Genomic DNA, 56,038 nt, shown 5'->3' with positions numbered 1-56,038 from the left:
TGCGTTCGCCCGAACTTGCCGCGCGTCCGGCTGTTCCCAGCCGGGAGAGATAAAACTTTCTGCAGCTGGCTCCACGCGGATTTGGACAATTGCTGTGGGCCCACCTCACTGGCGGCGAACCAGGCCCGGCCAAGTCTTGGGGGCCTGACCAGCAGCGTGGGAGCTGCCGCCCTTCGAACCAGTCTAAGAATAACGGGTTCCCGCACGGTGGCATGAAAAGCGGAGCCAGGAGCGCCAAGCGTTCGGCTCCCGCGCCTACCGGTTCGGACGATCCTCCGCGATGACGTTGTAGAGCAGACAGCAAGCCAACAACGAGACAACGCCGCCTAAGAGATCACTCGCCATCAAACCAGAAAAGTAGACGAATTCAAACGCTGACACGGTCGTCGCTCCACCTTGGAAATCTACAAAGCAGAACCGTTAGAAAGCTCTGATGTTCCGTGTATTCGCCGGGTGGACCCGCCTTGCCATGCTTAACGTGGCATTCGGGATAGGGGGCCGGGAGGAACTCCGGCATGGCCCGGCTGCCGTGGTCCCCCAAAGACCCCCTGCGGCAGCCGGGCCGCCCCTCAAGCGGAAGATTGAAGAGCCGTCACTGATCCCAATAAAAGGCACTTCGGCAATTGACAACGATGCAACGCCGTTGTTGGGAAAATGGCCGGATCGGCGCCGGCCAGGAACACTGTCTGCACCACCGCGTCAACGACGCGGCTAACCATCTGGTTGTTTAGGCTCGGTCGCCCTTAAATTCTGAAGCGATCGATTGACGGCGCACTCTCCCTACCGGGCCTGCTGAAGCAGGTCGTTGCTGCGGAAGCTGACGGTGTCGGCTGCCTTTTTCCATCTTGAACCGCCCCCAGAAAAAGTTAACATTCTACCGCCTGGTTGCCGCCGCGAAGGCGCGCACCATCCTGTTCGCGATCCTCGAAAGGTCACGAAGCACCTGGATGCCTTTGGACAGGACCACTATGCCGCAGGTTTCCATAGTCATCCCCGTCCACAATCAACCCATGCTAATCCTCGAAGCGGTGGCCTCACTTAAGGCGCAATCCGTCGCCGACTGGGAAGCCATTCTCGTTGACGATGGGTCTACCGATGAAACACCCGCCGTGCTTCAGAATCTCGCGTCCCAAGACGCCAGAATTTCGGTCTGGTTGCAGACGCAGCAAGGTGCTGCTTCGGCCAGAAACACGGGAGCGGCAAAAGCAAAGGCAGATTGGCTGCTTTTTCTCGACAGCGACGACTGGCTTGCTCCTAATGCCCTTGGCTCGCTATTGCGCGCTGCCGGCCAGGATGTGCACCTTGTGCACGCCTTAGGCCTTCGCGTGTGCGGGGACCACAGCCAGGATCCGTCGCAGGTGCACCTTCCCGGGGGCGACTTATTCCATCGCCTTGCATCAACGGCCACGTTTATGGTCCACGCATGCATTTTGAAAAACTCGACCTTTCACGAGCTTGGCGGTTTTGATGAAACGTTGATGGGCTGCGCAGACTGGGATCTCTGGCAACGTGTCATCCGGTCTGGCGCCCGCTCCAGGGGCGTTGAAGACTTCGTGGCCTTTTACCGACAAACAGAATCCTCGCTCAGTACCTTCTACGAGCAGGAGTTTCGAGATGGTCTCATCGTCATCGCCCGTGGGCACGGCCCCGATCCCCGAGTTCCCAGACCCCATCCCATGTATGCCGACGGCGTATCGCCTGCAGAGTTCCCCGCTGCGGCATATCGCTTTGCCAGTTGGCTGGCGGGTCTTGCAGTCGCACGCAAGCACTCAACTCAGGGCATCCTGAGGGGGATGCAAGCTCTTCCTGCCGAGCCCTTGTCAGCTTCTGATATCGCAGCGGCTTTGTTCGACGCCATTCCCATCGGATTAGGCGACTTCAGACCCAATTGGGAAGGCTGCTGGCCTACACTGAAACCTCACCTTCAAGAGTTCATACAGAGAATTGGCACGATTGCCCGCTGTGGGCCTTCTTTCGTGACCGAAGTGCTGGACCATACAGAACGTCTCGCCGCTACCGCTAATGCGTCCGACAGCATCGGCGTTGTTGGAAGTGTGGCCTCGCGGATTGTCCGAATTCCCGGGGCCATTCCGCAGATCGATCTTGGTCCAGATATCAGGTCTTTCATTGCCGTCGTTCGTTCCGATCGAGGCGATGTCGGACAGTTGGAAGTCCTCGTCGACCAGAGTTTCTCCAATGGCCGTGTTAGGGAGATGATCATCGATCGGTACTTGCGAGAAGTATTGTTTAATTACTTAAAAATATTTCCTTTTTCTATCATTTTTAGAACGGCTACTCATTTAGTCGTTCGGAAGGAACTTATCTCAGCTTTGGCTAGGCTTATACGAGAGCGCTCGGTGGGCCCTTTGCTCAAGAAGCAGATCTGCCAAGCTTTGGTGGCGCAGGCTTTCGTGCTTCCGATCGTCGAGACAGGCATGATCTCGCCCCGACTTGAAGGCCGGCTCACGAGCTGAACAATAACGCTGCGACCGCGCTGCCGAACATGGGCTTGTGCATCAATTTGCCCCGAGATGTCCAACAATGCTCTCGTTTGTCATCATGATCCGCGGCAGCACCAGAGGGAGGTCTGTGTTCGCCACAGTTCTGGGGTAGGCCGACACGGCGCAGACCAGCCCCGACTCTATTGCGCATTCGATGGTCAGGTCGGAATAGTCGCCATAGGGGTAGGCGAATGTGGGACATGGGCGGCACGACAGGTCCTCGCACGTCCGGCGACTTTGTTGGATCTCCTTCAGCTGGATGTGCCGATCCCACAATGGGAGAGAGACGTGGGTTTGTGTGTGACCTGAAATGTCCAAGCGCGACCTTCGCGAGAGCAATCGGGCTTCATCAATCGTCATAGGTCGGTGGCTGGTTCGAGGCGCCAAGTCACTGCCGACCTGGCGAGCGAGTGATTCGATTGCTTGGTATTGCACATCAAGTGAGACCGGCTTCAGAACTTCCCAAAGCTTGAGATAAGCGTGCTCGCGCGCAGTTCGAGGCGGCTCCTGCATGGCTCGCCACCCTCGGCCCAATTGGTAATCATCGGCGTGTTCACCCAGATCAACATGAGCCTCGCGACCGGCGACGACCATGGAGGCTGGTCCTGCTGCCCTAGGATCGAAGATAACCCGTTCGAGAGCATCGTTCCAGAACTCGTCGGTTTTGCCGAGCATGGACGTTGCCAGAAAGAACGTAGCTGGAAGACCGAGCGTTTCCAGGATAGGCGCCGCGATTAAGGCATTGCACGCGTAGCCGTCGTCGAAAGTAATGGCTGCAGCGTCAGGTGGAAGGCTTCCTTCAATGTGCCTCGATGCGAACTCTAGCAACGGCAGCACACGTCTCGTCTTTCCGAGGTCCAGGACCTGCTTCTCGAAATTGGTTGGCGAAACGGCGAGTTCCCAGGGATCCAAGTCCGTTGCCGCGATGCGATGGTACATCAGGATCACCGGCTTTAAGGCATGGCGACGCAAAACGCCCTGCAGCTTTGTCTTGAGCGTCCAAGCCATCCTATTAGCCCTTTGTGGCGCATATCCCGATGGTGACAGGAAAGTGATGGTCCCGCTCGTGCAGCATTTCTGGCTTGAGCTCTTCCGCGGCAATACCTTCGAGAAAGCATACCGCAGAGCAGACGTTCCCGTAGACAGCAATATGCGTCGAGTTCGCCCCAAAGACATCCGAGAACAATCGGCGAGCTGAAGCTTCCGTCAGCGACCAATACCACGTTTCATATTCCTGATGATGATCAATGGGCGTCAGGCCTGGCACCGTCACAAGTACGGTTCCGCCGCTCTTGAGGAGCCGGAACAGCGCAGAAACGGCCCCCTGCAGATCAAAGATGAGATGCAGGGTTTGGGTCAGTACGATCGCATCGAACTTATCGTTCCACTCTGCGCTCAGGTTCGTGAGGTCGCCGACGATCGTCGCTCGAGTGTTTTCAGGACGCAAGTCGACGATATCGCGCTGTGTCGTTTTCGGTCCTCCGAAGCGAGCCGTGTAATCGTCATCGACGACTTCAAGCGTTCTACCGTGGATACTTGACGCGTGTTCCGCCAGAAATCTCTCGATGTAGATCCGATCAATTGGTGTTCCGCGATCATACCCGAAATCTCGGCTGATCGGATCAGTCCGCCCGAAGTCGCCGAAGCGCACCTTTCCGACGCCAGGCGGCCCATATCTCATTAGCCGCCTCAATCGTCTCTTGACAATTTCTGGCAAGATGCGATGGGCAAACGTCCTGCATTTTGCGTAGCGAACTCCCCGGGCGCTCTCAGGCATCACATACCGTCGGGTCCTGCCAAGAGGTTTCACGCCTTGGCTTCGCGCTACTGGACTGCGGCTCTAAGCGGTGAGCGGCGTACCTTGGTCATCGACCTAGCTCCAAGATGTGCGAACTCGGCCGATCACGTTTCGACGTGATTTGAAACCGATGTTAGGAGTGTCAGTCGCGGGGCGCAAGACCGTCGTAACCTGGCGAGTGACCGCGCCTTAGGAAAATGGTACGCCCATAGGAAGGCCATGGAAATTCCCACTGTCATTTTGGCTATGCCATAGAGGCCGCCCTGGTCAATTTGCGATGCCGGGGATCAGGATGCAGGCGAGAGCGCGCGAAGCCTCTGTAAATGATACAACACCGATCGACACTCCATAGGGCCTGGGTAAGCTTGTCAGCAGCCCGTCGACAAGTCGCTTGCGCGGCAATTCCAATAGAAGGAGTTCATCTTGAGCGGTAAATTCAAAGTTAGCGTCGTTATTTGTACGTACAATAATTCGTCTGTTCTCGATCGAACTCTGGATCGTTTGGCGCGGCAATACTGCCGTGATCGATCTTGGGAAGTGCTCGTTGTTGACAACAATTGCACAGATGACACCCAGCTTGTTGTTGAGCGCCACAAGAACGCCAAGCGGATAGGACAGCTGAGTGTCGTGAGAGAACGCCAGCAGGGATTGACGCCTGCGCGCCAGCGCGGCGTCAGGGAAACGGCCGGTGAGTGGCTGGCCTTGGTCGACGATGACTGCCTGCTCGATGAAAGCTGGCTGGCGAACGCAATAGCTTTCGCTGATGCACATCCGCGGTGCGGAGCCTTCGGCGGGGTTGTCAGGCCCTACTGGGAGAACGGCGCCGAGCCGCTTCCCAAAGCCGTGGGCTGGACTTTGGCCTGCCAGGACCATGGGCTCGAAGCATGCCGGATTTGGGGGCTGGTCGGAGCCGGGATCGTCCTGCGCCGCGCCGCCCTCGATCAAACAGGCTGGATCGAAACGCCTTTTCTCGCTGACCGCATTGGGCGAAGGCTTGTTTCGGGGGGCGACACGGAGATCAGCCTTCGGATTTCAGCGTGCGGGTGGGATCTATGGTACACGCCCGATTGCGTAATTGATCACATTATCCCCGCCTTCCGGACCACGCCAAGTTACCTAAAACGGCTGGCGTTCGGCCTTGGCATCTCGCAGGTACTTGTGGACGCCTTGGTCTGCGAGAGAGGTTTTGCATCCTGCGTTGGGCAATACGTCCGCTCCGCGTTACGTCAGACGCTTCATGCCGCACACGCCGTGATACTCGATCGGATCAGCGGTCGCGATCGGCGGCCTTCATTCATCAATCTGTATTTCGCCCTAGGAATTTGGGCCGGCATCGGGCGACTAGCCTGCAATCGATCGCTGGTTGGCGCAATAAGTCGTTCTTCCCGTCAAGTTTCGACCTCGAACTTGTAGACGCAGGGGATTAGGCCTTCCGCGGGAAGAACCCTTCCATCAGGTCCGCCCGGCCTAAGGACCTCGACCCGGCAGGCGTGGTGGACGTGATCCAGGATGTCACCTGCAAGGTAGTCACCTGATCTTTGTCCCATCCAGAGTTCGAGGCCGTACGTTCCCGGCAGCAAATGCAACTGATCGATCGTGACAGTCACGCGGTTCTGGCCAGCGCGCAGCCGGCAGGCATTCCCCAGTAATGCTGTATCTGCATTGACGAGTTTCAGGCCCGAAAGGCTATTGATAACCACGGCAAGACTGTCCACGTCGATGTCGTCTTCAGCTTCAATGTCAAGCGTGCAACGGGCCGGCCCATCGGTGCAGATCTGACCCGACGAAGAAGGATTCCCACTATCGATGGAGATGCCGAGGAAGCGGGCTTTGCCATTGCCGGTCCGAGGTGCCGCGGTAACATCAATTCGATTGCTCGATCCCGCGAAGTCACCCGCCGAGGCGAGATAAGACGTCACGACCTCTCGCGTTTCGCCGAGGGCCTTCACTGATCCGGATTCGAGCCAAAGGCAGCGGGAACACAGCCGATTGACCGTATCCATGTTATGGCTCACCAGAAGCACCGTTCTCCCCCCCTTCGTAACGAGGCTTTCGATCTTGGACAGGGACTTGCGTTGGAAGCGCGAGTCCCCAACCGACAAGACCTCGTCGAGAATGAGAATATCCGGATCGAGGTGGACGGCCACCGCGAAGGCCAAGCGAACGAACATACCACTCGAATAGCGTTTTACAGGTACATCGAGAAAGCGCTCTATCTCAGCGAAGGCGACGATCTCCTCAAAGCGCCTGTCCAGTTCCGCCTTCGACATGCCGAGAATGGCGCCGCTCAGGTAGATATTGTCCCGTCCGGTAAGGTCCCCGTGAAAGCCGGCACCAACCTCGAGCAGGGCGCCCACGCGGCCGCGGATGCGGACTTCTCCCGCCGACGGATCTGTAATGCGCGAGAGAATCTTGAGGAGAGTTGACTTGCCTGCCCCGTTGAGGCCTATGAGGCCGACGACTTCGCCCGCCTCGATCGACAGCGACACGCCGCGAAGTGCCCAGTATTGCGTGCCCTGCGCCTCGGACGCTTCGCCCCGGCCAAGCCACGCTCCGACACTCTCACGCAGCGATGTCGGTCGAGGATGCAAATCGTACCGCTTGGACAGGTTCTTGATCTCGATCGCTGGATTCATGGGATCTGTCTCGGTCAGGCCAAATCGACCGCAGTGCGGGATGCTCTCTCGAAGGCGAGAAGCCCCACCAGAAACAGGCCTAAGCTGATCGCTACCGACACGGCCGACTGAATTGCCGATACAGCTGGGGTATTGAGTGCGAGCGACCTCATGTTCTCGACGATCACGGCAAGGGGGTTGAACCAGGGGAGCCAGCGAAGGTGAGCCGGGAGGCTAGACAACGGCACGAATACCAAGGAGGCGAACATGGCGATCAGGAGCACGTATTGCATGGCGTGGACGAGATCACGATAGCGTGCCGCAAGCGAGGCCACACAAAGGCCTGCCCCCAGCGTGAAAACGACGAGTTCGACGAATAGGACAGGAATGAGGATGATCCGCCAGGAGTGCGATGTCCACACCCCGCTGACGTGGTAAGTGATTAGAACAATTAAGAAAAGGCTAGTCTGAATGGCCAGTGCGACCAGGTTCGACAGACCCACGGCCAACGGAACTGAGCTGCGAGGAAAATAGACCTTCTGGAACAGGTCGGCGTTGTTGACGAATGTGGCCCCGACCGAGCCGAAGGTCTGGGAGAAATAAAACCAAGGCGCGAGGCTGCAGAGATTGAAGAGAAACGGCGGGACGCCTTCCGTCGCGACACCGGCACCGCCGTTTATAGCGACCGACAGGACGATTGCCATCACAATCGGCTGGATGGCGAACCAAAGGGGCCCTAGCATCGTCTGAGCGTATTTGGTGACGAGGTCGCGGCGTACGAGCAGCATGACAAGGTCCCGTGATTGCCACAATTCGCGCCAGTCGATCCACTCCCATCCTGCACGGACTCGAATGCGCGTTTCTCTCACGCTTAGGCCGCCTTACAGCGTGGCATCCGGTCACGCTCGGCGCGACAAGCCTGGTACGCCGACAGAACAGACTGTCCGATCAGCTCGATCACGTCCGCTGTTGCAGCCTGCCATCCGCCTTTAGGAACATAGATGTTACCGCTGCCCATATTCGGGAGTGAGCGGAAATCCTTGAACTCGTTATTCCAAAACAGAATCCCAATTCTTCCCATCAATGTCGGACCCGATGCCCGCACCATCCGAGGTTGGCAGCCTCCACTGGTCGTGCGTCCTAGCTTAGCCGAAAGCGACAATGGCCTTCTCAACCTCGTTGATAACCGACCGCTGGTGCGCCCTGGGCGGCGTTTCATCTGCGCGGCCATTGATTCCGCTCCAGCAAGAATCCGGCCGACTCCTGATCGGGGGCAGCGGAGCACAGTGAATTCATATATTTGTATCATACTCGCGAACTCTTGGAAATCTACGGTTTCGGCGCCGGCGAACGGGTTGCCTATCGTGAGGGGCAGGCCGCCAACATGGCCCCTGCGCGAGATCCAATTAGCCTAGTTTTTCTATCTTGACCAATATGAAAACAGGCAGAGCCCCTTTCCGACCAGTTTGCTGTCCCCACTCGTCATGCGCGTTTTCGCTCCCGCCCTGAACGAACAGAAGCGGTCTCGGCACGGCTGAATTTCCGGTTCTGTCGCGAACTGAATGGCAACCTGTTTCCGGCATGAGGACTCTCGATTTTCCGGGAGTTCTCGACGTTCAAGGGCCGCGGCCTCAGCGCATCTCCGCCTCCGACGACTTTCTCGTGGTTGGCGCCTATCCGCCGTCCGGCACCTATGACGAATGCACGACCCCCGCCGATCACGCCAAGGCGGTGGTGACGATCCCCAGGGTAGGTCGTCCGGGCAAGGACCCCGTCTATGGAAGCAAGGGCCCGCTGCTGGCGGCGTGGAAGAAAGACTGAGTTCGCCGAAGCCCAGGAGAGCAAAGCTCATTGGCGCAAGCCCTGCCTCCGCACGAATGCGCGGTGACGCAATAGTCGTCATGTCGGTGGAACGCTCTCGGCCGCCTCCATGCCAGACAGAGAGCTTCGGCCATGGTCCGGAGTGACCGGTTGCTTGCTTGACTGGCGAAGCCAATTGCTTCGCCGTTGGGCCGCCATGACCTCGCATACGGTCGAATGCCTGCGGCAGGGTAGTGGCGCTGCCATTCTTTTGCGGTCAATCTGAAGCGGAGGATGAGCGGAACGCGGCGCTTCCAAGTTGGTTGCTGCATTGCAGCATAAATTGCTGCACGTCCCGCCTATCGCCTAGGGAAAACCGAAACGCCCCATAGGGCTTCTTACAAGGGGACAGCGACAGGAGGAGGCTCTTATGATTCGTGGAGGCTGCTTGGCTTTTGGCGGTCCTGTTTTCTATCGGGTTTGTCGTGTTGGTTGCAGGCTTGGTGCGGGCTAGATGGAACCCGGCACTCGACCGCTTATTCCTAGGACATCCATGATTGCTGGACGTCAAAGGCGCCAAAATCGGGCAATTGCAGCGTCACAAGAGCAAGGAGGCCGGCACTGCCGCGCCTTTCGCCATCCCGCTGATCGGGCATCGGCTTCGCTGCAAAACCAGCGTTCACCATTGCCTGTCGAGATTACGGTTCGATCGTAATATTGCTGCCCCGTAGCTGCGCCCGACGTCTGCCCAGTTGGGGCAGCGAGCCTTTTTGGCGGGTCATCCTATGGACCGGGGGCGAGATGCCGATAAAACGCCATCGCATAGCGCGGTCGTCGTTCGCGCCCGCCTCGTCAATGCTCAGAGGCCGCGGACCGGCTCGATTGGCAAAAGGAAACGGGCGACGCTCGCCCGTTGTTGTCACGTAAGCGACGTCGAGGTCCAAAACACGTCGTCGTTCACGTGCTTGCACCTTGTCAGATCGCTGGCTAGTTCAGCGCCCTGAGGCGTCTTTTACTCCCTCGCATGGGTTAAAATGCGGAATACCGGCCAATGGGCAATCGCTTCGCGCAATTTGCTGAAAAGCTTGCCTTCTTTGTTGATGGCAGATCGAACTTGAACGGCAGCCCATCCGGCTTTCATCGCGCCGCCGACATGGCAATGGCAGACAACAGCGTGCAACTGCCAATCCGTAAGCTCGAAGAAGCGCTTCGCTTCGCCATACGTATCGTTCTTCAGCCCTTCAGCCCGCAAAGTTGGATCGGCGAAAGCGATGCTGAGCGCGGAGCCGAGGGACTGGGTTTTGTCGCGCACGTCCAAGGTCATGTATTCCGTCCCGGGGAAGGCGGCGAGGTACTGCTCGGGATTTCGCTCGAGCAGCATGGCCCAATGTTCCAAACGCTGGCGCCGCGTCATAGCCGGAAAGGATGCTTCGACCTCCGCGACCCCATGCAGTTCTGCAAGTGTCTGATGTTTCATGGCCGTCTCCTGTTGGCGAGGCGCTCCGTCTGCAACACAGGCCGAAACAGCCTCAATCGTCCCTATGCAGGCGAACCAGCATTCCGTCGGGAAGTTCCATTGGCGAGAAAATTTGACAGTGTGCCTGCTTCAATTTCCCGATGTCTCCGTGCCTTGCACCATCCCACGCAACGAGCTACTGCGATGCTTGGACCAGCCGCCGGAGCAACGGGTAATCCTTCAGGTCCTTGTAAGGGGTGAGATCTAACTCCCTTGGCACGCAGCGAAGCTGTTCCTCATCAATTGCTTTCTCATGCCCTTTAATGACGCTTTGGTAGTGCCGCCAAGTCAGGCCAGCCCCTCTGACCGCGTCTCTCTCGATGCGCGAAGCGATTTGATGGGCGTGCAGATAATGAAGCCGCAATTCGTCCAAGAGAGCTTTTTCAACAATTTCGTGGCACACCAAAAACGGCTCCAGCCGCACGTCCTTGGCTTTCCATCTGATGGTGCGCGGCAGATGTCGGTCGATGTAAATCGTAGCTGCATCCCTGCTGTACCCAGCGATGTAGGGAATATCGAATTCGTGGCTAACCTTAACTCGTCGATGAAGCGCAGAAACGACATCAGACAGAACGAGATCGCTGATATCTTCAGAGCAATGACGGACTTCGTCGGCTAATTTCAAGCCCGCTCCTACCCATAGACGGCCGAAGCGCCCGCCACAGGCGAGCGCTCCAGGTGTTTTTACTTGTTGACGATGATGCGCTGCTTGTCCCGGTTTTGTGCGTAAGTAGCCTTGTCGTAGGCAGTCTGCGCCTCCAACTGGTCCTTGGTGAAGTTCGTATAGAGGTAACGGTTGCCGTTTTTGTCGGTCATGAACTTGAGGTTCTCCATGCCGACCGCAACCTTCTTTTCGCCAATGCCCAGAAAGCCGCCTACATCAACGATTATCGAGTCGACCTTCTTATCACCGGTCAGGATAACGTCGCCGATCTCGCCGACCTTCGCATCATCTGCGCCATAGACGTTGGTTCCGATCAGATTTGCCGCGCTGATTTTGTCTGACGGCATTTGGGTCAAGGTCGACTTGTCGACCGAGGCCGTCGCAGTCCTGTCGGTTTTGGCAGTTGTCGCTTGGGTGTCCGCCGTGCCGTTGGCCGGCTGGGTCGTCGACGTTGCCGCGGTATCGTAAGCCTTCGTATCGAAATTGGGCTGAGCTTTAAGCTCATCCTTCGTCGTCTTCGCGACTAACCAGCGATCGCCCTTCTTGTTGACCCATTCAAGCTTATTGAAGTCGTAGGCGACATTTTTTTCGCCCACGCCAAGGAAACCGCCGACGCCAATGACCACGAGTTTGGCGTTCCCGTCCTTGTCCAGGACGATGTCATTAACATCACCGATCTTCGTCGCGTCATCAGCGCTGCTGTCATAGACCGCGGTTCCCATGATCTTGGAGACGAGTTTGCCATCAGTGACCGGAGCAACAACCTCTGTCTGGGTAGCGGGCTTGCTCGTGTTTGCGGCGTGTGCACCGGCGGTGCAGAGCGCCGTCGTAATGAGAGCGGCCGTCGCCACCGTAGCGAGTATCTTGCGGACCATTGTGAGATTCCTCCTGTTGTTGATAGACCGTCGGTTTCCGTCAACGTCATTTCAATCAACGTAAACAAAGGCCCTACGTTCCGGGGTCCATGGTCCTGCCGGCGTCGCCTGAGGGCGCATGCCGAACCTGTGCTACCTTGGGGACAGGGTCCGCGCGACTGTTTCCGAGGAGGGAGCGATGCCTAGGCCCGGTCGGCGGCATGCTTTCTGGACGGCTTTCGAGCGGCGCCGCCGAAACATGGCTCTCAAATTTGGATCCGAGGGCGACCCTGAATTGGCCCTGATGGTTAGTTAGCCAGCACTGTCTCCTGGCGGATAATATGCGCCTTTTTTGGCGTCTAGCTCATATCCGGAACGTCAGGACTGGCCTGCTGCCGGTTTCGTGGACACCGAGATAAGGTGTTTAACGGAACTGGAGAGTGGGAATGCAGGGAAGGAAATTCAGCCGCGAGTTCAAGCTTGAGGCGGTGAGATTGATAAAGGATCGGGGCGTTGCGGTGGCCCAAGCTGCCCGCGATTTCGATCTCCACGAGAATGTGCTGCGCAAATGAGTGCGCGAGCTGTCGACCGATCCACATCATGTCATGGGCAGATGAAGCCGGAGCAGCAGGAGATCGACCGGCTTCGCAAGGAAGTGGCGAAGCTGAAGGCGGAGCGTGACATCCTAAAAGAGGCCGCAGCCTACTTCGCGAGGGAAGTGACATGAGGTTCGCTTTCATCGCTAGGCACCGGAACATCTGGCCGGTGGCATGGCTGTGCAGTGCGCTGGATGTATCCCGGTCGGGCTTCTATGCCTGGCTCAACCGCAGCCCCAGCACTCGCTCCCGGCATAACGAGATCCTCGTTTCCCGGATTGACCGAAGCTTCAAAAGCAGCGATCGGACCTATGGTGCCCGCCTCATCTGGCACGACGTGCTGGCCAAGGTCTTTCCTGCGGTCTGCATCGTATCGAACGTCTGATGCAGGAGAACGGGCTGCGGGCCCGGCCTCGGCGCCGCGGACTGCCAAAGGATACCGGCGAGCGCTCGGCAGTGTCGGACAACCTCCTAGACCGCGCCTTCGAGGCATCGGAGCCGAACCAGAAATGGATCGCCGACTTCACCTACATCTGGACTGCGGAAGGTTGGCTCTACGTCGCCGCAGTGGTCGACCTGTTCTCGCGATGAAGGCCGAAATGACAGCACAACTCGTCACCGATGCGCTCATCATGGCGATCTGAATGGGGATCTGGAGGAGAGGCAAGCCCGACAGCCTGCTGCCTCATTCCGACCAGGGATCGCAATATACGAGCGAGCAGTTCCAGCGGCTGATGGCCGACCACGGCATCACCTGTTCGATGACCGGCAGCGACATGCCGGTGATCAAGCCGGGCGAGGTGCCACCGAAGACGTCGAAGTAAGCGGCCGGCGGGGACCGCCCCGGCCGGAACTCATCGCGCCCTGCCGGTTGGGTTTTGGGGGGCGGGTCACCACACCTCTGACCCGCGCGGCCTTTGGGCTCCCACGGCCCGATGCTTGCCGATCTCTACACACCGGGCGGGCCTTTTTCTCCACCGGAACCAACCGTCGCGCGCCGAATTGTCATTCGCGGGCCGCCCAGCCCGCTGCGTATTGGGCTTGGGTAGAAAATGGCAGAGCAGACGCGATCCGACAAAGCCGACATTGAACCGCGCAAAGGGATGCCCAGCCCGCGCCTCGGCGAGGCGGAATTCAAGCAGCGCTACAGGAAACTGTTCTACGATCCAGCCTTCGAGGGGGAGGCCGAATCCCTCGGTAGGTTGGCTGAGATCGCCTGGCAGGCCTATAGCGAGGAACGCAAGAGCCCCGTTACCCGTAAGGCCGGAGAGGGCTTCCATGATCCCGATTACGATCTGTCGGTCGAATGGATCGCCGCCCATGAGGCGGTCGAGGCAGCACAGCGGCGCCACGAAGACAAAGCCGCGCCCTCGCGCATCCTGATCATCAACGGCTCGTCGCGCAGCGAGCACACCTGCCCGGGCGAGATGTCGAAAAGCTTTCGGCTGGTCGAGCTGGCGCGCGATGCCATCGCGCAAAAGCCCCGCTTCTCGGTCGAGGTGCTTGACCTCTCGCGGCTGGCCTCCGAATACGGTCGCAAGATCTATCCCTGCAAGGCGTGCTTCTCGACGGCGGCGGCACTCTGCCACTGGCCGTGCTCCTGCTACCCGAACCATTCGCTCGGCCAGGTGCAGGACTGGATGAACGACATCTATCCGCTCTGGGTCGAGGCGCATGGCGTGATGATCGTGACGCCTGTCAACTGGTATCAAACCTCATCGCCGATCAAGCTGATGATGGACCGCCTCGTCTGCGCCGATGGCGGCAATCCCGACCCGACCCTGACGCAGGGCAAAGATGCTGCCCTTGCCAAGAAAGCTGAGCTTGCCGGTTGGGACTATCCGCGCCATCTCGCCGGCCGGCTTTTCTCGGTCGTCGTGCATGGCGACACGGAAGGCGCGGCAAACGTGCGGTACGCGCTTGCCGACTGGCTGCGTTCTATGAAGCTCGATCCGATCGGAGAGCTTGGCGAGCTCGACCGCTATATCGGTTACTGGAAGCCCTATGCGACCAGCCATGAAGAGCTCGACGCCGACAAGGCCGTCCAGGCCGAAGTGACGAACGCCGCTCTGGCGCTCGCCGAAGCGGTCGAGAAGCGCCGGGCAAGGGAGTTCCCTGCGATCGGCGCCGGTCTCGAGGATCCACGTCCGAAATAAGTGAGGAAAGATGCCGCGCTGGGTCGATGAAGTTGGACGATCCTGAAGGAAAGCGTCACCGGCTATATCAACGACAATGCGCTGAGCCATGGCGCGGCGATGGCCTTTTACGCCACCACCTCGCTGGCCCCGATCCTTCTGATCGTCGTGGCGATCGCCGGTATCGTCATCGGCAACGATGCCGCCCAGCTGGCGCTGTCGGCCGAGATATCCGGCGTCATGGGCCCGCAGAGCGCCGACCTTCTCAAGGCCACGATCGAAACCGCGTCGCACCGCTGGTCGGGCACTTTGGCCACCCTCATCGGGCTGGTGACGCTCTTCGTCACCGCGTCCGGCGTCTTCGGCGAGATGCAGCAGTCGCTCAATAAGATTTGGAAGGTGAAGCCCGACGGCGTGTCGCTGTCGCGGCTGGTGCGGGCGAGGGCGGCGAGTCTCGGTCTCGTGGCCGCGCTCGGGTTCCTGCTCCTGGTGTCGCTCGCGGCGAGCACGGCGATCGCCGCGCTCGGCGAGTTGATCAACCGCAGCCTGCCGTTCGGAGAATTCATCGTCAGCGCCATCAACACGGTCGTCTCCTTCGTGCTGATAGCGCTGCTCTTCGCCGCGATCTACAAAGTCCTGCCCGACCGCAGGCTCAAGTGGCGTGATGTCGCGATCGGAGCGGTGGTCACGGCGCTGCTGTTCACCATCGGCAAGTCGCTGATCCGCTGGTACATCGGCACCAGCGCCATCGCCACCTCCTATGGCGCGGCCGGCGCGCTGATGGTGGTGCTGGTCTGGGTCTATTATTCGGCGCAAATCTTCCTCTTCGGCGCCGAGATCACGCGCGCCTATTCGGTGCGCCGCGGCAGCCGGCGCGATCTTGCGCCGGTTGTGGCGGACGCAAACGAGCGGGCTGCGTCGCGCCACGCCAGGGCAGCGGCCAAACCCGAGGCGACAATTCCGGCTAACGCTGGCGGCACGGCGGCGCCTCGGCCAACGGCATTCGCCGGCGAGATCGGCGTATGGATTGTCATCTCCAGCCTGATCACGCTGCTGGTCACGCGGATATTGCGCCCAAAAAGCTGAAGTATCCATCGAGGTAGATCCCGCAAGAAATCAGCAGGCTTTCCCTCGATCTTCATCACTAAACCGTTGGAACGAAAGCCAGTTCTGCGAATTGGTATTTCGTCTCGAGAGCAACAGGAGATCACAACGTGAACAGCGCTAACGTATAGACGCGGACAAAACGGAGAGCACGTCAATCCCCCTCGCAACTGCGCCACAGCTCACCCGGGCTATTGTGACCTGAGACCCTTGTTCCCTCCATTTCAATGGAGGTCCGGCGCTTCGTTTCTGGCCTCATGCGGCCTGTTTTTCCAGCGCCATTTTTGTGGCGAATTCGATGGGCGTGATGTTGCCCAGGGCTGAGTGTGGTCTCTTGCGGTTGTAGTCCTCCTTCCATAGATCGATTGCTGCCCGCGCTTGCGTGAGGGTGGAGAACAGCGTTTCGTTCAAGCATTCGTCGCGAAATCGGCCGTTGAAACTCTCCACGAATCCGTTATCCGGCATGTTGTTCTCGGTGCCCATCGTTTGTTCGGTCGTCAGGTTTCGTTAAGCTTGGCGCATCCGGGCCACGGGGCACCGGGAGCACGCAAGTGCGGGCAGGCCGTCGTATGCAGATGAACTGCGAGTTCGAGCACGTTATCTGGCCGCCCCTACGACTCGCCCGGATGCGCTGCGAGCGCGGATCCGTATTTGTCGTGTTGCCCGCTGGCTCCCTGTTCGTGACCAACGATGGAGGGAACCGTGCGTATTATCGGCATGGACATACACCGCGTAGCCGCCGAGGTCGTGTCGTTGCTTGACGGCAAGATCGTCAAGCTCGGCCGCGTTCAAATGCTGCGCGATAAGCTCGAAGTGTTCGCCAAGAAGGAACTCACCCATGACGACCACGTGGTGATCGAGGCGACCGGCAATGCCGCGGCCGTTGCCGAGGTGCTATCGCCCTACGTGGATCGGGTCGTGATCGCCAATCCCAAGCAGGTGCACATGATCGCGCACGCAAAGGTGAAGACTGACACGATCGACGCCACAGTCCTTGCGAAGCTCTACGCCTCGGGCTTTCTGCCGGAGGTCTGGGTTCCGGATCCGGGGACCCTTGCCCTCCGAAGACAGGTCACCAGGCGGACACAGCTGGTTCGCCAGCGTTCGCGGCTGAAGAACCTGATCCAGTCAATCCTCCACGCCCACCTGATCCCACCGTGTCCGCATGGGAACCTGGTCGGAATCAGCGGGCGCAAATGGCTGACGAGGCAAATATTGCCTGCGGATGAGCGCGCCGCCATCGAGCGCCACCTCGGCTTGATTAACCAGATCAACGAGGCTTTGACGGTGGTTGAGGCGGATATCGCGGTGCATGCGCTCCAGGATCCGACAATCCGCCGCTTGATGACGTTGCCCGGCCTCGACGTCACGGTGGCTGCAAGCGTTGCCGCGGCAATCGGAGACATACGGCGCTTCAGCGATCCACAGAAGCTCGTCGCCTATCTTGGCCTCAATCCGAGCGTGCGGCAGTCTGGTGAGGGGCCAGCCTATCACGGGCGCATCACAAAGCAGGGCCGCGGCCATGCGCGGGGGATGCTGGTCGAGGCGGCATGGGCGGCTGTGCGATCGCCAGGACCTCTACGCGCCTTCTACAAGCGCATCGCCTCGCGCCGCGGAAAGCACATCGCGGCCGTCGCCACTGCGCGCAAGCTTGCAATGATCATCTGGCACATGCTGAGCAAGAATACCGACTACATCTGGGCCCGGCCGGCCTTGCTCGCCCGCAAGTTTAGATCGGTCGAGCTGCGTGCCGGCCTTCCGACCAGCCATGCCAGACGCGGCACCGCCTTCGACTACAACATCCCGGCCAAGCGCGCCGAAGAACGATCCCGAGTCGAGAAGGCGGAAGCTGCCTATGCAGCAGCAACTTCCCGATGGCGGACGCGACCGAACAGGCAAAACGCTGTGGAAAAAGCCGCCGAATGAGAAGAAGGGGCTATTCTACAACATCCGTCTGCATCGGCTTTCCGGGTGCGATGTAGTGCCATTCGACGCCGCTCTCCTGGCACCATTTGAGGATCGCCATCGACGTCCGCTCGGTGCCGTTGTCCGAGACGATCGTGCAGGACCTGCCGCGGTGGCGATGATGGCGTCCAGTTCCCGAGCGACGCGGGCGCCCGACAGCGACTTATCCGCGACCAGCGCCAGGCATTCCCGCGTGAAGTCGTCGACGACGGCCAGAACCCGGAACCGTCGTCCGTCCGTGAAGGCATCGCTAACGAAATCCAGGCTCCAGCGCTCGTTCATCCGGCCCGGCGCGATCATCGGCCTTCTCGTTCCCAAGGCCCGCTTGCGGCCGCCACGCTTGCGGACCTGGAGCTTCTCCTCCCGATAAAGCCGCCGCAGCTTGTTCTGGTTCATCACGATCCCTTGCCGTTCAAGCATGATGTGGATGCGCCGGTAGCCAAAGCGGCGGCGCTCGGCAGCCACCGTCTTCGTCGCGGCTCGAACGATGGCATCGTCCGGCCGGATGCTTGTGTAGCGAACGCTCGAGCGATCGACGAAAAGAGCCTTGCGCGCCCGACGCTGGCTCACCCCATGCCGCTCGCAGGCGTGGACCACAGCGCATCGCTTGGCATCGGGCGTCACCATTTTCTTGCGGCGACATCCTTCAGGATGGCATTGTCCAGCATCTGCTCGGCCAGCAGCTTCTTCAGCTTGGCGTTCTCCTCCTCCAAAGCCTTCAGCTTGCGGGCGTCGGAAACGTCCATGCCACCGAACTTGGCCTTGTATTTGTAGAAGGTTGCTTCCGAGATCCCGTGCTTGCGGCAGACATCGGCGGTCTTCATTCCCGCCTCCTGCTCCTTCAAAATCGCGATGACTTGTTCTTCCGTAAACCGTGAACGCTTCATTCGTCCGTCTCCTTGAGCGGGACGAACTCTACCAAAAACTGGAGGAGCTTCAGAGTCTCAGGTCAGCCGGTCAAAGTTAATAGCTTTTTATATTGCAAAGTATGCTTACCGCTCTCTGCAAGTTGCCCGCTCTTAGGAAAAGACGCTTGGGGCAATCGCTCGCTCCCGCAGCTGTGAGCAAAGTTCAGTCCACGACGGATCAGAAACGAAACTGCTCAGACCTCCACAGGCATCAGCGAAAGGCATATCGCCGAAGCGGTCTATGACCTCGCCGGTTTCGCCTATGCTGCCCTTTCGGATTGACTCGAATGGATCCTCATCGCATTCAATGACGCGATGCCCCCAAGCTCCTGGTACTTCATCGCTTGCGAGAGCGCGTCGAAGGTCCGGATCCATGTCCGCGGTCTCTAGAGCCCGACAAATGACGTAGCGCATCAGGGGATAGTAGACCGGCTGGTGACTGCCTCCGAGCGCGCGCACGCCGGGCAGGATCGACAGGACCAGAAACATAAGGAGCAGGTTCGGAATAAGGCTGCGGTTCGTCAGTCGCTCAATGATATCGGGAGCCGCGAAGCGAGCGACCTTCGTTCTGGTCGCCAGATTGATGAGTTCTCCACCCACCATGCGCAGCGGCAGGCGCTTTCCGTTTTCATAGTACCAAAAGAAATCGGTACCGCGGGCTAGCCAGCCACCCCAGGGGCCAGCCGTCAGCCTGTCGATCTCGTCAAGGATATTCAAAGCCAGCTTTGGGCTTTCCAGCAACCTCGTACGCAGCCAGGAACCCTCGTCTGACAGGTGGTCCGCCACCAGGTCGGCAACGTCCTCATCGTCGATTTGCAGGAAGGCAAAGCTCTCTCCGAAAAGTTTTGGCCAGAGGATGCGATTGGCTGCCTTGATGGCATGCGCAGGCCGCTCGAACTGCGTCTTCGGCAGAAGACTGCGAAGCAGGGCGAGGGCATCTCCCTCGGCATTTGGCTCCGCTGGCACCAGCTCGAACCGGTATGATCCAGGCCCGGTCAGAAGGCCGTATCCGATCATCCGGCTTCGGCTGAGACCGAAGACGTTGACCGGCTTCCCGTCAAGCGTGATCCAGCCTGGCCCCTTGCGGGGCTTTTCAACGAGACTCACCGTTGAAACGGCATAGGAAACGTAGCTCGAGCAGCCATGCGCCGAGAGGCCAAGCAGGCTGAAGATGTGGGTGTAGTAGGCCTCTGGCTCCATGAGGAGAAACAAATGCGGGCCGGTCTGCAACACGCGGCGTTGCTCTAGATCTTTGCATATTTGGGAGACGGCGTTGATCGGCAATCCGTTTCGCGTTCCCGCATTCCTGATCGTGTCGAGCAGCTTGGCAAGCGCGCGGCTGCGAATTTCGGGTTCCGGTTTCTGGGTAGGCGCTTCGAACAAGCGGGACGCATAATCGCGAAGCCGGCGGCAATGATAGGAGCGCGTCCAAGGATAGAGCGTCGCCAGAGAGTCCAGCACCGCCTGCTTGGCGTCTGTGTCGGTCGCTAGCTCATCCACCTCACGGTTCATCCTTTCGCTGCGCGATGCCGATGCTCAATGCAGGAATGCTGATCAGGAGCACCACCCCGAATCCGAAGAAGATCGTCGAAGGAAATACACTCTCGCCCATAGCGCCAGCGATGCTGAATATGACCAGTCCCAGCGCGACAGCGAGACTGTGCATGACGCCCTTGGCCCTGCCCAATACATTGTCAGGCATACGCGACTGCAGTGTGACCTCGATGCTCACCCGGCCCAGATTGTAGAGAAACCCAAGCGTGGCGAAGACGATCAATGTCCAGGGCGCGCGCACAGTGATCAATGACATCAACGCGAGCGCCGTTGAGGCCAAAAGCATGAGGTGCAGTATAGGACCACTTGTCGCTCGTGTCAGCCTGACGAGAACAGCCGCCCCAATAACCGAACCAGCCGACCACGCGGCCTCAAGGTAGCCGAAATCGGCGGCGGTGCCTTGCTGCTCTTCGAAGACGAAGCTTGATCCCATCACCGTGACCAGCACCGCGCCTCCATAGAGAAGGGCATAGGCGGCAAACAGATCGAGGAGATGCGTGTCGATGTTCGGTGCCAGGCCTTTGGCCCTTCTGACACCTTGCGGGAGGCGGCCTGGCCGCATCCAGGACAGTGAGACGGCTGAAACGAGGAACAACAGGGCGAGCACCATGAACGTCAGGGCAGGGGAGCGCCCACCCAGTAGTGATCCGGCTAGCAACGCTGCGCCGAGGCTGCCTAACTGCGTGATGAAGAAGATGATGGAATTCGTTGCCGCAAGTTCGGCGCCTCCCGTCACGAGCGGGATCATCGCTTGCGAAGCGGTCAGAGCGACACGATCGCAAATCGAAAAGAGCGCCGCTGACAGGCAGAGCGTTAAAAAGGCGTCCCGGTAGAGAAGCGTGCAAGCCGTGGCGAGCAAGATGGCAAAGCGACCGAGGTCGGCCGCGATGTTCAATCGCTGTCGGTCAAACCGGTCCGCTGCCAGGCCGGCTAGAGGGCTTGCAACGAATTCGACGACACTGACGGTCGCTAGCAGTATCGCCACGCCGCCGCTTCCGCAGCCTGCTGCGACAACAGTCCAGGCGGATGCGATGTAATATCCGTTTCGTCCGACTGCCGCCAATAGCGTGCTGGCCATGAATCCAAGCCATAGACGGGACTGGATGCTTGATCTCAGGTCAGCGTGAATTTGAATTGCATTTGACAAGGGCTGCGCATCCAATCGGCGCTTGTCATACCCACTGCCCAGATTGCCGCTTAACAATCACGCTTGTTTTTTCAGTTCGTTGCTGAAATCAGCGGAAGTTTTGAATCAAATCCTAGATCGGCGGCGGTATTCCCTCGGACTAACACCGAATGCCCGCTTAAAGGCGATCGTGAAATGGCTTGAGCTGCCGAACCCGCATTCCAGCGCGATCTCCGTCGCCGACAAGTTGGTCGATCGCAGCATGTCGGCGGACTGGTCCAGTCGACGCCGCGCGATATACGCGTGTGGCGTCATCCCGGTAGATTGCTTGAAAGCCCTGCTGAAATGGAAACGGCTGACACCGACCTCCTTTGCCAGATCGGCGAGGGTGGGTGTCTCGTCCGACGAGGCTTCGATCATTGCGATCGCCCGTTTGAGATCGAAGGCTGACAGCCCGCCTTTCGCCGGCTCGTAATAGTGGCCGTTGCGCCTGACCATCTGAACGAGCAAGTGCATCGCCTGGCTCTCGACCATCGTCACGCTGATCGGATCGGGCTGCCTGAGCTCGATGGCGATCCGCTGCAAAGCCATCTCCACCGTGCTGTCCCGAAATCCGATCGAAGCCGGCAGGTCGCCCGAGCGACGGCGCACCATCCCGCCGAACGCTTCGTCGGCGAACCCTTTTTCAATTGAGACGAGCAGGTAGGCGGCCGTCGGTTCTCCCTCGTCCCACCCCGTCCAATCACTGCCGGCAGGCATATGGATTACCGAGCCAGCCCGCCGTGGCGAAAACGAGATCCGACGCCCGTCGACGAAATCCTCTCCGCGGCTTGCCGCCCCTTTCAGGTTCATCAGGAATATGTGGCCCGGGAACGAAATTGCTGTTTCCTGGCGCTCCAGACCAGTTCTCCTGATCAAGTCTGCTCGTATGTTGCCCCAACTCTCATGTTGGTGTGTAAGCGTCTGGTGCTGTGAACGGCGGATCTTGTTCGGATCGAGGCAAGGGGTGTCCACGGATGGCAGCAGCCTTCATACTAAAAGTAGCCCGCCCTCCCGTGTTGTGCCTAACCAGAGGTTGCTGGACAAATCACAACTAACTCAGGATTGGTAGAAGATGTGACTTTAGTAAAAAAATGGCAATCTCAGGAAAGCCGATCGTATTCAGCAGGCCTACCAGTGCCCCGGCCAAGACTCGAATCAATCTGAAACATTAGATCCCTCTTAATTGAGTGGAGTTTTCCCATCGAGCTCTTGGCATCTCACCAAAGCAACGGTGCGGGAGGCATAGTGCGATGCGAGGGCTCAACGATTTTCTGGCCGAGTGCGACCAAGGACCAAGGATCAACCAACTAGCAGGGTTTTTTGCGGCAACCGCAGCGGGCAAAAGCGGGATGCCACTTCGCAAGCCTCAGGCCGACCCCCGCCTTCTGCCCAGCGATGAACTCCTGCGCGATCTCGTTCGCCTGCACGCCGCGAGGCAAGGTTTCTTCGACCGGCACTATCACGGCAGCATTCCCTACAGATTGGAAGAAGAGTGCAGGATGGCCTACGCAGTGCTGAACTATGCTCGGCGCCGTGGATCCGCGCTGTCGCTGTACAGCCTTGGAACAGCCGAAGGCACGATGGCCAGAACCCTGTCAGAATTTTCGGATGGGCAGATTCTTTCGCTGTCCTGCAGCCCGAACCCCGAGAACTACAAATCCTTCATGGCGTATGGCGAACCGGCCCACGCCGAATTCTTCATCGGCCCGTTCCACTGGTTGACCAAGGATGCGCTCGGATCTGATCGGCGGCTGAAGAAATTCACGCGAGGCTTTGACGTCATCCTGGAGGACACAACCTTCCAGATGTACTCGCCCAACAGACCCAAGCAGATCGAGTTCGTGACCCAGCACCTCAAGGAGGGTGGCATCTTCGTCTTCGTCGAAAAATTCAGGGCGGCCGATGAAAGCGACTACCAGCGTCGAGAATCCCAGAAGGATTATGGCTTCAAGGCGAGGTACTTTCCCCCGGACGAAATCGCAAGAAAGAAGGCGGACGTCCTCGGGACCATGTTCAACAATGAGGTGACGCTGGCAGAAATGGCGCGCTCCGTAGGTGCGCATTTCAAGTACTGCACGATGACGTGGAACAGCGGCAATTTCTGCAGCCTTGCGGCGAGCAACAGCAAGGAGAATCTCGACCTCTACGCTTCACAGATGTCAGCGCCCGCCATTCCGCATGAATATGTCTACGAGACCAGCGTATCTGACGCAGCGACGATCGCCATGGCGGACAATCCGATGTGACGCAGCCATGGGGTGGCAGTTGCGCGAGGCTCCAGGCGGGCAGGCGAGACTGTTGATCCGCCTGAGTGCCGCCTGTCCGCAATACGGAACCGATCGCATGGCGGTGAGACAGGCGCCTCCTGTAGCGATGGTCACGAAGCTCGAGGGACATGACGCGGAACGGGAACGCCATCCAGTTGCTAACCTACGCTTTTGCGGCCGTGGATCACGGCAGCATGCGTCAGGCCGCAAGAGCGCTGAGGGTTCAGGAATCCTCGGTCAGCCGCAACGTCGTCAAACTCGAACAGCAGCTCGATATCCAGCTGTTCGAGCGCGATGTGCGCGGCGTTCGCTTGACGAAGACAGGCCGCGCCTGGATCGAAATCGTGCGGGCTCACTACGACGGCCTCCTCGATGCTTTTGCCGAGCGTGTGCGCGATAACAAGGATGCCAAGACACTCAGGATTGGGCTGTGCTGGGCGACAGGAGGAGAATTCCTCAAACGCCTCATCGAGCATTTCGGCAAGCTGTACCCGGACGTAAGTCTGACCATTGAGGATGTCCCATCGGGCCAGTGCCTTTCTGCAATACGCCGCAGACGCTTCGACCTTGTGTTCACACATCACATTGGCACCGCCAAATTCTGCAGCAGCGAAGTGTTCTGGCAAGAGCGCCTCTTCGTGCTCCTGCCGTCCTGTCATTCTCTTGTCGAGAGGCCGGTGCTCAGATGGTCCGACCTCGCGGACATGCCTCTGCTCGTCCCGGTTGGGCTGGAAGGGCCGCCGTCGGACCTGCTCGAACGCATTGCGGCCGGTGGCGGGCCGGCCGTTCATACGTGTCGCGCGAACCGAGCGACCGTCATTTTCCAGGTGCAGCTCGGGCAAGGCATCACTTTGGCAGGGGCGAGCTATGCCAGGAAAATTGCCATCGATTCCGCCCGGTGGAAGCCTCTGGGTGGGAAGAACAGCGTTAGTTCAATCAGCGGCATCTGGCTTGAATCGAATCCAAAGCGCGCGGTCCTGCGTTTTGTCGGGCTTGCCAAGAACATGGGGGTCGCCAGTCAAAGGCCGAGAGCACCAACAAACGGTACGCCAGGAGCTATGCCCGACGGAATGAGCCGCACGGAGCGCCGCCCCTCAAGACCCATCCTGCGAGACTAAGTCAGTTTCGCATTCGGACGCCGGATCGCCGCTCTCCTGAATGGACAGTTGAAGATGTCATCAGGAAAGGCGACGGGGACGGATCGGCGGCTGATGCCGTCCCTCGAAGACGGTCTTTTGCACCAACGCTCTCTTGAGATTATCGTGCTCGAAGGCGCTCGCCATGCGCTTGACCTCTGCCGATAGGCAGCGTCGCAAGCGTCCTACATTCGAAGAGGGAGTATCCATGCCACGCACGCGATTTGCTCTTCGCCCGTCCGACCAGGCGCGTCTGACCGCCAAAATCCAAATCGACCTCGAAGCCAGGAGCAATTGCCTAGCGGCGCCTGCCTCTTAACGGCTGCGCTACTTCTCCTTCCTCTGCTTGCCACGGCCGCGCCGCTGAGTCCCTTTGTCATCGACGGCAACACCATCGAAATTCCCGGGCAGCGAATTCGGTTGAACGGCATTGACGCGCCCGAACGCGCGCAGCTCTGCATTGACGCCGTCGGCAAGAAATATCCTTGCGGGCAAACGGTATCTCCCGCGCTGGCGGATTTTCTCGAGGCGCATTGCCCGACATCCTGCATCGAGGTCGCTCGCGATCAGTTCAGGCGCATGGTGGCAGTCTGCGCCGCCGGCGGGAATGGATGGGCGTCAGGGTCATGCGCTCGACTAACGCCGGTACAGCACTGGCTTCTATGCTCAAGCCCAGCGTGAGCTATGGCAGCGCGGTGCGGCATCTGGACTGTTTCGTTCACCGCGCCGTGGGAATGGCGGAAAAAGATCGAACGTTACGACGCCCTTTTTGCGAACGCCCAAACCATCAGCGGGTATTCCTCGTCGTTGCTCAAATCCCGCCACATTCCGTAGGCTCGCACCGGGCCGCCAATATGGGCCTTGGCGCAAGTCTTGTTGCCCCACCCAAATGCCTGCACGTCGTCCTCGGCGAAGCCGCCTTCGATCATCAGCTGTTTCAGCCCTGCGGGTGTCCAGCGGTTGTAGTCGTGCGGCCGCGCATGCACGCGAAACAAGAAAGGTGTTGCCACCATCGCCCAGCCGCCGGGCTTGGTCATTGCGTGGATATTGGCGGCCGCCGCTTGCGGGCGCTGCACATGCTCCAGCACCTGGTCAGCGATGACGATGGAATATTGCTCGTCGGTGCGGTCCTTGCAGATGTCGAACTCGGGAAAATCTACCGACCGGTAATCCGGGCACAGCGCCCGCCAGTAGCGGTTCCAGCCCGGCGAAATCTCGATCACGTCGCGCGACTTGCGGTTGGCGGCTTCGAGGAAAACCGTGAAGGCTTCGATCTGGCGGATGCGCAGCCAGTTGCGGCTGTCGTAGCGAAGCAGCCGCTTCACTGCATGCTTGCCGCGGTTTTTCAGGGCACCGGCAAGGCTTGTCATTCTCGACCTCCTCCGCCCGCCGCAAAACCGTCATATCCCGCAAAGCGTACAAAAGAATGACGGTGTGAGGGAGCCGGCGTTAACGCGCCGGCTCACACCGTCAGAAGCTCGTCAATAATTGCCGTTGTAGTAACGGTCGTCACAAGGCGCCGTGTAGATCCGGCCGTAGCGGTCCTGATAGCGGCAGAGCTGGTCCTCGCGGCGCTGCGGAGTTGTAGCCGAGCCGACGACGGCACCCAGCAGCGCGCCGCTGGCCGCGCCGATGACCGTGCTCTTGGTGTTACCGCCGATAGCCTGGCCGACGAGCGCGCCGCCGGCGCCGCCCAATAGCGCACCGGTGGTGGCGCGCTGCTGGCCTTCAGTCTGCGACTGGCAACCCGCAAGTGCTGCGGTGATCAGCACCGCCAGAATAGCCTTCTTGATGATCATCACTGGAACTCCTCTGAAGCCCCGCGGACTGACGGACAGGGGCGAACGAAGCCGATGCGGTTGCATTGCGGCGGAACGGCGGCGCGGCTTCTCACGAAGTGAGTCAGGGTTTCCCATGAGTTGAAAGCCATGGTTTCCAAAGTGCAAAAGTAGTCGGGCGGACGCTTCGATTTAATCTTGACTGGAATTGCCATGCGCTGCCCGCTAGAATTGACATTCGTCCCGATGGTGCAAGGCGATGGACAAGGTTGCTGCGGCCCGCGAACCTCCTACGGAGAGGCGAAGGGTTCGCGCGGCTCAATATGTACGAATGTCCACCGAGCACCAGACTTATTCCCTCGAGAATCAGAAGGATGCAATCCGCAGCTATGCAGAGGTCATGGGGTACGACATCGTCGCCACCTATGAAGACCCCGGCCGTAGCGGGTTGCACATAGAAGGCCGGCCCGGGCTCAAAAAGCTGCTGTTCGACATTGAACACGGCCTCGCCGATTACGAGACTGTCGTCGTCTATGACGTGAGCAGATGGGGCCGGTTCCAAAGCGTCGATGAAAGCGCTTCCTACGAATATCGATGTCAGATGGCGGGTGTTCGGATTGAGTTTTGCGCCGAGCAATTCGCGAACGATGGCACCGTCGGATCCGATGTACTCAAGGCCATAAAGCGCAGCATGGCTGCAGAGTACAGCCGGATGTTGTCACAGAGGGTCTTCTTGGGCCAGGTGAGGATGGCCCGCATGGGCTTCCACGTAGGCGGCATCCAGGGGCTTGGACTAAGGCGTCTGATGGTTGACCAGTTCGGACGGCCCAAACTCATCCTCGCCCGCTATGAATACAAGAACTTCCAGACAGACCGGGTGATCATCGTGCCGGGGCCACCGGAAGAGATAGCTACTGTTCGATTGATCTTTCGCCTGTTTGTCCGGTCACGCAAAAACGAACCTCAAATCGCAAAATATCTGAATGACCGGGGGATCCTGAACGACTTCGGTCGGCCTTGGAAAGCCGATGGCGTGCGCCGTGTCCTGACCAATGAGAAATATATCGGCAACAACGTCTGGAATAGACGCTGCACCAAACTAAAAACCAAGGTTGTATACAATCCCCCGGACCAATGGGTCAGAGCGGACAACGCCTTTGAGCCTATCATCAGTCGCCAATTATTCGACAAAGCACAGCAAATATTGAAATCGCTTTATCTTCACATGAGCGATGACGAGATGCTGGCAGTCCTACGAAGACTCTACAAACGTCATGGGAAACTGTCGTCCGACATCATCAACGCAGCGCCCGAATGCCCTTCGGCCTATCGCTATAGCGCGCATTTCGGAGGTCTGCTCGGCGCATACAAGCTGATCGGTTGCCTGCCGCCCAGAAAGTCTCATTTCATCGAAATTGACAGGCGCCTCAAGGCTATCCGCGATCATGCATTAGAAGACCTGCTGGTCGCGATTGAACAGGCAGCCGGCCACGCTGCCCAGGACCCTGAAACGGAGATCATCCGCATCAATGGCGAGTTGACCGTAGCGCTCGCGATCGCCAGGTGTCGCGTTTCGCATTCTGCCTATCCCCGCTGGTCTTCGCGGGCCGTGCGAGAGGCCAGGGCGGGTATTTTCGTCTTGATCCGCATGCAGCCGGGCAATCTGATCATTCGCGACTACCTGATCGCTCCGACGCATGAAATTTCCGGGTTCAAAGGAGATTTCCATGTCAACAATGGAATGAAGCTGGATGCGTTTCTTTTCCGATCGCTAGATCCGCTCGTTGCGCTGGCTGAGCGAACATTCGTCGGGAGTCCCGCATGAGGGAGCGCCGCACAGTTTTAGGCTTGGAAGCCGCCGACCTTCTTTTGCAGAATAACCGCACAAGACATGCGGCGCTTTTGGAAAAGATGCAAGAGCCCAACAGATGGTTCACCGGTCCCTGGCTGTGCAGAACCTATCAGGCGGAATGCCAAAGAACGCGGGACATGATCGCCGAAGCTATTATCTCTCGGCATCTGCTGCAGACGATCGCCGAGGTGTTTCGATATCCGATCAAGCAGGAATCGTTCCGTCGCCTGCTATCGGCCGAAAGCCTGGCCTTCGTGCCGAAGGCCCTGGCTGAAGGACCTACTTTGAACCTGCTTGCGGAGAGTTCAGCGCCAAGCCCGTTGGTCAATGGAGTTTCTCCCGAGGCTCTCAAGCTTTTGCAGGATTGGAATGTGCCGCCACAGGTCTTCGCTTCCTTGCGCAAGATGGTTCCGGAAAGGCAGCTCAAAGCGGCAAGGCTCATGATCGCCCTGAAGAGAGTGAGCTTCCACTATGCGCAACTCCTCTCAACGCTTACTCCGGCGTCGCAGTTGGTGGATCCCTCCAGGCCGAGAAAGAAGTTTGTCGGGGTGACAGCCGACCAGCTGGCCGCCATGGAAGCTGAGTTTGATTTGCTGAACGAAGAATTTCTGTACTGCGCCAGCCTTCGTGGCACCTGGGCGCTGGAGTTGATGGTGGCAAGGCTCTATCTCGACCGGCTGATGGAAAACGCGCGGGTGGTTAGACACCTTGCGCGGGATTTTCCGGAGCAGCTCGCAAGGTTCCAAATGATACTGGACATTCCAGCGGGTCAGGAAGCTTTGACGAGCCAACCGGTAAAAACCGGGCTAAAGCGCACGCATTTTGTCTTCTGAGTTGGCGCCTTCGGGCAAGACGCTGCCCGCTCGCACCAAATGACGCGCTGCTCCCAGCAGCTACACTACCTGGCTGATCCAGGCGCCCACGACAGCGTCGCTGCGATGCAAGCCGGGCCGTAAGGGATCGGTCATCACCCTCAGTTTCGTGGCATGCTGTGGACCTCGAGCCGGACCGGCCCGCCCCGATCGCAGTTCGTGCAGAAAAGCGCCCGTTCGACCGAGCTGAACAGGGCTTCCCTGGCGTAACGCCGGATCAGCCCTTCCGGCTTTACCATGGCGTGATGCGAGCATTTCGTGCACCAGGTGACCTGCCATGAACATTCATCCAGCGGCGATTAGAACCTTGGCCGTTTCTGTTACGCCGTTTGGCGCGGGTTGAGCAACCGGCGGAGGCGCGGAGCCTTCGATCAGCACAGCGTCGGAGCCGGTTGCGGCGACGACCTCGGCGTATCCCGCCGGGGTCTGGTAGCCGAGCGAGGAATGAGGCCTCGCGGTGTTGAAGTCCTCCCGCCATTCGGCGATGGCGCTGCGAGCGTGGTCGAGGCCGAAGAACAGGCTCTCGTTCAACAGCTCGTCGCGCAGGCGGCCGTTGAAGGATTCGACGAATCCGTTATCCGGCATGTTGTTCTCGGTGCCCATCGTTTGTTCGGTCGTCAGGTTTCGTTAAGCTTGGCGCATCCGGGCCACGGGGCACCGGGAGCACGCAAGTGCGGGCAGGCCGTCGTATGCAGATGAACTGCGAGTTCGAGCACGTTATCTGGCCGCCCCTACGACTCGCCCGGATGCGCTGCGAGCGCGGATCCGTATTTGTCGTGTTGCCCGCTGGCTCCCTGTTCGTGACCAACGATGGAGGGAACCGTGCGTATTATCGGCATGGACATACACCGCGTAGCCGCCGAGGTCGTGTCGTTGCTTGACGGCAAGATCGTCAAGCTCGGCCGCGTTCAAATGCTGCGCGATAAGCTCGAAGTGTTCGCCAAGAAGGAACTCACCCATGACGACCACGTGGTGATCGAGGCGACCGGCAATGCCGCGGCCGTTGCCGAGGTGCTATCGCCCTACGTGGATCGGGTCGTGATCGCCAATCCCAAGCAGGTGCACATGATCGCGCACGCAAAGGTGAAGACTGACACGATCGACGCCACAGTCCTTGCGAAGCTCTACGCCTCGGGCTTTCTGCCGGAGGTCTGGGTTCCGGATCCGGGGACCCTTGCCCTCCGAAGACAGGTCACCAGGCGGACACAGCTGGTTCGCCAGCGTTCGCGGCTGAAGAACCTGATCCAGTCAATCCTCCACGCCCACCTGATCCCGCCGTGTCCGCATGGGAACCTGGTCGGAATCAGCGGGCGCAAATGGCTGACGAGGCAAATATTGCCTGCGGATGAGCGCGCCGCCATCGAGCGCCACCTCGGCTTGATTAACCAGATCAACGAGGCTTTGACGGTGGTTGAGGCGGATATCGCGGTGCATGCGCTCCAGGATCCGACAATCCGCCGCTTGATGACGTTGCCCGGCCTCGACGTCACGGTGGCTGCAAGCGTTGCCGCGGCAATCGGAGACATACGGCGCTTCAGCGATCCACAGAAGCTCGTCGCCTATCTTGGCCTCAATCCGAGCGTGCGGCAGTCTGGTGAGGGGCCAGCCTATCACGGGCGCATCACAAAGCAGGGCCGCGGCCATGCGCGGGGGATGCTGGTCGAGGCGGCATGGGCGGCTGTGCGATCGCCAGGACCTCTACGCGCCTTCTACAAGCGCATCGCCTCGCGCCGCGGAAAGCACATCGCGGCCGTCGCCACTGCGCGCAAGCTTGCAATGATCATCTGGCACATGCTGAGCAAGAATACCGACTACATCTGGGCCCGGCCGGCCTTGCTCGCCCGCAAGTTTAGATCGGTCGAGCTGCGTGCCGGCCTTCCGACCAGCCATGCCAGACGCGGCACCGCCTTCGACTACAACATCCCGGCCAAGCGCGCCGAAGAACGATCCCGAGTCGAGAAGGCGGAAGCTGCCTATGCAGCAGCAACTTCCCGATGGCGGACGCGACCGAACAGGCAAAACGCTGTGGAAAAAGCCGCCGAATGAGAAGAAGGGGCTATTCTACAACATCCGTCTGCATCGGCTTGCCCGGCGCGATGTAGTGCCATTCGATCCCGTAATCCTTCGACCAGGCGAGGATGGCGTTCGAGGTGAACTCGGTGCCGTGGTCGGAGACGATCTTGCCCGGCTTGCCGCGCTGGGCGATCAGTTCCGTCAGTTCACGGGCAACCCGACGGCCGGAGATTGAGGTGTACGGGATCGCGGCCAGACATTCGCGTGTCACGTCGTCGACGATGTTCAGCACACGGAACCTCCGGCCGCAGGCGAATTGGTCATGCACGAAATCCAGCGACCAGCGCGCGTTCGGCTTTGCATTGACCGGCGGCGGGCGGCCGATGTGCCGCCCTTTAGATATGTTCCCGACCGAGGAAACTACACAGATTGCACATTTCCGCTCACGAATAATGTGAGTCGGGGATCAGGGTTGGGGAAATGGCTGTAACTGAGATCATTACCAGACAATTAGACGCAGACGATGACACATCATGGATCGCTAGTATAGCGTGCGGCAATCAGCGGTGTAGTCCAGAGTTTCGCGGTACAGAGGCGCAAGCCATTACATACGCCGCGCTGTGTCTTGCGATCAGCGGCGGGGCAAGCAACCTGCCGCCACGGGAAATGGTGGCAGGTTCAGAATGGTTGCCGCTTGGAACCCTGATCACGACGGCCCATTGGCGTTAGGGTAGACGGCCGCTGCATCTGGCGCGCCGGCCACCTATTCCACTTCCCTGAAGTCTTGCAATGAGGCGTGCCGCAAATCCTCCTCGCCGCGCAAGTGTTTCACGCGGCCGATGATCCCAGCCGCTGCATGTCCTTGGGCCCGGTCGCAGGGTGCTTGGCCCGATGGAGCCGACGGGGCAGAGACTTGCGATTTCACGCAACCAAGTCAGTTTGCCGGCATTAATATGTGGAACGCGCCGGAGGAGGCCTATGCTACACTATAGCGTGCCCCGGGAACTTGAGATCGGTGACGAGGTCGCGCTGACGGGTACGGTCACCGCGATGCTGCCTAGCGGACGGGCCAAAGTAAGCATTCCGTCCTATGACTCGCCCTATTCGGTTGACCCACCGCCTAAAACCCGCGCTGGAGATAAAGTCGTTCTTGTTGGGGACGTCATCCGCATTGATCGCCAAGCCGACAAGTTGACGGTGCGGATTGACTGCGGCGGCGTGGTCACCGTCGGACGCTCGGCGATTACCAGGCTGAGAAAGCACCGGCGGTCTTCATCGCGCTGACGCAGAGTGCGCCACGATGTCTGCCGCGCAACTCGCGGTGGTTAGCAGTCGAGAGCGCTAGCTTTGCTATGTGGGTTCACCAGAGCGAAGCCGAGGCGCCTTCCTATGAGCGGCGGCCACGCCGGATCTCGGCGGAACCGGTGAACGCGATCGGCAATGCCGTGAAGGGGATATCGGCAACAGAGACGGGAGGAAGTTGACAGCATTTTCGCGGCATGGGCGAAGCCGTCGCCAACCTCGCCCGAGTCTCGTGACACTTCGACGGAACGGGTGACGACTTCGCGTGTTCTTTACTCGCGGCAGCAAAGGAGCAAGGTCATGGTGGCACCCCGTGCGGTTTGGAAAGGGTTCCTGAAGGTCGGGTCGGTTTCGTGCGGCGTGAAGATTGTGGGTGCGACCAGCGAGGCCTCCAAGATCCATTTCAAGATTTTGAACCGTGAAGACGGCCTGCCTGTCAAAAGCGCATATGTGGATGAAGAGACCGGGGATGTCGTCGAGAGCGAGCACCAGGTGAAGGGTTACGAGGTGGACAAGGACCATTTCATCAAGATCGAGCCGGACGAGATCAAGAAACTCAAGTTGACATCGGCGCACACGCTCGAGGTCGATTCATTCGTCGCAATCGAAGATGTCGACACCCGATATCTGGAAAAGCCTTACTACCTCATCCCGGCGGACGAAGCTTCCCTCGAAGCCTTTTCCATCCTACGCGACGCGATGGCGAACAAGCGGGTGGCTGCACGTTCTTGCGTGGTGCTCTACCAGCGCGGGCGCGAGGTGCTGATCCAACCCTTCCAAAACGGGATGCTGCTGACCGAACTGCGCACTCACAACGAGATGACGTCGGAAAAGACCGTGTTCAGTGGCTTGGAAAGCCCCAAATACGACGAAGACCTTCTTGAGATCGCCGGGCTGTTGATCGACAAGAAAGTCACCAAGTTCGATCCGTCGAAGTTCGAAGACACATACGAGGATGCGTTGATCGCGATGATCGACGCCAAGCGCAAAGGCAAAGCACCGCCCAAGCCGGCGCCGGCGCCAAAAGAGAACGTCATCGACCTCGCCTCGGTGCTTCGCAAGAGCCTGGCCAAGGAAGGCATCAAGGGCGGCACCAAATCCAAGGGCCGAAAGTCGGCGTAGTGATGCGGGCGCTGTCAAGCGTCGAGATATTCGTTCTGCTCCTGCAGAACGCGGAAGGGGGCTCCCATGTGCAATGACTACGAGCAGCACGTCCTCTGGGCCGAATATTGCCGGATGATGGCCTCGCTGGCGTTGAAGATCCCGGAGCATCAGACGGAACTCGATATGCCGCAGGCAGACGACATTCGCATCAACGACCCGGCTCCAATCATGCGTGCCGCCGGCGAGGGCATAGAACTGGCGTCGATGACGTTCGGGTTCCCACCATCCGGACCGAAAGCCGGACCCGTGTTCAACTTCCGTTCCGAAGGCAGGCAATTCGCACACAGCAACCGATGCCTAGTTCCGGCCTCTGCCTTCTTCGAATCGGCACGAAGTATCCGAAAGCCAGACATCGGTTCACCTCAACGGCGCTCCGCTCATGGCGATTGCCGGCCTATGGCGTGGGGGCGCCGGCAACAAACCGCCGACCTTCACGATGCTGACGACCGATCCCGGGCCGGATGTTGCGCCATAACGAAGCCCGAGGCCGAGCTCTTGCGGCCGGGGCGCTCTCAGTGGAGACTATGCGACCCGAAAGCTCGTGACACGGCGGCGCCTATTCCATGTCTGGGACATCGCCACTGACGAACAGCGTTGTGGGCGGACCGTAATCGCCTAATGCAGGGTCGGCATCTCGGCTCCACGCGATCACGCCGCCATGCGTCGAAGCGAGCGCCTTGGCTGTCCTGATCGCGCGCTCCTCGCTTTGCTGATCAGTCGGGCCATAGGCCGTGAACAGTTCGCCATCTTCGCCGCGGTCGAAGGCCACGACAACGATGAGTTTCGGCTTTTTCTGGGAAGGCAGGCCGTGGTCGGACATCAATCCACCAACTCAAGGAATTGATAGTTCTCCGGCGCCGCATCACTTGGCCAGTCAGCGCAGCACGCCATGATTGCCGCCTTGTTGGCGCCCATCCAGATCGCCGCCGCCACATCCTCGTCCTCCGTGGGTGCTTCATCGTCGTCAAAGCTGGAATTGTCCCAGTTTTCGAGCGCGAACATCCCATCCGTTGCCTCTTCCGCGGATATTCCCGCTGCGGCAAGGACAGCTTTGGCCGCTTCGATGCCGCGGTGCTTCTCTTCCGGCGAAGCGCCTTTGATTTCCAGCTGAAGCCTCATAACTCGCCTCCCGCGGCCAATCTGGTCAACAGTGAACGAAATGAGAACAAAAAGTCAAGAGCGGCCTTGACGAGGCAGGAATATGTTCCTTATTCCTGAAAGACATATGAGCAGGAAAGGCTATGGGAAAGCGCCAGAACGCCCGGGCGGCGAAGCTATGTCGGAGTTGGAAACCGCGGCGCAGCCGGCCATCGCCGCAGCCGGCGGCGACTCCGTACTCGCACTGCTGCACGTTCTATCCAGGAACACTGAACTCGAGCGTGAGCTCGCGCTGTCGCGCGCGGCAGTTTCCAACGGCTTCTCTCGCGGCTGGCACAAGGGACGGACCTGATGGCGAATCCGGCCGAGGACAATTTCCGCATCGAAGTCTGGGACAGGGAGGAAAAGACCCATCTCGAAACGATTTCAACGTCCCCGGATGCGACAGTCAGCCAAGCCGCCTGGCAGGCTGCAATTCGCCGTCGACCCGGCACGCTGCTGATCCACTACAACAGCCGGCATGTCATGGAAAAAATATTGACGCCTGGGGAGGTGAAGATCCCGCCACGGGCAATTGTCGACGGAAGCATTCATGCCGGTCTGGACGTCTCCCTCGGGGACTTACGCGAATGGCACAAGCTGCGGGCGTGGTGCAAGACTTGCTCCCATCACGCCGAGGTGAAGGCGGCTGCGCTGATCGGGCGATACGGGAAGGACGCGCTATTCAGTACCGTTGAGCGGGCGCTTCTCTGCACGAGCTGCGATCGAGGTGGCCCGGTGAGACTGGAAATACACAGACTTCCCCGGAACTGAGAGGATGTTCAAAATTGCACGATCTGATCACTTTCTTCCAGACCAATGCGGCTCTGGTGATCGCTAACCCTATAGCCTTCATGACTTTCGCAGTTCTTTTTGGAGGCGGAGGGTTCATCGTTGGCCGCTACTTTTTGACAGAGCGCATCGCAAACTTGGAAAGCCGCATCGCGAGGCGTGATGACGAAATCGAAGCCCTGAAAATTGGACGTAAGCGGAAGATTGAAGAGCCGTCACTGATCCCAATAAAAGGCACTTCGGCAATTGACAACGATGCAACGCCGTTGTTGGGAAAATGGCCGGATCGGCGCCGGTCAGGAACACTGTCTGCACCACCACGTCAACGACGCGGCTAACCATCTGGTTGTTTAGGCTCGGTCGCCCTTAAATTCTGAAAGGGCCTGCGGGGAATTTCTGCGCGAGATATCGAACGACGCTCGCGTTTCGCGCCCATTGAGTCACGAGATTATTCTTGGCGAGGACGATCGCCATCTCGACTTCCGTTTGTCCGTTTGCTTCGAAGAATCCGGTTCGTTCCGCCGACTCGTCGCCACGACGGTCGTGACCTTCAATCATTTGGGAGGGCTGTATCGCGGGAATTGCGCTTTTCCATCGCCTGACCGTAAAGTCGTCTTTGCGTCGAGCAGGCCACTCGACGACCGCCTCTGTCGTCGTGGCGCTCCCAACCTGCCATGAAGAACCTGGGCCAAGGTGCCTCCTTTGGCTTTGAGGATCGCCTCGTCGCCGTTGTGGTAGGCGAATGTGATCTCGATCGAGCCGTCGTCAAGCAATTCAGCAGAGCCATCGCCACCGACCTCGTCCATCTCGTCGAAGCCGGCCCATGTGAAGAATACCATATTGGGGCAATAGCTGAGATCGAGGCCAGCTTGCAGAGCGCCAAAGGCGATCTCGCCGTGGTTGCCCGCTTCAATGGTGATAGCGGCGCGATCGACAAGGTCGAGATGATCGCGATCCAAAGATCGGCCTCGACGATCCGCCAGCGGCCGACCAATTTACAGCCTGCTAAGGCTTGGTTTGATTGCTGCGGCGTCTTTGGGTGCAGCGCGATCAATATCGCGGTCTTATGTAGCAAACGCACCAAACACCGACGACAGGAGGGAACGGTCAGTTAGGAGCGGCGCGGTGCGCGCTGGCGGCGTTGGCCGCAAAAAATCACAAGGACTCCACAAGAGAATCCTGCTTCTCTGTAGGCGGGGCTGCGACCGCTTGCAGGATTGCCTCTGCCTGCTCCTGACTCGCCGCGAATCCCCGTATCAACCGAATGCCGAATATCGATGCCTGGCCACGGCAAGAGCGAATTGCCGTGATCTTCGGGGCGGGAATGTTTTGGCCCGGATAGCCGGGTGCACTTACTTCCTTATGATCCAATCCACCAAGGCAGTTTCAATCGGCTCGCACCCGGTGAACTCGTAAACCAGGGTCCTAGCCACGTTGCGCCATTCACACTTGGACAAATTCGTTTCCAAAACCAAATCCTGAAAGGCATTGCGCAGAGATCAGCGTCGAACGCCGATATGCGGTGCCACTCGGCCTCCTTAACGGTTTCGTCTATCGTGCGCTGACGTAGCCGCTTTAGAAGGTCACGTGATGCGGCGATTGCGCGGCGGGACTGATCCATATTGCGGCGAAAGGCGGCTGTTCCACCGTAGGAGCCTTGCCGTACTAGGAAGCTGGATTCAATAGCCGCCCGCGCCATGTCTATATGGCTTTCAACCATCGCTATCTCCCAATAGAGGTTGTGTTTTACGTCAGGAGGCGAGGGGACATGGACGACCGCTTTCAATATCTCCCTCCTTCGCGGACATAGATTCGGCGCCTGTCAGGTCAATCTTCCGCAACCATGGCCCTCGTTGACCTACAGGTTGAACCCAGCACACTTCAGAACTTGCCCGCTCCCGAAAGGTGGTCGCCTTCTTTGCCGGCTACTGGAACATGTGTGGGAGACCAAGGTTCGGGAGTCGGCCCGCTCTTTCCCGTTGCGGTGCCTTCCCTCGTGTGACTGCCCGCTGGCTCCGGCCGGCGGGCTTTTTGTGCATTATGTGGGAACCTGATATTTGTCGGGGTTCGAAAGGGGCAGCTACAAGCGCTGCTGGTCAGGGTGTCCCAACACCGCCTGGCCGGGCCCGCTTCCCCTGCCAGTGAGGCGGGCCCACGGGAACCTGGCACTTCCGGCTGAAGTTTGTGTGGAATGGGCGGGCTTTAGCTGCCCCGGCTCACGGCCCCGGGTTCCGGGGAGGCGGCGAGTAGTTGACGGAAAGGACGCTGCTCTTCCTCGCCATAAGCGCCGTTCGACACAGCGACCAATCCGGCGCGATCACGGATCTCAAGCGGGCCACGCTTCGCGCTGATGAGCGCCTCGATATTCCAGCATTTGCATTCCAGGGGTCACGCGAGGACGCCCGGTTTCAAGGATGATAGCCAAAAGGTTGTGTGTCAGTTCGATCGATCCTGTTGGAATCGATTCGGTCATGAACCATCAAGAGCTACGCGCCAATCGAAGCGGTGACTGATGGCTGGGGGGGTCTTCGGCGACGTCACCGTGACCCGCCGCGCAACCCACGGTCAACAGGATCTTGCTAAGTGCCCTTGGCGGTGTCCTCGATCAATTTCGCGAGCCAGTTGCGGAACCTTTCGCCAGATCTTTCCCCTATGTTTCCCACCACCTCCGCCACCATGCCGGGTGCGGAAACTGACACCTCCCCACTAATCGCAACGCTGATCGTGAACGTTGTCCTGCCAGCCTTCCCCAATCCTCCCGTCGTGTAGATTTGAAACCGAACAGAGGGCGCTAACGCTTTGACTTCCCGGCGCGGTTTGGAGTCGATGTCGATGGTCACATCTCTCGCCACCTCAGCCTTGGCCGCCTCTAACGATGCAAGCACGACGTTGTTTAGCCAAGCCCTGGCTTCCGCGCCGAAATCGGCCGTTGGCGCGACCACATCCGCACGCCCCGCTTGCCGATGGTGAGCTGCCTTGCCGCGTTCAAGGGCATCTTTGAATTTGGACATGCTAGTCACCCTCCAAGGCTGGTAGTGAGATCGGCCATCGTTCTCCAGTCAGAAGAACGCGCGCAATCGGCGGACGTTGCGTAGGTGACGCCGACCATTGGGGTGCTCTGCGCGGCGCGATGTCGAACTTCGGGTTGCCCAGTGGTAGTGCAGGTATTTCTAGCGAGGGTCGCTTATATGGATCCGACTTCGGGACGCGCGGTTCCAATCGACATCCCGACAGTTCTGCCGTCCGACGCTTTCATGTCGCGCGATGGCAGCGCGGTCGTAGCCGCGTCGCTGCCGAGTCAGCCCAAGGTGATCTCGCCGCGCATGCCCCCCAAGCCGAGATACCCGCTACACGTACGTTGCCGACGTGGTGCGTTGGAACCGCGTTGGGAGATGCACGTTCCTCGTTATGGTCAGGTTTAACGACCTGAACGGAGGATTAAAATGAACATCAAGATGCTCACAATGGGCGCGCTGGCGCTTGCAATGACAACTGGCTCAGCACTCGCGGCTAGCAACACATCCGCCCTCGACGACCCGGCCAAGATGTCGCCGTTCTTCGCCGATGCAGGCATGAAAACGTTGCGGTCGGAAGCGGACTTCAAGACTGCTTGGATGTCCATGAAACCCGATGAAAAGAAGGCGGTGCTGAAAGACTGCGGTGATACCACGCTTAACAAGGCGCATGCGGACTTCTGCGCAATGGCGAAGAAGATGGGGGAATGAGCCCAGCCTGTGCGGCCAATGACCAATGAAGGCGGGCTCTTTGTCCGCCTCGCGGCTTAGCCCCTCAACCTGGGCCTCCGCCCCGGGCACCTTTAGGGACGCCCGCCGCTGCCGTGAATGGGGCGGCCGGCAATGACGGGACCGGGCAGCATCTTGGAAGTTGCCTCTCCAAGGGTGGGGCCATCATGGAAAACCAACCGAAACAGCCGCAGTTGAGCCCCCGCGAGGTGGAAGCACTGGCGCGCGAAACTGGCTGCACCGAAAGCCAAATCCGCGAGATTGTTTCGTTTGTCGGGCTAAATCGTGCGTCGATCATCAGAGAGGCCCGGTCTCTGCGACAGGCGAAAGATCTTGACCATTAAGCTTCTCCCGTCTTTTCGAAAGGTGCTGCCGGAAGCTGGCGGGCTTTTTGCCGGGCGGCTGGAACATGTGTCAGAGACCAAGGTTCGGGAGCGGGCCGCCTTGTCCGGGCGGTCCTCCATCCTTTCAGCTGCCCGCTGGCTCCGGCGGCGGGCTTTTTTGTTTCCGTCTGGAACACTTTCTGTTGGCCCTAGTTCATCCCCTGGCGCCCCTAACACCTTCCCTCAGTTAGAGGCGCAAGAGAGCTGTTGATCAGCTTTCAACCAAAACCCGCGACCGTCCCCTCAGTGGCGGGTTTTTTATTGCTAGCTGGAACACGTGGCACAGACAAATGTTCGGGAGCGGGCCGCCTTCTCTGGCGTCTCTCCACTTCTGTCAGCTGCCCACTGGCTCCGGCCGGCGGGCTTGTTAGTGTTCGGGTCGGGAACAGCTCGACTAGTCGCAAGTTCGGGCGAAGGCGGCGGCGCGTCCGGGTCTTTTCGCGATGCTGGCCGGCCCGCGCGCCTTTGTTGGGTGAGCGGGCCTCATGCTGGTGTGCTGGCTCCGGCCGGCGGGCTTTTTTGCGCAACGTGGGAACTTGTATTTCTCGGCAGGTTCGAATGACGGCAGCCTCCGTGCTGCTGGTCCGGCTCCCTCCTGGCCGGGCCCGCTTCCCCGCCACCCCGAGGCGGGCCACGGAGCGGGGAACATTCCGGGCTAACAAAGTTCGTCCTGCCATGACCAGGCTGATCCCTCACGACCGATACCGGACATGAGCGGACCTGGCGGGCTTTTTGTGCGCTTATGTGGGAACTTGGCATTTCTCGGCAGGTTCGAAAGGCGGCAGCTCCCCTGCTGCCGGTCAGGTCCCCCAAGACCTGGCCGGGCCCGCTTCGCCGCCAGTGAGGCGGGCCCACGGGCGTCGCGGGTGGTCGGCGCCTTACTTCCTGATGATCCAATCCACCAAGGCAGCATCAGGGCGCTCGCACCCCGTGAGCTCGAAGATGAGGCTCCTAGCCAGGTTGCGCCATTGACACCTAGGTACGTCAGTTTCCGAGACCAAATTTCGAAATACAGACCGGACAATGTCTGCATGGAACGCGGACACGCGGTGCCGCTCATCTCTGAGCGCCTCGTCCATCTTGCGCCGGCGAAACCGCTTCAGAAGCTCCTGCGACGCTGCGATTGCACGCCGGGTTCGGGCTATGTCACCCTGAATTGAGGTAATGTAGGCCCTGGAGTGGTGCTGCAATAGCAAACTGGCGTCAAGCACCGCCCGCGCGATGTCTGTACGGCTTTCCATCATAGCTACCTCCCAATAGCTACAATTTAACAAGCCGAATCTAATGCAGTGCTCAGAAGGATTCAAATGTCGGTTTTCGCCCGAGCAGACCCGCCGGCCGCGGACTGGGACAGGATACCGCGCCTATCGCGGGAGCTGATCGAAAAAGGTCGGCCGGCGCTCAGTGGGCGGGGGGGACTTCAGGGTCTAGAATGAGCGCCGGCCGCTGGCGTCCGATAGGTCCGCCGCGTGGCAATGTAGCGCCCGACGAATGGGCGTCAAACGGGCGTGATGATGAACTGCGGATGCTGCTCTTGACGGAAGCAAATTCGTCCCGCGCCACTCATGTCGGCTTGTCCACCAGCGGCTTCTTCCGTGTCGCCTTGCGGGTTTATGGGTGCTGCACAGGGGAGCTATTTCCGCAGCCCTGGGAATAAAAGGATCGTTGCGCCATCTTGCGGATCCAGCCGCTCATGGCTCGGCTGCTCGTGCCACATCACCTGACGCAGATCGCGCATGTCGACCGGCTGTCCGCAGATCTCGCACTTATAGAAATGTTCGCCCTCGTAGGCGGGCTCGCCGTCGTGCGGCTTGCCGGGGATCGGCGGGCCAAGGTCTGAAAGCTTTGTCATGGGCCAGCAACATGCTGAGATGGTAAAAGTTCCCGGAGCTATTTTAGCTAAAGCTGATCGAATCGCGGTATAGCAATAGCTGGGTGGCGCAACATGCCACAATATCGGGTTGAGATCATGGCCGGGGAATCGGTCGTGTCTTGGCGCATGCTCATGGCGCAGCTTCCATCAAGGCGGCCCAGGCATACATCGGCAAGTCTGTCACATTATGGCGCCAGGAGGAACACTGCTGCGTGTCGCGGAGACCAAGGGCGAAAAGCGAACCTTCGCTTACGTTTCTCGGACGGCATGAGCCGGCGGCGAGCTTAGGCACCAGCCTTGACCTTCATCAGCTGCTCTCTGGCTTCAGCGACCCGTCTTTGCGCGTTTCGTATGGTGTCACAGAGGGCAATGTCGATGCTCACGCCATACCGCTTGTCCAGCATCCGTTCGAGACGAGTGAGTTCGGATTCAGCTTGGTGTACACTCAGCCTGGCCTTGGCAAGCTCCAGCTCCAAAATTTCAGCCATTGTTTTCGTCCGTTGCGTTCCCTTCCATTAGGAAATCGACATATTGCGCTTTGGTTCCGGCTCGCTCGTCCGGCGCTTCAGTATGAGCGGAACCTAATATCCCCAAGCGACTTGTGTCGAAATGAGCACGCGTGGCATGAACTTCCTCGACCGATGGATCGCGAACAACGTCCCTGAGACCACAAACGCGGATGTCATCTCGGTCGACGAGTTGACGCACAAGCTCATCGCCGATGCCAAGTCGGTATCAAGCGGGAGGAGATCGACGAAGAGGTCGACAGCCTCTACCGCACCATCTTCGACGCCCTAGTGCGCACACAGCAGGCGTGCAGCGGCCGCGGCCCGGCGAACTTCGGCTTCGCTCGGGGCCGGGTTTTTATTGCGAGCTGGAACATGTATCACCGACAAAGGTTCGGGAGCCAGCCGCCTACTCCGGGCGGCCCTCCACTTCTGTCAGCTGCCCGCTGGCTCCGGCCGGCGGGCTTTTTGTTGCCGGCTTCGTTTCCGTTTCCTGAGCTTCTCTTTGTGCCTTCAAACGGGCAGTCTTAGCCTCGCGCTAGGCCCGCTCCTCCGCTTGAATCTCCCTTGAGGCCCGGTCCGACTCGGCGTGGACCTTCATCATGTTGCGCACTGCTCGTCGAGCCATTTGCTTTACCTCAGATCCCCGTAAAAGCCGTGGGTCGGCCTGTGGTTCCGATGGGCGGCCTGACTCGTAATTCGGTGTCCGAAAGCGTACAGACCTCTGTCGCGATAAGCGGCGTCAGCTAGAAATCTGCTGGATAGCCCTGCCGGGAAACATGTCGACCGGCTGTCCGCAGATCTTGCACTTATAGAAGTGATCGCCCTCGTCGGAGGGCTCGTGCGGCTTGCCCTTGATGGGCGGTCCAAGGTCTGAAAGCTTCGTCATGGGGCCAGCAACATCCCGCCTTGGTAAAAGTTCCCGGAACCAATCGCGATCCGGCCTGAACTCCTATATGCTTCGCGGGAAGCATGGGACCTTCAATGGCATTCACCGTCATCTGGTATGGACGAAAAGGCATCATCGACGAGCTGATCTTTGACGCTGAGAAGGTGGCTAAGGATCATGCAATCGCAATGTTCCAAACTCGAAGAGGGGACGACGGGGTCATATGCGTTGAGGTGCGCAGGGACAACGGGTCTGTCGTCTTCAGCCATTCGGAGAACTAGCGAGGCCCCAAGGATTGCCGCCCCTCATGTCGGCTTGTCCACCAGCGGCTTCTTTCTCGTCGGCAGCCTGTATGCGCTCACCAGCCTGACGACAGCGGCATCGACAGTGACGGGAACGCCCAGGTTCACCGTCACGCGGTTTTTGTCGAGTAGGTGGGTAACGTTGCCGATCAGCTCTATGTGCTGGCCTTTCCGCACGTTCGTTGACTGATCGATAATGGAATGGGGCTGACCATAGGAGGGGATGGAAACGCTCACGCGATCCTCTGTCACCCGCCGCCGAACGGTCGCGGTGATTGCGACCTCATCGCCGATGTTGATGCCCTTCGCCATGGCTTGAGTCTGGAGCGGCTCGCTGCGGAGTCAAGATAAGCGGAACCTAATATGGGCCGGCTGCTTATGGAAAAATGAGCACACGCGGCGCCAATTTCCTCGACCGGTGGATCGCAGAGCATCTGCCTGATGCGGTGACCGACGACCCGGCCGCGATAAATGACTAGTCCGTGATGGAAGCTGCGGACCGAGAGGGCATCGCGGTAAGCGAGATCTATGAGGAAGTCGGCAGCGTCTTCGGAGTGATCGCGGAGGCGATGCGGCACGGCGATAGCAGTTTACCCGAGGCCTTCCCATAAGTCCCGGCTTATGCAAAATCCGCAGCATGCGCGATCACGAACTTATCGAACGGCCGGGCCGCTGGCAGCCGTTGCCGTCTACCGGATCGAGCGGCGGCGTGAGAAGGTGAATCCCCGGTTTCCTCTCAAAGTTTAAGTGTCTCGGGAATGCACTTGAAAGCACGTGCGGTAACCGTTAGTTCAACCATTGCTGGTACAAAGTAGGTAGGTAGCGGCTCCGACAGTTTGGCGGGGGCTGGGTTGCCGGAGCCGCCTGCGCAGTCCCGGTTGGGATCTGACCGCGCTGTCCTATTCTGAGACAGCGCGGTCAACGATCCGTTAAAATTCTCTGGAATTTATTAAGGGCACGCTAATTGAACCGGCGGCCTGCTGCCTCGTCGCGCGTCAGCCAGCAGTCGTGCGGTGCTGCTTTCGCGGGCAGCACGTTGCGAGTGTGCTCCATCTCCGGGCGCGCCGGCCGGGCTCGGTGTCCTGATGATTCTGCGGCTGCCAAACCAGGCCAAGTTCATTCCGATTGACCAACGAGTCACGTGGCGAAGGCGACGACGGCCAGCCGGATCTTCATATTCGACGAAGAACGATCGAGGCGGCGTTCGAGGGGCGCGTTTCAAAACGCGAGCCTTTCGCCGGGAATGTCGAGGTCTGTTGGAGCGTTTTGTCACCGCACCCATTGGTTCCTCGCCGCCGGAAAAGTTCGCTCTAACAACGCTTGCCGTTCCCTCTGGCTACGCCGCCCTTCGGGCAGCCGCTCGGAACGGGTGGTCGATGGTGAAGCTATCGGGCCGAATTCCCCGCTCAACCTGGCTCCAGGTTACAGGATGAGCGATTGGCAATCCCGGTCGGGCTCGTGGGGAGAAGGCGCCCACCGCTGTGTTGCCGCGCCCGTTGCGAAGGTAGTCAAGAAAGATGCGGCCTCTTCGGGCGTCTGGGACGGCCGAGAGCAGATAACGATCGGGATGTGCATCGAGGAGGCACTGGGCGAGCGACTTGGCAAATTGCCGGGCACTGTCATGGGTCATCTTTGTTTCAAGCGGGGCCATCAGGTGGATGCCCTTGCCCCCCGTTACCTTCGGCCAGCTCTCCAGACCTGCCGATGCGATGATTTCCCGGAGGGCCTGCGCGGTCTCGATTACTTCCGCCCATTCGATGCCCTCGCCGGGATCGAGGTCCAGGACCACGCGATCAGCATGTTCGATATCGTCTACGGTAGCGTTCCAAGGATGGACCTCGACGACATCCATCTCGACCAGTCCGAGCAAGCCTGCCAGGTCGTCCACCCACACACGAACGCCTTCGCCGCCCTCGCGCTTCCGGAGGCACAACTGATGCACGGCCGCAGGGATCCTCGGTAGCGTTCCCTTGTGGTAAAAGGTGGCGCCTCGCGTATGGCGGACCAGCTTCAGCGGTCGCTCGCCGAGATAGGTCAGTGCTTGATCAGCAACCCGCTCCCAGTAGCGCACAAGCTGTTCCTTCGAGGGGCAAACCGCATCGGGGAGCAGCTGCAGGATGTTCTCGCGAGGAACCCCATGGTCCCGGTCCGCCTCTCGTCTCTTTGATGGAGCGGGCGGCCTTGCCGGGATCGACACGAGGTCTTCGCGCAGGCCCTTGAACACTGCCTCGCGCAGGATCCCACGATCGGTGGCGCCGCTGAACTGCACCTCGGCCAGAATGTCCGGCTTCACCCAGGTCGCTTTCGGCTTGTCGACGGCTATCGATAACGGCGACCTTTCGATGATCAGCGGGTCAAGCCGCTCACGGACACGCCGCGCCGCCTCCAGCGTATATCCACTCTGGGCCTTGCCGGCATAAAGCAACCGGTCGCCCTCGTGCCGGCCGATGTACAACGATGCGATACGGCGGGGCTGGGCGCCGAGTTTCTCGACGAAAGCCACAATCGGAAAAGTGTCGCTCTTGATGCATTTCACCTTGAGCCAGCTCGCCTGGACACCTGAGCGATACGGGGCGTCCGCTCGCTTGGACACGATCCCCTCCAAGCCCATCCGGCATGCATGTTCAAACACGTCATTGCCGCTCACCTCCAGATGCTCGGCAAAGGTCAGTGTCGGCGCCGCGTCTTTCAGCAGCTGCTCTAGCGCGGCCTTCCGCTTCGTCAGTGGCTGCTGCCGAAGATCGCGCCCGTTGAGGTGCAGCAGGTCGAACGCATAGAAGATGATCTTCGGCGAGTTTGGATTGCCCAATTCCCGCTCCAGGGCTTGGTAGTCGGGCAACCCGGTTTCGCCGAGGACGACAGCTTCCCCGTCAATGATTGCCCCTTTAACCGGCAGGTTCGCTGCCGCCTGGACGATACCCTTGTAGCGATGCGACCAGTCGTGACCGCGGCGCGTGAAGGCGCGTGCCGACTGGCCTTCGACTATTAGCTGTGTCCGGTAGCCATCATATTTGATCTCGTGAAGCCAGTCGCAGCCCTCAGGCGCCCTCTCGACTAGCGTGGGCGATTGAAACTCGATAAATGAAAGCCGGTCTGCGGCGTTACTCATGCATCAGCGACTCCGGGAACCGCGACTCAAGCCGCAAGGCGGCAATCGGTTCCGGAGCATTTTAGCAAAATTGAATGTTAAGCCGAGTGGGACGACGAAGTTCGAAATGGACAGCCGCCATGGCAGTAAAGATCGGCGATGAAGTGCGCCACGATGTCGCCTTCCAGCAGCCGGTCGCGAACACCGAATGCAGGCCAGATCGTCGATGCCGATGACTGGCCAACACTCTCGGTATTAATTCGGAACGTTTTTTCGGCTCGTGAATTTAAGGAGGTTAAAGGGGTTCGAGATCTATATGGAACAAAGGGTTTTGGGTGCCGGAGCCTTTGTGAAGGGGTTCGCCGACGAGAAGAGCCGCGAACGGCAGGCCTCCGATTTTGTCGTAACCAGCGAGTTCGAGGATTTCTTCGAGAATGCGGCAGTCCCTCTCCACCTGGTTGCGAATGACGGAACCATTCTTCGCGCCAACCGCGCCGAACTGGACATGCTCGGCTACACGGCTGACGAATATGTCGGCCGCAGCATTCGTGACTTTCATGCTGATCCTGCCGCGATCGACGAAATTTTGAGCCGCCTGTCGCGGCGCGAAGACCTTCAAAATTACCGCGCCAGGCTGCGGGCCAAGGATGGTTCCGTGCGTTGGGTGGAGATCACATCCAACGTGCGTGCGGTTGGCGGGCGGTTCCTCAGCACGCGCTGCACTAGCTTTGACGTCACCGAAAAGGTCAACGCGGAAGAGTTGCTACGAGAACACGAGCAGAGGCTCGCTGTCACCTATCAAAGCGCTGGGACGGGCATTGTAGAGGCGGATGCCGAAGGCCGGCTGCTTCGGGTGAATGCCCACTTGTGCGACCTGTTGGGCTGCGCGCCGGAGGATCTGGTTGGACGGTCGATTTTTGATCGGACCTTCCTGGCTGATGTGAAATCCGACCGCGAGCAGTACCGGCAACAAGTTGCTGGAGAGATAGAAAGCTACACGATGGAGAAGCGATTCGTTCGCAACGATGGGTCGCTGTTCTGGGCGCTCGTGACGTCCTCCAGCGTCTTCGACGCCAAGGGGCGGTTTCGTTATGCGGTGCGCGTGCAGCATGACATCAGCGAGCGCAAGGCGATAGAAGCCACACTTGCCCGAAGGGCGGAGGAGCAGGCTGCGCTGCATCGATTCACCGAAAGGCTGCAGCATGCCCGCACACCGGCTGACGTCCATGAGCCTGCGCTCGACGCAATCCAGCGTGCGCTGGGTTGTCAGCGCGCTTCGATCCTGTTGTTGAACGATGGGGTCATGAAGTTTGTCGCTTGGCGAGGCCTCTCGGACGCTTATCGCGCCGCGGTAGAAGGTCACTCGCCCTGGCCGGCGGATTGCGCTGATCCTCAGCCGATTTGCCTGGGCGATACGGAAAAAGCCGAGCTTCCGGAAGAACTGAAGCGGACAATCCGAGCCGAGGGCATCGGCGCGGTTTGCTTCGTTCCGATAACGGAGGGAGGGCGACTGCTTGGCAAGTTCATGGCCTACTTCGACCAGCCATGGGATTGCTCCGCCGACCAGGTCGAGGTCGCCCGCACAGTCGCTCGCCAACTCGGTTTTGGAATCGAGCGCCTGAAGGCACAGAATGCCGCCCAACAATTGGCAGCGATCGTGGAGTCATCCCATGATGCGATCGTCAGCAAAGATCTCAACGGCATCATTTCGACCTGGAACCGAGGCGCCGAACGCCTGTTCGGCTATTCGGCCGCGGAAGTGATCGGCAAGCCCATCACCATTATCATCCCGGGTGACCGGTTGGACGAGGAACCGCTGATCTTGGGCCGCATCCGCAGGGGTGAACTCGTCGACCACTTCGAAACGGTGCGCCGCCGCAAGGATGGGACACTGGTGGATATTTCCCTCACAATATCGCCGGTGCGAGACGCAAACGGCCGTGTCGTCGGTGCTTCCAAGATCGCGCGCGACATAACCGCTCAAAAAATAGCTGAAACCAAGGTACGCGACAGCCAGCGTCACCTTCAGGATCTGCTCGCCGCCATTCCTGCCGCGATCTACACCACCGATCGCGATGGCAAGATCACCTATTTCAACGAAGCCGCGGTTGCACTTGCCGGGCGCACCCCGGTAATCGGCAGTGACGAATGGTGCGTGAGCTGGAAGCTCTTCTGGCCCGACGGCACGCCGCTTCCCCACGATCAATGCCCGATGGCGATCTCGTTGAGAGAAGGTAAGCCGGTCCGCGGATACGAAGCGGTTGCCGAGCGGCCGGACGGAACCAGGATCCCGTTCATCCCCTATCCGACACCGATGCGGGACGCGGATGGGAACGTCATTGGCGGCATCAACATGCTGGTCGATGTCAGCGAACGAAAGCAGGCCGAGACCCAGCAGCGGATCTTGCTCGACGAGCTCAACCATCGCGTCAAGAACAACATGATGATGCTGAAGTCCTTGCTTTCCGTGGCGGCGAGGACGAGCCGAAGCCCGGAAGCGCGCGACACCCTAGACGAGGCAAGCAAACGGGTCGCTGCGATGGCGGCGGCACAGCGCGTTCTTTACGATACCGCCGACGTGGGGAACTTCAGCGCGCAGCCCTTCCTCGGGGCGGTTTGTGAGACTGCCAAGCAAATGTTTCCACAGAATGTACGGCTGGTTTGTGAAGCTGACAGTATTCAACTGCCAAACGACGTGGCGATGCCGCTGGCCCTCATCGTCAACGAGCTTTTGACGAATGCGGTGAAATATGGCCTGAACGGCAGCGTCGGCGGGACCGTCCACGTCAGCATCAGAAAGAACGGGGAGGGCAATTCGCTGGTGGTCGAGGATGAAGGCTCCGGTTTCGACCTGAACTCTGTACGCGGGACGTCCTCGGGACTGCGGCTGGTCGAGGGCCTCGCGCGGCAGATCGGCGGAAATTTCGAGGTTCATCGAGACCCATGTCGATGCACGGTGACTTTTCTCTCAAACCCGTTGGAGATCGGCGTTGAGAACGGAAACCGTGATGACCGAAGTTAGCTCCGCCGGAGAGTTCGACCGAGCATTCAAACCCCGGCTGGCTTTCTCGCGAGACGACATGGGCGCCGGCCCGGCAACGCGCATGGCCGGTAGGTCGATATTGATCGTCGAAGACGATTACCTGATTGCGCTCGACGCGGAAGCCGGACTGACCGCGGCGGGGTTCTCGCTGGCAGGAACGGCGGTTAGCGCCGACCAAGCTGTCAGCATCGCGCTGTCGACAAGGCCTGCCTTTGTTCTCATGGATATCCGCTTGCTGGGAAAGCGGGACGGAATTGATGCCGCACTGGAACTCTATCGGGACCACGGCATACGAAGCATATTCACAACGGCGCATGGCGACCATGAAGTGAAGCTCCGAGCCGAAGCGGCAAGGCCGCTTGGCTGGGTGCAAAAGCCCTACTCGATAATGGTGCTGGTCGAGGCCGTCCGGAATGGTTTTCAAGAGCTCGACCAACAGAACTGAGTAGCGGCTGACCTAGTTGCAACATTGCTGGAGTACATGACGGCTATCACGTCTCGGCGGGGTCGACCGACGAGGCATGTCGGGCCGCCGCTTTGATCATCCTGGAACCTCGGCCAAACGCACCTTCAATTGCGGCGAGCTTTTGAAGTTTTAATTTCTCCTCTACGTCTGCGCTTCTTGCAACCCGACTTAGAGGTCGGTCACCTGTTTTGCACGGTATGCGACGTTGACCGGTTCGATATGACGATCATCATTTCTGAATCGGGCACAGCCCGTCGCCTCATTCAGCGACGGGCCTACCAGAACTTTCATTAGTTATAGATCTTGATGATCTTCCGGGTGCTCGGCTCCACGAGGACTGTCCGGTTGTGGACCACGACATAGCGATACTTGACGTTGGGAACCTCGCGAAGCTCGACGGTGTCGGGAAGCGCGGCGCCAATGTTGAGTTCGACGCCGGGGACTTCCACGGAAGCGAGGGGCTGCTTGTGCACGTACTCCTGAATGACCGTGTCCTGTTCAGGGGCGATAACGACGTCCTGGGCTGCAGCCACGCCGACACCGGCAAGGAGCAGAAACGAGGCGGCGGCAGCGGTGAAATGCATTCTCATGTGAAAGCCTTCCTGTGAGCTTGGGCACAATCGCCCTGGGTCGAACGTGTGCGAATCCGAAACGTTCCAAGCCCACACTTTAGGCCTGATTCCATCCCGGACTTTGGGCTTGGAATGATGCTGCAAAGGTCTGCGTTCAGCAAAACCAGGGAACCGCCATATGACTGGGGGCGTTGACAGTCGCAATTGGGGAGGAAGCTCATGGAAAAAAGTATTGGCCAGGCACGCTGGTTGCTGGCACCCGTATTCGCGATGGCGATTACTTTCCTGGCGGTCGGCATAGCCCTTGTTTGACGGGGCCACGAGATCTGCGCAGCCATGTCCCTTCCTGCGCGGATAGGACTCGCCCGCTGCTCGCAAGTGTAGCGAGCGAGCCCTAGAAGAGGCGCCAAGGATTCTTTACACATCGTTAACATAGGTAATTCGGCTTTAGCAGGCCTTGGGTGTTTCTTCAGGAAGATGGGGAAGAGGTGGGGCGCATTGGGAGCGCGAAATGATAGCCTACATTGGCCGAGCCGGAAGAAGCTTCGAGGCTGCAATGATCCTGATCATGGCCGTAGCAGCAATCGGAATCGTCGTAGTCCTCACCACGGGAATTCTCTGAAAACATCAGAGATCACGGCCGCTTTGTTTGCCGATGGCGGCCTCGTCGAATCTGTTTTCGACAGGTCGCTCCAGAAGGTGGCCCGCCAGCGTTTTTGTGTCTACAAGCGACGCCTTCCTCAACTCGTCTCGTTGTGCTTGGTGGGCTCTTGGACCCGGAAAACCGCTCCGTGTGGTTGGGCGCGGCAGGGGATGAGCGAGAGCCTGAATCCTTTGTGCGCAAACTTCGCGCGGTACATCAAAGGTTAGCGACACATTGTGCGCTGTGTCGCATAAGTGTGAGGTCAGCGGCATGTAACGGGCCCCGCTGCTTGGGAGATCACGCGCTCTCGCTCGTTTGGAGATGTTTGATGCTTGACCGCACAATTCGCACGGACACCCTCTACCCGAACGACCTGGATACGCTCCGTGCGGTCTTCGACACGATGTGCCAGGAGTTTGCCATTCTGCCGGACGCCTCGGCGGCCCATTCCATCGCGAGAGAACTGATCAGGCTTTCCAGAATGGCATGACGGATTCGGCCATGCTGATGATTGCCGTGCGCGCGCGTTGTCAGGGCGACTGGAAAATGGAAGGCAGCAACGCAGCCTGACTTCCGACGGTCAGGTGCGCACGGTCTGGCCCCCAGAGAGGCGAAGCGTTCAGCCAGGAAGCCATGCTTGCGGAGATGTAGATGGCGCGGGCCCGACCAGTTGGGTGACGAAAATCTACGACGAGGCGACTTATCTCGTTGTCACACCTGGATTTCGATCTGGTCGCCGCTTCAGGGGAATCGGAACGGTCCAAAGGAGCGACGAACGTACGTCATGAGGTCCGGCTCGAGCCCGGATTTCTTAAGTCACCGGGGCGAGTCGAGCTCGCCGTTCCTGATGGCATCGGCTGGAAATCTTTCGTCCGATGTCTTTAATTCCTGAAGACAAACGATGTCGTAGTGCGTTTCGCTCAGCCATTTGAGCAGAACCGGCAATCGACCGTTGACGCCGTTCACGTTCAAGGTCGCGACTCGGGTCATCAGAAGCTTTAAGGCGACCTGTTCATAAATGGCGCTCTCCGTTGGCGAGTTCGGCAATCCCGTGTTGCGCGGCCTCAGATCCTCATTCATTGCCTGCAGCCCGTCCGTGGCGGCTGAAGGCATGGTGACAGTGCCTTGCAAGAGGCCATTTTCCTCAGTCGATTCACACCACATGTCGCGATGCTGGCGACCCACGCATCGGACTTTTCAACCAGCACGCGTCGTGCGGCCGGCGAAAGAGGAATAGCCATCCATCACACTCTCGACAGGTACAGCCCGGCTGCTGACGGTTGTGCGGCGATTTTGAAAGGTGGAGCGATATGCCGCTTCGATGCAGTTTTCGCGGCATTGGGGTGCAAGGTGCGCTCCCAACTCGCCCTTGCTGTCGGCGCGAGATGTCGCGAGGAGGGCTACGTCACCGTCGATGAGCACCAGCGGACTTCCGTCGACGGCATGTACGCCATCGGTGATGTTGTAAAAGCGCTGAACCAGATAGCCGTCGCCTTTGGACAGGCTGCGATCGCTGCGTCACATGTCCATAGAGAGCTTACCCTCCCTGCCGTTTGAGCGGTATCAAGCATTGTCTTTGTCTGGGGAACAAGCTGTCATCCCGAAGGTTGGGCACGGCGGGCACCGAGCAAGACAGTTCCTCGCAGGCACTGACATGGCGTTCGACGGAGATGGACCGAAGCTCTCGACCGTGCTGCTTCTTGCCGCATTGGCGGCACTTGCCGGATCAATCACGTTCGCGCCAAACGGGCGCTTGCCGGCCGGGCGGACGGGTGTGTGATGGAGATTGACGGCCTGCAGCCGGACTTTGACATGACCGACCAACCTCCAGCCGACATGCAGTCGGTGCTTCACCAGAACATACAGGCGCTGGTCGACGACAGGCGACAACAGGAGGAGCACGAAGACGTTCAGGTGCGAATTGCAGGCGCCATTTCGCGCTTCGCGGGAAGCATGACCTTTGTCTATTTGCACCTTGCAATTCTTGTCGTCTGGATTGTAGCGAACCTTGGCGCGATTCCCGCCGTCCCAGCTTGGGATCCGACTTTCGTAATCCTGGCCATGGCCGCCTCGGTCGAGGCAATCTTCCTGTCCACTTTCGTGCTCATCAATCAGAACAGAATGTCTGAACACAGCGAACGCCGAGCGGAGCTGGACCTGCAGATCAGCCTTCTCAACGAGCATGAAACCACCCGGCTCATCGAAATGGTGGCTGCGTTGACGGAGCGTCTTAAGGTTTCGACACCCGCCGACGAGGAGCTGCCGCAACTGGCCGAGAATGTCGATCCCCGGCAGGTGATGACGCAAATCCAGCAAGCTTCCGGAGATCAGGAGGAACCTTGAGCGAAAACGACAATGCCCGGGTCGGGTGGGGCGCCGCAGAGACTGATCCAACGAGAGCTCACCGCGAGGAACATTCGCTGCAGTTCAAGGTTCGGTTGCAGGCCTGCAATCCTCCATCATTGTCTGGGCCTTGAGGCTGACAAAGCAGCTTCAGCCCGCCTCGGCCTTGCCCGAGGCGGGCTTTCGTGGCTCCGTCGCGAACCTGCGGCGGGTAAGGCTTCGAATTCAGCTAACAAAAGACCGATGCGTGTCAGATGGAACCAAGTTGACGCCGAAGTCGTGGTCGTGCGACTTGGGGAAATCCCGATGAGCGATGGCGCTGTTCTGATCGTCGAAGATGGGACGATGATCCTGCTCGACCTCGGGTCAGCTTTGGAGAACCTGGCTTCCAGGTCGACAGCGAAAAAGCGGCCGAGGCGCTGGCTGCATTCGGCCTAATCCCAAGAGGTTCGAGGCCGTGCTCACCGACATCCGCTTCGGGGTGGAGGTCGCTCGGCATTATGGAGGTCCAACTCGACAATGCCAGGATCAGTGGGGACAGCGCGGTTTTTCTCAATTTGTAAAGGCGCACCAAGGTCTGGAACCTCACACCCCGGGATCGGACCTTGGCTCTGACTGTTCACTAAGCGGCTTACTCCGGTCGATTTGGCTTTGTGCTTCGTTCTACGAAGACGTGAGGAACATTCTTTGCCGTCCAGCGTTAGGGCGCGCGCCGGACAATGCTTGTTGTACAATCCTTGTTCTCCGGCATCAGAGGCTGGTATCAACAGCTTCAGGCCGCCTCGGCCCCGTCCGAAGCGGATGGCGCGGGAGTTGAGATGCGATGCATAGAGATGCCTTCACCCCAACAGAACTTGCCGTACTGAGCCGCGTCCTTGCACGCAGCAATCTCAAAAACGAGACCGAAACCGAGCGAGAACAGCGCGCATCGCATCCTGGCTTATTATCAAGCCGGGATCACGGACGAGAACGAACTTGAACAGCTTTCCCGACAACCCCTGGGAAGGTGAGGACTAGTCTCCGTCTTCAGAGCTTCCGCCTCGTGACCGTCCTGGAAAGTACACGTCGCGATAGAGTGCCAGTTGGATTTGTCTTCCAGCAGGCAAGCTCGTCGAGCTTTCGGTCGAGTTCGTCAAGCCGTGAGCGATGCTCGCGGGGCATGTCCGCATCAGTCGGCAGATCCAGCAACTGGCGAAGCTGGCGACGGCTGGCGTCCGACGAAATCCACTGACGTATAAGACGGGCTATTGCCTTCTGTTGCGGCTTGCCGATTTCTTCCATGTTGGAACCCGAGCTTGTCCGTGGGTTCGAACTTGGCGGGCCGCTGATGGTTCCCTTTCATGCATACAAACAGTAGCGGTTGAGCAACTGCGGCGCGGTGCGGACATCGGGTTTGAATTCATCTCATCAATCTGATCTCAAGTGAGAGGCTCAACCGCAGAATCTTGTCGCCATTTTCGTCACGCACCTCGACAAACAATTGCTCTCCGTCGACGCTTTTCAATGCATCTCTCGTCAGATCGACAAGGCCCTCGAATCCGACGCGGCGGATCTCTTCGATGCCACCGCATTCGACACCTATCTCATCCTGCAAGACTATATCGCGATCGCCGCTGTCGAAGAAAAAACGTGCCATCGAGAGCTTCCGTCACAACTAAGCTGCGGGGTTCTTTTGGTGCAGGTAGGTCGTGTCGAAATCTCCTGCATGGGTGAGGCCGGGCCAGTCGGTTGCATGCACTCGCGACCCCGTGGTGGCGATGAGGCCTTCACGTCGTAATTCCTGAAGCGTTCGGTTGACGTGAACCGTTGACAACCCCAATGCATCGCCAAGGGCTGCCTGGGTGATGGGAATATCCGCAACGTGATCCTGAATGCGTCCGACCGATCGCAAGCGAAAGATGAGTTCGCACAGAATGTGAGCCATGCGGGGATAAGCCTCCCGTCTCCCTACATTGGTAACCCACTCCCTGTATATTGCGGCGTCGATCAGCGTCGACCGCCAGAAAGCGGTAGCGATGCGAGGGTGCTGGTCGCAAAGGTTGCGTAGAACGTCGTGTCGCATGAAGCCCATTCGGGCTGGCGTCAGGGTCGAGAAATTGCAATCCATGACAGACAGATGCAGCCCGTGCAGATCCGGAATGTCCCCGGCGACGAAGAAAGATGTGATCTGTCGCTTTCCATCGCCGGTGTATTTGGTGGAGCCGACCAAACCATCCAGAACCACAAACGAGTAAACGGGATGGTCGCCCTCCCGCACCAGGTCGTAATTGGCCGAAAAATCCTTCTCCTGGATCGGTATGCTTTTCAAAATCGCAATTTCAGCCTCTCGAATCTCCGAGATGGTCTGAAGCTTGCGGACAAGTACATCCGAGGATGAAGTGGGAGACAAAATGGCCACCTAGCTGATTTTGCCTACCGAACTTTTATCCATGCCAAAAGTTCCGGATAGCGGTGAAGGCTTCCGAGCCGGCTACCGTCGCGTGGGGTCCCAGTTCTGCGCTTCCACTTAGGATCTGTTTGACGGAACGCGATCAATCGTACGCGCCTCCACTGCCTGGCCCCTTCAATGCGCACCACAGGAACAGGGTTGCTCCGCTGACGTTCACCACTGGGTGCAAGGTGAGGTTTCAGTGAACAGACCGATTTCGCGGACGGAAACTATCGAGGAGGCCGATCATCCGTCGAATGACAGAAAA

The 56,038-nt window shown here is 59.2% G+C and carries 51 protein-coding genes and 8 pseudogenes (1 of these 59 cut by a window edge); 30 read left to right on the top strand and 29 right to left on the bottom strand.

The genetic code is table 11. From position 1 onward, the window contains the following. Positions 1-845: 845 nt before the first annotated feature. Positions 846-2,474: a glycosyltransferase family 2 protein gene (locus tag FJ970_RS25320; protein ID WP_140765613.1), complete on the top strand. Its 1,629-nt coding sequence runs from the start codon at positions 846-848 to the stop codon at positions 2,472-2,474. Between the two features lie 42 nt (positions 2,475-2,516). Here FJ970_RS25320 and FJ970_RS25315 read toward each other — a convergent pair whose 3' ends face one another. Beyond that, positions 2,517-3,509, bottom strand: coding sequence for a polysaccharide deacetylase family protein (locus tag FJ970_RS25315; RefSeq protein WP_181178838.1), 993 nt, complete (start codon positions 3,507-3,509; stop codon positions 2,517-2,519). Between the two features lie 4 nt (positions 3,510-3,513). Then, on the bottom strand, positions 3,514-4,152 hold the full coding sequence (locus FJ970_RS25310) for a class I SAM-dependent methyltransferase (RefSeq protein ID WP_181178839.1): 639 nt from the start codon (positions 4,150-4,152) through the stop codon (positions 3,514-3,516). Between the two features lie 570 nt (positions 4,153-4,722). Between FJ970_RS25310 and FJ970_RS33945 the strand changes: the two genes are divergently transcribed. Further along, entirely contained in the window at positions 4,723-5,712 is a 990-nt protein-coding gene (locus tag FJ970_RS33945) for a glycosyltransferase (RefSeq protein WP_181178840.1), read from the top strand. Here FJ970_RS33945 and FJ970_RS25300 read toward each other — a convergent pair. Then, complete coding sequence (locus FJ970_RS25300) at positions 5,688-6,935, bottom strand: ABC transporter ATP-binding protein (RefSeq protein ID WP_140765619.1); 1,248 nt, start codon at positions 6,933-6,935, stop codon at positions 5,688-5,690. The two genes, FJ970_RS33945 and FJ970_RS25300, sit on opposite strands and share 25 nt — an antisense overlap. Before the next feature lie 14 nt (positions 6,936-6,949). After that, the gene (locus tag FJ970_RS25295) at positions 6,950-7,702 is read right to left on the bottom strand and encodes an ABC transporter permease (protein ID WP_140765621.1); all 753 of its coding nucleotides are present in this window, start codon (positions 7,700-7,702) and stop codon (positions 6,950-6,952) included. Between the two features lie 793 nt (positions 7,703-8,495). On the opposite strand from FJ970_RS25295, the gene FJ970_RS25290 reads away from it, so the two are divergent. Together FJ970_RS25290 and FJ970_RS25285 are read left to right on the top strand one after the other, a co-directional pair. Next, on the top strand, positions 8,496-8,735 hold the full coding sequence (locus FJ970_RS25290; RefSeq protein ID WP_181178841.1) for a hypothetical protein: 240 nt from the start codon (positions 8,496-8,498) through the stop codon (positions 8,733-8,735). Between the two features lie 536 nt (positions 8,736-9,271). Continuing rightward, complete coding sequence (locus FJ970_RS25285; protein ID WP_181178842.1) at positions 9,272-9,445, top strand: hypothetical protein; 174 nt, start codon at positions 9,272-9,274, stop codon at positions 9,443-9,445. Between the two features lie 281 nt (positions 9,446-9,726). On the opposite strand, the gene FJ970_RS25280 is transcribed toward FJ970_RS25285, so the two are convergent. The 3 genes from FJ970_RS25280 to FJ970_RS25270 all read right to left on the bottom strand — a co-directional run bounded on the left by FJ970_RS25280 (position 9,727) and on the right by FJ970_RS25270 (position 11,769). After that, positions 9,727-10,191, bottom strand: coding sequence for a hypothetical protein (locus FJ970_RS25280; RefSeq protein WP_140765623.1), 465 nt, complete (start codon positions 10,189-10,191; stop codon positions 9,727-9,729). Positions 10,192-10,366: 175 nt separating this feature from the next. After that, positions 10,367-10,855: a hypothetical protein gene (locus FJ970_RS25275; RefSeq protein ID WP_181178843.1), complete on the bottom strand. Its 489-nt coding sequence runs from the start codon at positions 10,853-10,855 to the stop codon at positions 10,367-10,369. A gap of 59 nt (positions 10,856-10,914) precedes the next feature. Then, on the bottom strand, positions 10,915-11,769 hold the full coding sequence (locus FJ970_RS25270; protein ID WP_140765625.1) for a PRC-barrel domain-containing protein: 855 nt from the start codon (positions 11,767-11,769) through the stop codon (positions 10,915-10,917). 425 nt (positions 11,770-12,194) lie between these two features. On the opposite strand from FJ970_RS25270, the pseudogene FJ970_RS25265 reads away from it, so the two are divergent. The 3 genes and pseudogenes from FJ970_RS25265 to FJ970_RS25255 form a co-directional block, all read left to right on the top strand. Further along, positions 12,195-13,117, top strand: a pseudogene (locus FJ970_RS25265) (IS3 family transposase); the annotation flags it as partial. Between the two features lie 279 nt (positions 13,118-13,396). After that, positions 13,397-14,500, top strand: a complete 1,104-nt coding sequence (locus FJ970_RS25260) for a flavodoxin family protein (protein WP_140765627.1) — start codon at positions 13,397-13,399, stop codon at positions 14,498-14,500. A gap of 99 nt (positions 14,501-14,599) precedes the next feature. Continuing rightward, positions 14,600-15,565, top strand: coding sequence for a YihY/virulence factor BrkB family protein (locus tag FJ970_RS25255; RefSeq protein ID WP_140765629.1), 966 nt, complete (start codon positions 14,600-14,602; stop codon positions 15,563-15,565). Between the two features lie 273 nt (positions 15,566-15,838). Here the strand turns inward: FJ970_RS25255 and FJ970_RS25250 are convergent. Then, positions 15,839-16,039 (bottom strand): annotated as a pseudogene (locus FJ970_RS25250) (integrase core domain-containing protein); the annotation flags it as partial. A gap of 261 nt (positions 16,040-16,300) precedes the next feature. Between FJ970_RS25250 and FJ970_RS25245 the strand changes: the two are divergent. Then, complete coding sequence (locus FJ970_RS25245; RefSeq protein WP_227792197.1) at positions 16,301-17,509, top strand: IS110 family transposase; 1,209 nt, start codon at positions 16,301-16,303, stop codon at positions 17,507-17,509. A gap of 13 nt (positions 17,510-17,522) precedes the next feature. Here FJ970_RS25245 and FJ970_RS25240 read toward each other — a convergent pair. From FJ970_RS25240 to FJ970_RS25225, 4 genes and pseudogenes are all read right to left on the bottom strand, one after another. After that, positions 17,523-18,435 (bottom strand): annotated as a pseudogene (locus FJ970_RS25240) (IS3 family transposase); the annotation flags it as partial. Positions 18,436-18,567: 132 nt separating this feature from the next. After that, entirely contained in the window at positions 18,568-19,968 is a 1,401-nt protein-coding gene (locus tag FJ970_RS25235) for a hypothetical protein (RefSeq protein WP_140765779.1), read from the bottom strand. Then, positions 19,958-21,088, bottom strand: coding sequence for an MFS transporter (locus FJ970_RS25230; RefSeq protein ID WP_140765777.1), 1,131 nt, complete (start codon positions 21,086-21,088; stop codon positions 19,958-19,960). Before FJ970_RS25230 ends, FJ970_RS25235 begins: the two co-directional genes overlap by 11 nt. A gap of 174 nt (positions 21,089-21,262) precedes the next feature. Next, positions 21,263-22,054, bottom strand: coding sequence for a helix-turn-helix domain-containing protein (locus FJ970_RS25225; RefSeq protein WP_224597644.1), 792 nt, complete (start codon positions 22,052-22,054; stop codon positions 21,263-21,265). A 374-nt stretch (positions 22,055-22,428) separates the two neighbouring features. Here FJ970_RS25225 and FJ970_RS25220 point away from each other — a divergent pair, with 374 nt between their 5' ends. Both FJ970_RS25220 and FJ970_RS25215 read left to right on the top strand, forming a co-directional pair. After that, on the top strand, positions 22,429-23,424 hold the full coding sequence (locus FJ970_RS25220) for a class I SAM-dependent methyltransferase (protein ID WP_140765773.1): 996 nt from the start codon (positions 22,429-22,431) through the stop codon (positions 23,422-23,424). A gap of 215 nt (positions 23,425-23,639) precedes the next feature. Next, on the top strand, positions 23,640-24,563 hold the full coding sequence (locus FJ970_RS25215) for a LysR family transcriptional regulator (RefSeq protein WP_181178851.1): 924 nt from the start codon (positions 23,640-23,642) through the stop codon (positions 24,561-24,563). Positions 24,564-24,908: 345 nt separating this feature from the next. Here the strand turns inward: FJ970_RS25215 and FJ970_RS25210 are convergent, their stop codons facing one another. The 3 genes from FJ970_RS25210 to FJ970_RS25200 all read right to left on the bottom strand — a co-directional run bounded on the left by FJ970_RS25210 (position 24,909) and on the right by FJ970_RS25200 (position 26,380). Then, entirely contained in the window at positions 24,909-25,115 is a 207-nt protein-coding gene (locus FJ970_RS25210; RefSeq protein ID WP_181178850.1) for a hypothetical protein, read from the bottom strand. 221 nt (positions 25,116-25,336) lie between these two features. Next, entirely contained in the window at positions 25,337-25,951 is a 615-nt protein-coding gene (locus FJ970_RS25205) for a class I SAM-dependent methyltransferase (RefSeq protein ID WP_140765769.1), read from the bottom strand. A 111-nt stretch (positions 25,952-26,062) separates the two neighbouring features. Then, a complete protein-coding gene (locus FJ970_RS25200) occupies positions 26,063-26,380 on the bottom strand; it encodes a YMGG-like glycine zipper-containing protein (protein ID WP_140765768.1) in 318 nt (105 codons plus the stop codon). Between the two features lie 310 nt (positions 26,381-26,690). Here FJ970_RS25200 and FJ970_RS25195 point away from each other — a divergent pair, with 310 nt between their 5' ends. Together FJ970_RS25195 and FJ970_RS25190 are read left to right on the top strand one after the other, a co-directional pair. Then, entirely contained in the window at positions 26,691-28,184 is a 1,494-nt protein-coding gene (locus FJ970_RS25195; protein ID WP_321575693.1) for a recombinase family protein, read from the top strand. Beyond that, positions 28,181-29,044, top strand: coding sequence for a plasmid partitioning protein RepB C-terminal domain-containing protein (locus FJ970_RS25190; protein WP_140765764.1), 864 nt, complete (start codon positions 28,181-28,183; stop codon positions 29,042-29,044). The genes FJ970_RS25195 and FJ970_RS25190 overlap by 4 nt, the downstream gene beginning before the upstream one ends. A gap of 324 nt (positions 29,045-29,368) precedes the next feature. Here the strand turns inward: FJ970_RS25190 and FJ970_RS25185 are convergent. After that, positions 29,369-29,659: pseudogene (locus FJ970_RS25185) on the bottom strand (integrase core domain-containing protein); the annotation flags it as partial. A 261-nt stretch (positions 29,660-29,920) separates the two neighbouring features. Between FJ970_RS25185 and FJ970_RS25180 the strand changes: the two are divergent. After that, positions 29,921-31,129 carry an IS110 family transposase gene (locus FJ970_RS25180; protein ID WP_227792197.1) on the top strand — a complete coding sequence of 403 codons (1,209 nt, stop codon included), beginning with the start codon at positions 29,921-29,923 and terminating at the stop codon, positions 31,127-31,129. A gap of 13 nt (positions 31,130-31,142) precedes the next feature. Here FJ970_RS25180 and FJ970_RS25175 read toward each other — a convergent pair. Continuing rightward, positions 31,143-31,472 (bottom strand): annotated as a pseudogene (locus tag FJ970_RS25175) (DDE-type integrase/transposase/recombinase); the annotation flags it as partial. Between the two features lie 602 nt (positions 31,473-32,074). On the opposite strand from FJ970_RS25175, the gene FJ970_RS25170 reads away from it, so the two are divergent. The 3 genes and pseudogenes from FJ970_RS25170 (at position 32,075) to FJ970_RS25160 (ending at position 34,107) form a co-directional block, all read left to right on the top strand. Beyond that, positions 32,075-32,380: a preprotein translocase subunit YajC gene (locus tag FJ970_RS25170; protein WP_140764545.1), complete on the top strand. Its 306-nt coding sequence runs from the start codon at positions 32,075-32,077 to the stop codon at positions 32,378-32,380. A 318-nt stretch (positions 32,381-32,698) separates the two neighbouring features. Beyond that, on the top strand, positions 32,699-33,520 hold the full coding sequence (locus FJ970_RS25165; protein ID WP_140764542.1) for a Ku protein: 822 nt from the start codon (positions 32,699-32,701) through the stop codon (positions 33,518-33,520). A gap of 66 nt (positions 33,521-33,586) precedes the next feature. Further along, positions 33,587-34,107 (top strand): annotated as a pseudogene (locus FJ970_RS25160) (SOS response-associated peptidase family protein). 11 nt (positions 34,108-34,118) lie between these two features. Here FJ970_RS25160 and FJ970_RS25155 read toward each other — a convergent pair. Together FJ970_RS25155 and FJ970_RS25150 are read right to left on the bottom strand one after the other, a co-directional pair. Then, a complete protein-coding gene (locus tag FJ970_RS25155) occupies positions 34,119-34,382 on the bottom strand; it encodes a hypothetical protein (RefSeq protein WP_140764539.1) in 264 nt (87 codons plus the stop codon). Further along, on the bottom strand, positions 34,382-34,681 hold the full coding sequence (locus tag FJ970_RS25150; RefSeq protein ID WP_140764536.1) for a hypothetical protein: 300 nt from the start codon (positions 34,679-34,681) through the stop codon (positions 34,382-34,384). The genes FJ970_RS25155 and FJ970_RS25150 overlap by 1 nt, the downstream gene beginning before the upstream one ends. A gap of 106 nt (positions 34,682-34,787) precedes the next feature. Between FJ970_RS25150 and FJ970_RS25145 the strand changes: the two genes are divergently transcribed. The 4 genes from FJ970_RS25145 to FJ970_RS25125 all read left to right on the top strand — a co-directional run bounded on the left by FJ970_RS25145 (position 34,788) and on the right by FJ970_RS25125 (position 36,606). Continuing rightward, the gene (locus FJ970_RS25145) at positions 34,788-35,012 is read left to right on the top strand and encodes a hypothetical protein (protein ID WP_140764533.1); all 225 of its coding nucleotides are present in this window, start codon (positions 34,788-34,790) and stop codon (positions 35,010-35,012) included. Further along, positions 35,012-35,473 carry a hypothetical protein gene (locus tag FJ970_RS25140; protein WP_140764531.1) on the top strand — a complete coding sequence of 154 codons (462 nt, stop codon included), beginning with the start codon at positions 35,012-35,014 and terminating at the stop codon, positions 35,471-35,473. Before FJ970_RS25145 ends, FJ970_RS25140 begins: the two co-directional genes overlap by 1 nt. Positions 35,474-35,487: 14 nt before the next feature. Beyond that, positions 35,488-35,829: a hypothetical protein gene (locus FJ970_RS25135; RefSeq protein WP_140764528.1), complete on the top strand. Its 342-nt coding sequence runs from the start codon at positions 35,488-35,490 to the stop codon at positions 35,827-35,829. 336 nt (positions 35,830-36,165) lie between these two features. Continuing rightward, positions 36,166-36,606, top strand: coding sequence for a hypothetical protein (locus FJ970_RS25125; protein ID WP_181178802.1), 441 nt, complete (start codon positions 36,166-36,168; stop codon positions 36,604-36,606). A 1,464-nt stretch (positions 36,607-38,070) separates the two neighbouring features. Here the strand turns inward: FJ970_RS25125 and FJ970_RS25120 are convergent. Continuing rightward, the gene (locus tag FJ970_RS25120) at positions 38,071-38,502 is read right to left on the bottom strand and encodes a hypothetical protein (RefSeq protein WP_140764526.1); all 432 of its coding nucleotides are present in this window, start codon (positions 38,500-38,502) and stop codon (positions 38,071-38,073) included. 432 nt (positions 38,503-38,934) lie between these two features. On the opposite strand from FJ970_RS25120, the gene FJ970_RS25115 reads away from it, so the two are divergent. Both FJ970_RS25115 and FJ970_RS25110 read left to right on the top strand, forming a co-directional pair. Continuing rightward, positions 38,935-39,216 (top strand): hypothetical protein, encoded by a 282-nt coding sequence (locus FJ970_RS25115; RefSeq protein WP_140764523.1) that lies wholly within the window; start codon positions 38,935-38,937, stop codon positions 39,214-39,216. Between the two features lie 2,094 nt (positions 39,217-41,310). Then, complete coding sequence (locus FJ970_RS25110; RefSeq protein ID WP_181182871.1) at positions 41,311-41,457, top strand: hypothetical protein; 147 nt, start codon at positions 41,311-41,313, stop codon at positions 41,455-41,457. 317 nt (positions 41,458-41,774) lie between these two features. On the opposite strand, the gene FJ970_RS25105 is transcribed toward FJ970_RS25110, so the two are convergent. Beyond that, entirely contained in the window at positions 41,775-41,978 is a 204-nt protein-coding gene (locus FJ970_RS25105; RefSeq protein WP_140764511.1) for a hypothetical protein, read from the bottom strand. 121 nt (positions 41,979-42,099) lie between these two features. On the opposite strand from FJ970_RS25105, the pseudogene FJ970_RS25100 reads away from it, so the two are divergent. After that, positions 42,100-42,299, top strand: a pseudogene (locus tag FJ970_RS25100) (hypothetical protein); the annotation flags it as partial. A 439-nt stretch (positions 42,300-42,738) separates the two neighbouring features. On the opposite strand, the gene FJ970_RS25095 reads toward FJ970_RS25100, so the two are convergent. Next, a complete protein-coding gene (locus tag FJ970_RS25095) occupies positions 42,739-42,885 on the bottom strand; it encodes a hypothetical protein (RefSeq protein WP_181178801.1) in 147 nt (48 codons plus the stop codon). A gap of 305 nt (positions 42,886-43,190) precedes the next feature. Next, positions 43,191-43,499 (bottom strand): hypothetical protein, encoded by a 309-nt coding sequence (locus FJ970_RS25090; protein ID WP_140764508.1) that lies wholly within the window; start codon positions 43,497-43,499, stop codon positions 43,191-43,193. Positions 43,500-43,573: 74 nt separating this feature from the next. Here FJ970_RS25090 and FJ970_RS25085 point away from each other — a divergent pair, with 74 nt between their 5' ends. After that, on the top strand, positions 43,574-43,666 hold the full coding sequence (locus FJ970_RS25085; protein ID WP_140764505.1) for a DUF768 domain-containing protein: 93 nt from the start codon (positions 43,574-43,576) through the stop codon (positions 43,664-43,666). An 857-nt stretch (positions 43,667-44,523) separates the two neighbouring features. Here FJ970_RS25085 and ligD read toward each other — a convergent pair. Then, entirely contained in the window at positions 44,524-46,296 is a 1,773-nt protein-coding gene (gene ligD, locus FJ970_RS25080; RefSeq protein ID WP_140764502.1) for a DNA ligase D, read from the bottom strand. A 295-nt stretch (positions 46,297-46,591) separates the two neighbouring features. Here ligD and FJ970_RS25075 point away from each other — a divergent pair, with 295 nt between their 5' ends. Both FJ970_RS25075 and FJ970_RS25070 read left to right on the top strand, forming a co-directional pair. Further along, the gene (locus FJ970_RS25075; RefSeq protein ID WP_140764499.1) at positions 46,592-49,297 is read left to right on the top strand and encodes a PAS domain S-box protein; all 2,706 of its coding nucleotides are present in this window, start codon (positions 46,592-46,594) and stop codon (positions 49,295-49,297) included. Then, positions 49,284-49,763, top strand: coding sequence for a response regulator (locus FJ970_RS25070; RefSeq protein ID WP_227791905.1), 480 nt, complete (start codon positions 49,284-49,286; stop codon positions 49,761-49,763). The genes FJ970_RS25075 and FJ970_RS25070 overlap by 14 nt, the downstream gene beginning before the upstream one ends. Positions 49,764-50,074: 311 nt before the next feature. Here FJ970_RS25070 and FJ970_RS25065 read toward each other — a convergent pair whose 3' ends face one another. Beyond that, positions 50,075-50,374: a DUF1236 domain-containing protein gene (locus tag FJ970_RS25065; RefSeq protein WP_140764496.1), complete on the bottom strand. Its 300-nt coding sequence runs from the start codon at positions 50,372-50,374 to the stop codon at positions 50,075-50,077. Between the two features lie 953 nt (positions 50,375-51,327). On the opposite strand from FJ970_RS25065, the gene FJ970_RS25060 reads away from it, so the two are divergent. Then, positions 51,328-51,489 (top strand): hypothetical protein, encoded by a 162-nt coding sequence (locus FJ970_RS25060; RefSeq protein WP_227791904.1) that lies wholly within the window; start codon positions 51,328-51,330, stop codon positions 51,487-51,489. A gap of 353 nt (positions 51,490-51,842) precedes the next feature. On the opposite strand, the pseudogene FJ970_RS25055 reads toward FJ970_RS25060, so the two are convergent. Next, positions 51,843-51,989: pseudogene (locus tag FJ970_RS25055) on the bottom strand (endonuclease/exonuclease/phosphatase family protein); the annotation flags it as partial. Positions 51,990-52,124: 135 nt separating this feature from the next. Here FJ970_RS25055 and FJ970_RS25050 point away from each other — a divergent pair. Next, entirely contained in the window at positions 52,125-52,556 is a 432-nt protein-coding gene (locus FJ970_RS25050; protein ID WP_224597684.1) for an FAD-dependent oxidoreductase, read from the top strand. Positions 52,557-52,778: 222 nt separating this feature from the next. After that, complete coding sequence (locus FJ970_RS25045; protein WP_411908752.1) at positions 52,779-53,342, top strand: DUF1003 domain-containing protein; 564 nt, start codon at positions 52,779-52,781, stop codon at positions 53,340-53,342. Positions 53,343-54,368: 1,026 nt separating this feature from the next. Here FJ970_RS25045 and FJ970_RS25040 read toward each other — a convergent pair. From FJ970_RS25040 to FJ970_RS25030, 3 genes are all read right to left on the bottom strand, one after another. After that, a complete protein-coding gene (locus FJ970_RS25040) occupies positions 54,369-54,623 on the bottom strand; it encodes a hypothetical protein (RefSeq protein ID WP_140764493.1) in 255 nt (84 codons plus the stop codon). Between the two features lie 118 nt (positions 54,624-54,741). Beyond that, positions 54,742-54,978, bottom strand: a complete 237-nt coding sequence (locus FJ970_RS25035; RefSeq protein ID WP_140764490.1) for a DUF6894 family protein — start codon at positions 54,976-54,978, stop codon at positions 54,742-54,744. An 18-nt stretch (positions 54,979-54,996) separates the two neighbouring features. After that, positions 54,997-55,731, bottom strand: a complete 735-nt coding sequence (locus FJ970_RS25030; protein ID WP_140764551.1) for a Crp/Fnr family transcriptional regulator — start codon at positions 55,729-55,731, stop codon at positions 54,997-54,999. Between the two features lie 241 nt (positions 55,732-55,972). Between FJ970_RS25030 and FJ970_RS25025 the strand changes: the two genes are divergently transcribed. Next, positions 55,973-56,038, top strand: partial view of a DEAD/DEAH box helicase gene (locus tag FJ970_RS25025; RefSeq protein WP_181178800.1) — the beginning only. 3,294 nt of this gene lie beyond the right edge of the window; only the first 66 of its 3,360 coding nucleotides appear in the window; it begins with the start codon at positions 55,973-55,975; the stop codon falls past the right edge of the window.

Source organism: Mesorhizobium sp. B2-1-8 (genome assembly GCF_006442545.2).
Taxonomy (GTDB): Bacteria; Pseudomonadota; Alphaproteobacteria; order Rhizobiales; family Rhizobiaceae; genus Mesorhizobium.
Note: the sequence above shows the minus strand (reverse complement) of the source record. Positions and strands in the feature narration are given on the sequence as shown.

Bases quoted from the DNA above. Each gene is read 5' to 3' on its own strand.
- FJ970_RS25315 (WP_181178838.1), bottom strand. From the start codon at position 3,509: ATGGCTTGGACGCTCAAGACAAAGCTGCAGGGCGTTTTGCGTCGCCAT.
- FJ970_RS25300 (WP_140765619.1), bottom strand. From the start codon at position 6,935: ATGAATCCAGCGATCGAGATCAAGAACCTGTCCAAGCGGTACGATTTG.
- FJ970_RS25295 (WP_140765621.1), bottom strand. From the start codon at position 7,702: ATGCTGCTCGTACGCCGCGACCTCGTCACCAAATACGCTCAGACGATG.
- FJ970_RS25290 (WP_181178841.1), top strand. From the start codon at position 8,496: ATGAGGACTCTCGATTTTCCGGGAGTTCTCGACGTTCAAGGGCCGCGG.
- FJ970_RS25280 (WP_140765623.1), bottom strand. From the start codon at position 10,191: ATGAAACATCAGACACTTGCAGAACTGCATGGGGTCGCGGAGGTCGAA.
- FJ970_RS25270 (WP_140765625.1), bottom strand. From the start codon at position 11,769: ATGGTCCGCAAGATACTCGCTACGGTGGCGACGGCCGCTCTCATTACG.
- FJ970_RS25260 (WP_140765627.1), top strand. From the start codon at position 13,397: ATGGCAGAGCAGACGCGATCCGACAAAGCCGACATTGAACCGCGCAAA.
- FJ970_RS25255 (WP_140765629.1), top strand. From the start codon at position 14,600: ATGGCCTTTTACGCCACCACCTCGCTGGCCCCGATCCTTCTGATCGTC.
- FJ970_RS25245 (WP_227792197.1), top strand. From the start codon at position 16,301: ATGGACATACACCGCGTAGCCGCCGAGGTCGTGTCGTTGCTTGACGGC.
- FJ970_RS25235 (WP_140765779.1), bottom strand. From the start codon at position 19,968: ATGAACCGTGAGGTGGATGAGCTAGCGACCGACACAGACGCCAAGCAG.
- FJ970_RS25230 (WP_140765777.1), bottom strand. From the start codon at position 21,088: ATGGCCAGCACGCTATTGGCGGCAGTCGGACGAAACGGATATTACATC.
- FJ970_RS25220 (WP_140765773.1), top strand. From the start codon at position 22,429: ATGCGAGGGCTCAACGATTTTCTGGCCGAGTGCGACCAAGGACCAAGG.
- FJ970_RS25215 (WP_181178851.1), top strand. From the start codon at position 23,640: ATGCGTCAGGCCGCAAGAGCGCTGAGGGTTCAGGAATCCTCGGTCAGC.
- FJ970_RS25210 (WP_181178850.1), bottom strand. From the start codon at position 25,115: ATGCGCCTCGAGAAAATCCGCCAGCGCGGGAGATACCGTTTGCCCGCA.
- FJ970_RS25205 (WP_140765769.1), bottom strand. From the start codon at position 25,951: ATGACAAGCCTTGCCGGTGCCCTGAAAAACCGCGGCAAGCATGCAGTG.
- FJ970_RS25200 (WP_140765768.1), bottom strand. From the start codon at position 26,380: ATGATCATCAAGAAGGCTATTCTGGCGGTGCTGATCACCGCAGCACTT.
- FJ970_RS25195 (WP_321575693.1), top strand. From the start codon at position 26,691: ATGTCCACCGAGCACCAGACTTATTCCCTCGAGAATCAGAAGGATGCA.
- FJ970_RS25190 (WP_140765764.1), top strand. From the start codon at position 28,181: ATGAGGGAGCGCCGCACAGTTTTAGGCTTGGAAGCCGCCGACCTTCTT.
- FJ970_RS25180 (WP_227792197.1), top strand. From the start codon at position 29,921: ATGGACATACACCGCGTAGCCGCCGAGGTCGTGTCGTTGCTTGACGGC.
- FJ970_RS25170 (WP_140764545.1), top strand. From the start codon at position 32,075: ATGCTACACTATAGCGTGCCCCGGGAACTTGAGATCGGTGACGAGGTC.
- FJ970_RS25165 (WP_140764542.1), top strand. From the start codon at position 32,699: ATGGTGGCACCCCGTGCGGTTTGGAAAGGGTTCCTGAAGGTCGGGTCG.
- FJ970_RS25155 (WP_140764539.1), bottom strand. From the start codon at position 34,382: ATGTCCGACCACGGCCTGCCTTCCCAGAAAAAGCCGAAACTCATCGTT.
- FJ970_RS25150 (WP_140764536.1), bottom strand. From the start codon at position 34,681: ATGAGGCTTCAGCTGGAAATCAAAGGCGCTTCGCCGGAAGAGAAGCAC.
- FJ970_RS25145 (WP_140764533.1), top strand. From the start codon at position 34,788: ATGAGCAGGAAAGGCTATGGGAAAGCGCCAGAACGCCCGGGCGGCGAA.
- FJ970_RS25140 (WP_140764531.1), top strand. From the start codon at position 35,012: ATGGCGAATCCGGCCGAGGACAATTTCCGCATCGAAGTCTGGGACAGG.
- FJ970_RS25125 (WP_181178802.1), top strand. From the start codon at position 36,166: ATGAAGAACCTGGGCCAAGGTGCCTCCTTTGGCTTTGAGGATCGCCTC.
- FJ970_RS25120 (WP_140764526.1), bottom strand. From the start codon at position 38,502: ATGTCCAAATTCAAAGATGCCCTTGAACGCGGCAAGGCAGCTCACCAT.
- FJ970_RS25115 (WP_140764523.1), top strand. From the start codon at position 38,935: ATGAACATCAAGATGCTCACAATGGGCGCGCTGGCGCTTGCAATGACA.
- FJ970_RS25110 (WP_181182871.1), top strand. From the start codon at position 41,311: ATGGCTCGGCTGCTCGTGCCACATCACCTGACGCAGATCGCGCATGTC.
- FJ970_RS25105 (WP_140764511.1), bottom strand. From the start codon at position 41,978: ATGGCTGAAATTTTGGAGCTGGAGCTTGCCAAGGCCAGGCTGAGTGTA.
- FJ970_RS25095 (WP_181178801.1), bottom strand. From the start codon at position 42,885: ATGACGAAGCTTTCAGACCTTGGACCGCCCATCAAGGGCAAGCCGCAC.
- FJ970_RS25090 (WP_140764508.1), bottom strand. From the start codon at position 43,499: ATGGCGAAGGGCATCAACATCGGCGATGAGGTCGCAATCACCGCGACC.
- FJ970_RS25085 (WP_140764505.1), top strand. From the start codon at position 43,574: ATGAGCACACGCGGCGCCAATTTCCTCGACCGGTGGATCGCAGAGCAT.
- ligD (WP_140764502.1), bottom strand. From the start codon at position 46,296: ATGAGTAACGCCGCAGACCGGCTTTCATTTATCGAGTTTCAATCGCCC.
- FJ970_RS25075 (WP_140764499.1), top strand. From the start codon at position 46,592: ATGGAACAAAGGGTTTTGGGTGCCGGAGCCTTTGTGAAGGGGTTCGCC.
- FJ970_RS25070 (WP_227791905.1), top strand. From the start codon at position 49,284: ATGACCGAAGTTAGCTCCGCCGGAGAGTTCGACCGAGCATTCAAACCC.
- FJ970_RS25065 (WP_140764496.1), bottom strand. From the start codon at position 50,374: ATGAGAATGCATTTCACCGCTGCCGCCGCCTCGTTTCTGCTCCTTGCC.
- FJ970_RS25060 (WP_227791904.1), top strand. From the start codon at position 51,328: ATGCTTGACCGCACAATTCGCACGGACACCCTCTACCCGAACGACCTG.
- FJ970_RS25045 (WP_411908752.1), top strand. From the start codon at position 52,779: ATGGAGATTGACGGCCTGCAGCCGGACTTTGACATGACCGACCAACCT.
- FJ970_RS25040 (WP_140764493.1), bottom strand. From the start codon at position 54,623: ATGGAAGAAATCGGCAAGCCGCAACAGAAGGCAATAGCCCGTCTTATA.
- FJ970_RS25035 (WP_140764490.1), bottom strand. From the start codon at position 54,978: ATGGCACGTTTTTTCTTCGACAGCGGCGATCGCGATATAGTCTTGCAG.